This window comes from Sphingomonas sp. FW306-1B-B10E, from assembly GCF_058782005.1.
Window position 1 is genome coordinate 1 of sequence record NZ_JBYSXG010000041.1, and the last position, 45,211, is coordinate 45,211.

At 66.5% G+C, this 45,211-nt stretch carries 47 protein-coding genes and 1 tRNA gene; 20 read left to right on the forward strand and 28 right to left on the reverse strand.

The features are described from left to right. Positions 1-89: 89 nt before the first annotated feature. Positions 90-461, reverse strand: a complete 372-nt coding sequence (locus tag AC3WJI_RS15285) for a dihydroneopterin aldolase (RefSeq protein ID WP_492758141.1) — start codon at positions 459-461, stop codon at positions 90-92. 350 nt (positions 462-811) lie between these two features. Here AC3WJI_RS15285 and AC3WJI_RS15290 point away from each other — a divergent pair, with 350 nt between their 5' ends. Genes AC3WJI_RS15290 through AC3WJI_RS15305 form a run of 4 tightly spaced genes read left to right on the forward strand, consistent with a single transcriptional unit; the run spans position 812 to position 3,696 of the window. Then, a complete protein-coding gene (locus AC3WJI_RS15290; protein WP_492758142.1) occupies positions 812-1,333 on the forward strand; it encodes a GNAT family N-acetyltransferase in 522 nt (173 codons plus the stop codon). Positions 1,334-1,364: 31 nt separating this feature from the next. Then, a complete protein-coding gene (locus tag AC3WJI_RS15295) occupies positions 1,365-1,931 on the forward strand; it encodes a DUF1285 domain-containing protein (protein WP_492758143.1) in 567 nt (188 codons plus the stop codon). Next, complete coding sequence (locus AC3WJI_RS15300) at positions 1,928-2,518, forward strand: CoA pyrophosphatase (protein WP_492758144.1); 591 nt, start codon at positions 1,928-1,930, stop codon at positions 2,516-2,518. Before AC3WJI_RS15295 ends, AC3WJI_RS15300 begins: the two co-directional genes overlap by 4 nt. Next, positions 2,506-3,696: a CCA tRNA nucleotidyltransferase gene (locus tag AC3WJI_RS15305; protein ID WP_492758145.1), complete on the forward strand. Its 1,191-nt coding sequence runs from the start codon at positions 2,506-2,508 to the stop codon at positions 3,694-3,696. The genes AC3WJI_RS15300 and AC3WJI_RS15305 overlap by 13 nt, the downstream gene beginning before the upstream one ends. Here AC3WJI_RS15305 and AC3WJI_RS15310 read toward each other — a convergent pair. From AC3WJI_RS15310 to AC3WJI_RS15320, 3 genes are all read right to left on the reverse strand, one after another. Further along, positions 3,666-5,282, reverse strand: coding sequence for a putative bifunctional diguanylate cyclase/phosphodiesterase (locus AC3WJI_RS15310; protein ID WP_492758185.1), 1,617 nt, complete (start codon positions 5,280-5,282; stop codon positions 3,666-3,668). The two genes, AC3WJI_RS15305 and AC3WJI_RS15310, sit on opposite strands and share 31 nt — an antisense overlap. A gap of 158 nt (positions 5,283-5,440) precedes the next feature. After that, positions 5,441-7,681: a DNA topoisomerase IV subunit A gene (gene parC / locus AC3WJI_RS15315; RefSeq protein ID WP_492758146.1), complete on the reverse strand. Its 2,241-nt coding sequence runs from the start codon at positions 7,679-7,681 to the stop codon at positions 5,441-5,443. Positions 7,682-7,941: 260 nt separating this feature from the next. Beyond that, positions 7,942-8,874, reverse strand: coding sequence for a LysR substrate-binding domain-containing protein (locus AC3WJI_RS15320; protein WP_492758147.1), 933 nt, complete (start codon positions 8,872-8,874; stop codon positions 7,942-7,944). 115 nt (positions 8,875-8,989) lie between these two features. On the opposite strand from AC3WJI_RS15320, the gene AC3WJI_RS15325 reads away from it, so the two are divergent. From AC3WJI_RS15325 to purQ, 9 genes are all read left to right on the forward strand, one after another. Further along, a complete protein-coding gene (locus AC3WJI_RS15325) occupies positions 8,990-9,304 on the forward strand; it encodes a UrcA family protein (RefSeq protein WP_492758148.1) in 315 nt (104 codons plus the stop codon). Positions 9,305-9,453: 149 nt separating this feature from the next. After that, on the forward strand, positions 9,454-9,603 hold the full coding sequence (locus tag AC3WJI_RS15330; RefSeq protein ID WP_492758149.1) for a hypothetical protein: 150 nt from the start codon (positions 9,454-9,456) through the stop codon (positions 9,601-9,603). Positions 9,604-9,725: 122 nt separating this feature from the next. Next, positions 9,726-10,655, forward strand: coding sequence for a DUF4349 domain-containing protein (locus AC3WJI_RS15335; protein WP_492758150.1), 930 nt, complete (start codon positions 9,726-9,728; stop codon positions 10,653-10,655). A 242-nt stretch (positions 10,656-10,897) separates the two neighbouring features. Continuing rightward, on the forward strand, positions 10,898-11,890 hold the full coding sequence (locus AC3WJI_RS15340) for a DUF4349 domain-containing protein (RefSeq protein WP_492758151.1): 993 nt from the start codon (positions 10,898-10,900) through the stop codon (positions 11,888-11,890). Positions 11,891-12,000: 110 nt separating this feature from the next. Next, on the forward strand, positions 12,001-12,780 hold the full coding sequence (gene purC, locus AC3WJI_RS15345; RefSeq protein ID WP_297384278.1) for a phosphoribosylaminoimidazolesuccinocarboxamide synthase: 780 nt from the start codon (positions 12,001-12,003) through the stop codon (positions 12,778-12,780). 120 nt (positions 12,781-12,900) lie between these two features. Then, complete coding sequence (locus AC3WJI_RS15350; protein ID WP_492758152.1) at positions 12,901-14,034, forward strand: HupA family protein; 1,134 nt, start codon at positions 12,901-12,903, stop codon at positions 14,032-14,034. Between the two features lie 23 nt (positions 14,035-14,057). Next, on the forward strand, positions 14,058-15,410 hold the full coding sequence (locus AC3WJI_RS15355) for a surface lipoprotein assembly modifier (protein WP_492758153.1): 1,353 nt from the start codon (positions 14,058-14,060) through the stop codon (positions 15,408-15,410). 38 nt (positions 15,411-15,448) lie between these two features. Further along, positions 15,449-15,679: a phosphoribosylformylglycinamidine synthase subunit PurS gene (gene purS, locus AC3WJI_RS15360; protein ID WP_492758154.1), complete on the forward strand. Its 231-nt coding sequence runs from the start codon at positions 15,449-15,451 to the stop codon at positions 15,677-15,679. Next, positions 15,676-16,341, forward strand: coding sequence for a phosphoribosylformylglycinamidine synthase subunit PurQ (gene purQ, locus AC3WJI_RS15365; RefSeq protein WP_492758155.1), 666 nt, complete (start codon positions 15,676-15,678; stop codon positions 16,339-16,341). The genes purS and purQ overlap by 4 nt, the downstream gene beginning before the upstream one ends. 56 nt (positions 16,342-16,397) lie before the next feature. On the opposite strand, the gene AC3WJI_RS15370 is transcribed toward purQ, so the two are convergent. The 4 genes from AC3WJI_RS15370 to AC3WJI_RS15385 form a co-directional block, all read right to left on the reverse strand. Then, positions 16,398-16,640 (reverse strand): hypothetical protein, encoded by a 243-nt coding sequence (locus AC3WJI_RS15370; protein WP_492758156.1) that lies wholly within the window; start codon positions 16,638-16,640, stop codon positions 16,398-16,400. Positions 16,641-17,117: 477 nt separating this feature from the next. After that, positions 17,118-17,945, reverse strand: coding sequence for an alpha/beta hydrolase (locus AC3WJI_RS15375; protein ID WP_492758157.1), 828 nt, complete (start codon positions 17,943-17,945; stop codon positions 17,118-17,120). Positions 17,946-18,018: 73 nt separating this feature from the next. After that, positions 18,019-18,348, reverse strand: a complete 330-nt coding sequence (locus AC3WJI_RS15380; RefSeq protein ID WP_492758158.1) for a hypothetical protein — start codon at positions 18,346-18,348, stop codon at positions 18,019-18,021. Beyond that, a complete protein-coding gene (locus tag AC3WJI_RS15385; RefSeq protein WP_492758159.1) occupies positions 18,348-19,100 on the reverse strand; it encodes a queuosine precursor transporter in 753 nt (250 codons plus the stop codon). The genes AC3WJI_RS15380 and AC3WJI_RS15385 overlap by 1 nt, the downstream gene beginning before the upstream one ends. 58 nt (positions 19,101-19,158) lie before the next feature. Between AC3WJI_RS15385 and AC3WJI_RS15390 the strand changes: the two genes are divergently transcribed. Next, positions 19,159-19,235, forward strand: a tRNA-Arg gene (locus AC3WJI_RS15390). Between the two features lie 18 nt (positions 19,236-19,253). Here the strand turns inward: AC3WJI_RS15390 and AC3WJI_RS15395 are convergent. The 4 genes from AC3WJI_RS15395 to AC3WJI_RS15410 form a co-directional block, all read right to left on the reverse strand. Next, positions 19,254-20,744 (reverse strand): tryptophan halogenase family protein, encoded by a 1,491-nt coding sequence (locus tag AC3WJI_RS15395; protein WP_492758160.1) that lies wholly within the window; start codon positions 20,742-20,744, stop codon positions 19,254-19,256. Between the two features lie 37 nt (positions 20,745-20,781). Beyond that, positions 20,782-21,489 (reverse strand): SapC family protein, encoded by a 708-nt coding sequence (locus AC3WJI_RS15400; protein ID WP_492758161.1) that lies wholly within the window; start codon positions 21,487-21,489, stop codon positions 20,782-20,784. A 70-nt stretch (positions 21,490-21,559) separates the two neighbouring features. Further along, positions 21,560-24,703, reverse strand: a complete 3,144-nt coding sequence (locus AC3WJI_RS15405; protein ID WP_492758162.1) for a TonB-dependent receptor — start codon at positions 24,701-24,703, stop codon at positions 21,560-21,562. 160 nt (positions 24,704-24,863) lie between these two features. After that, complete coding sequence (locus tag AC3WJI_RS15410) at positions 24,864-27,098, reverse strand: beta-glucosidase family protein (RefSeq protein ID WP_492758163.1); 2,235 nt, start codon at positions 27,096-27,098, stop codon at positions 24,864-24,866. Between the two features lie 386 nt (positions 27,099-27,484). On the opposite strand from AC3WJI_RS15410, the gene AC3WJI_RS15415 reads away from it, so the two are divergent. Further along, positions 27,485-28,513: a LacI family DNA-binding transcriptional regulator gene (locus tag AC3WJI_RS15415; protein ID WP_492758164.1), complete on the forward strand. Its 1,029-nt coding sequence runs from the start codon at positions 27,485-27,487 to the stop codon at positions 28,511-28,513. A gap of 3 nt (positions 28,514-28,516) precedes the next feature. Here AC3WJI_RS15415 and AC3WJI_RS15420 read toward each other — a convergent pair whose 3' ends face one another. Then, positions 28,517-30,748, reverse strand: coding sequence for a S9 family peptidase (locus tag AC3WJI_RS15420; protein ID WP_492758165.1), 2,232 nt, complete (start codon positions 30,746-30,748; stop codon positions 28,517-28,519). Positions 30,749-30,826: 78 nt separating this feature from the next. Beyond that, positions 30,827-31,300 carry a redox-sensitive transcriptional activator SoxR gene (gene soxR, locus AC3WJI_RS15425; RefSeq protein ID WP_492758166.1) on the reverse strand — a complete coding sequence of 158 codons (474 nt, stop codon included), beginning with the start codon at positions 31,298-31,300 and terminating at the stop codon, positions 30,827-30,829. 89 nt (positions 31,301-31,389) lie between these two features. Here soxR and AC3WJI_RS15430 point away from each other — a divergent pair, with 89 nt between their 5' ends. Continuing rightward, the gene (locus tag AC3WJI_RS15430) at positions 31,390-31,767 is read left to right on the forward strand and encodes a VOC family protein (protein WP_492758167.1); all 378 of its coding nucleotides are present in this window, start codon (positions 31,390-31,392) and stop codon (positions 31,765-31,767) included. Between the two features lie 76 nt (positions 31,768-31,843). Beyond that, positions 31,844-32,296 (forward strand): PA2169 family four-helix-bundle protein, encoded by a 453-nt coding sequence (locus AC3WJI_RS15435; protein WP_492758168.1) that lies wholly within the window; start codon positions 31,844-31,846, stop codon positions 32,294-32,296. A 70-nt stretch (positions 32,297-32,366) separates the two neighbouring features. Here the strand turns inward: AC3WJI_RS15435 and rplS are convergent, their stop codons facing one another. Genes rplS through AC3WJI_RS15455 form a run of 4 tightly spaced genes read right to left on the reverse strand, consistent with a single transcriptional unit; the run spans position 32,367 to position 34,151 of the window. Beyond that, positions 32,367-32,756: a 50S ribosomal protein L19 gene (gene rplS, locus AC3WJI_RS15440; protein ID WP_492758169.1), complete on the reverse strand. Its 390-nt coding sequence runs from the start codon at positions 32,754-32,756 to the stop codon at positions 32,367-32,369. Then, positions 32,753-33,490: a tRNA (guanosine(37)-N1)-methyltransferase TrmD gene (gene trmD, locus AC3WJI_RS15445; RefSeq protein WP_492758170.1), complete on the reverse strand. Its 738-nt coding sequence runs from the start codon at positions 33,488-33,490 to the stop codon at positions 32,753-32,755. The genes rplS and trmD overlap by 4 nt, the downstream gene beginning before the upstream one ends. Next, positions 33,487-33,864, reverse strand: coding sequence for a type II toxin-antitoxin system VapC family toxin (locus AC3WJI_RS15450; protein WP_492758171.1), 378 nt, complete (start codon positions 33,862-33,864; stop codon positions 33,487-33,489). The genes trmD and AC3WJI_RS15450 overlap by 4 nt, the downstream gene beginning before the upstream one ends. Further along, the gene (locus AC3WJI_RS15455) at positions 33,861-34,151 is read right to left on the reverse strand and encodes an AbrB/MazE/SpoVT family DNA-binding domain-containing protein (RefSeq protein WP_492758172.1); all 291 of its coding nucleotides are present in this window, start codon (positions 34,149-34,151) and stop codon (positions 33,861-33,863) included. The genes AC3WJI_RS15450 and AC3WJI_RS15455 overlap by 4 nt, the downstream gene beginning before the upstream one ends. A gap of 84 nt (positions 34,152-34,235) precedes the next feature. On the opposite strand from AC3WJI_RS15455, the gene AC3WJI_RS15460 reads away from it, so the two are divergent. Next, on the forward strand, positions 34,236-35,141 hold the full coding sequence (locus AC3WJI_RS15460; RefSeq protein WP_492758173.1) for an NAD(P)/FAD-dependent oxidoreductase: 906 nt from the start codon (positions 34,236-34,238) through the stop codon (positions 35,139-35,141). On the opposite strand, the gene AC3WJI_RS15465 is transcribed toward AC3WJI_RS15460, so the two are convergent. The 9 genes from AC3WJI_RS15465 to ffh form a co-directional block, all read right to left on the reverse strand. After that, entirely contained in the window at positions 35,138-35,962 is an 825-nt protein-coding gene (locus AC3WJI_RS15465) for a TIGR04222 domain-containing membrane protein (RefSeq protein WP_492758174.1), read from the reverse strand. The two genes, AC3WJI_RS15460 and AC3WJI_RS15465, sit on opposite strands and share 4 nt — an antisense overlap. A gap of 6 nt (positions 35,963-35,968) precedes the next feature. After that, positions 35,969-36,541: a glycine-rich domain-containing protein gene (locus AC3WJI_RS15470; protein ID WP_492758175.1), complete on the reverse strand. Its 573-nt coding sequence runs from the start codon at positions 36,539-36,541 to the stop codon at positions 35,969-35,971. A gap of 65 nt (positions 36,542-36,606) precedes the next feature. After that, positions 36,607-37,563 (reverse strand): hypothetical protein, encoded by a 957-nt coding sequence (locus AC3WJI_RS15475; RefSeq protein ID WP_492758176.1) that lies wholly within the window; start codon positions 37,561-37,563, stop codon positions 36,607-36,609. Then, positions 37,560-38,162: a DUF6932 family protein gene (locus tag AC3WJI_RS15480; protein WP_492758177.1), complete on the reverse strand. Its 603-nt coding sequence runs from the start codon at positions 38,160-38,162 to the stop codon at positions 37,560-37,562. The genes AC3WJI_RS15475 and AC3WJI_RS15480 overlap by 4 nt, the downstream gene beginning before the upstream one ends. Before the next feature lie 165 nt (positions 38,163-38,327). After that, positions 38,328-39,062 carry a metallophosphoesterase family protein gene (locus AC3WJI_RS15485; RefSeq protein WP_492758178.1) on the reverse strand — a complete coding sequence of 245 codons (735 nt, stop codon included), beginning with the start codon at positions 39,060-39,062 and terminating at the stop codon, positions 38,328-38,330. Beyond that, positions 39,059-39,535, reverse strand: a complete 477-nt coding sequence (rimM, locus tag AC3WJI_RS15490; RefSeq protein WP_492758179.1) for a ribosome maturation factor RimM — start codon at positions 39,533-39,535, stop codon at positions 39,059-39,061. The genes AC3WJI_RS15485 and rimM overlap by 4 nt, the downstream gene beginning before the upstream one ends. A gap of 30 nt (positions 39,536-39,565) precedes the next feature. Then, the gene (locus AC3WJI_RS15495) at positions 39,566-39,715 is read right to left on the reverse strand and encodes a hypothetical protein (RefSeq protein ID WP_492758180.1); all 150 of its coding nucleotides are present in this window, start codon (positions 39,713-39,715) and stop codon (positions 39,566-39,568) included. A gap of 57 nt (positions 39,716-39,772) precedes the next feature. Next, entirely contained in the window at positions 39,773-40,300 is a 528-nt protein-coding gene (gene rpsP, locus AC3WJI_RS15500) for a 30S ribosomal protein S16 (protein WP_492758181.1), read from the reverse strand. Positions 40,301-40,332: 32 nt separating this feature from the next. Beyond that, complete coding sequence (gene ffh, locus AC3WJI_RS15505) at positions 40,333-41,823, reverse strand: signal recognition particle protein (RefSeq protein ID WP_492758182.1); 1,491 nt, start codon at positions 41,821-41,823, stop codon at positions 40,333-40,335. 293 nt (positions 41,824-42,116) lie between these two features. Between ffh and AC3WJI_RS15510 the strand changes: the two genes are divergently transcribed. After that, positions 42,117-43,709, forward strand: coding sequence for a putative bifunctional diguanylate cyclase/phosphodiesterase (locus AC3WJI_RS15510; protein WP_492758186.1), 1,593 nt, complete (start codon positions 42,117-42,119; stop codon positions 43,707-43,709). Here AC3WJI_RS15510 and AC3WJI_RS15515 read toward each other — a convergent pair. Beyond that, positions 43,684-44,259 carry a DUF924 family protein gene (locus AC3WJI_RS15515; RefSeq protein WP_492758183.1) on the reverse strand — a complete coding sequence of 192 codons (576 nt, stop codon included), beginning with the start codon at positions 44,257-44,259 and terminating at the stop codon, positions 43,684-43,686. The two genes, AC3WJI_RS15510 and AC3WJI_RS15515, sit on opposite strands and share 26 nt — an antisense overlap. A 29-nt stretch (positions 44,260-44,288) precedes the next feature. Here AC3WJI_RS15515 and AC3WJI_RS15520 point away from each other — a divergent pair. Beyond that, the coding region (locus tag AC3WJI_RS15520) for a radical SAM protein (protein WP_492758184.1) at positions 44,289-45,211 on the forward strand (923 nt) is incomplete at its 3' end.

The window sequence follows — 45,211 nt, forward strand, 5'->3', positions numbered from 1 at the left end:
ACGCTCCGGTGCGTGGCGAAGATTCTGATGGGCGCGCAGACGCGCGCACCCACCCCCAGCCCCTCCCTGCAAGCGGGGGGAGCTACATCTCACCCCCGGTGGCGTACCATCGTGATCCCGATCGATTCGTCATTCTCGGCGATCGCCAGCTTGACGATGCGCACCTCGACGCGCTGGACGCGCTTGTCCGAGACGAGCAGCGTCTCGCAGACATGCTCGGCCACCGCCTCGATCAGCGTGAAATGGACATCCTTGGGCAGCCCGGTCGTCGCGGCATGCTTTAGGTCGATATAGCTCTTCGACGCGCTCAGCGGCGTGTCCGGTGCGAATCGCTCGGGCATGTCGAGATCGGCGGTGACCGAGATCCGCAGCGGCTGCGGCAGGTGCGTCTCTTCGGAATAGATCCCGGTCAGCACCTCGACCTCGAGGTCGTGCACCTGGAGCTGGAGCAAATCGCGCAAGTAATCGCCTTTCCTGAAATCCCGGCCCCCTTAGGGTCCGTACTCCATACCGGCAACGGCCGTGATCTCCGGGCGACCGCGAAGCGGCGGGCCGCTTTTGGCGCACAGCCACGTCACTCGTCGGTCACGATGAACACCGCATCGCTCCCTCCTCGTTCCTCCCTGTGCGCCAAAATCGGCTCCGTCCCGGCCGTTGCCGGTATGGAGTACGGACCCTAGCAGAAGCCGCCGGACTGAAAAGTGGCGCCGCCCTTCGCCCATTAATCCTTGCGCCGGGGCGGATCGGCGCTAAAGCGCGCGCCCCGGCCCCGCGCCGGGCGTTTCATAAAGACTGCTGGCAAGGAATGGACGTGATCGCATTGGTGCCGTTGGCTGCTGTCGACCCCGAGGCCGTGGAGGCGCTGCTCGATCGCGCCTTCGGTCCGGACCGGCGCACCCGCACCGCCTATCGCGTGCGCAGCGGCACCCAGCCGGTCCCCGAGCTGAGCTTCGCCGCGGTGGATGCCGACCAGCATTTGCTCGGCACGATCCAGTGCTGGCCAGTCGAACTGGCCTGCGACGACGGCGCGACCGTCCCGCTGGTGATGGTCGGCCCCGTCGCGGTCACGCCCGAGCGCCAGCAGGCCGGCATCGGCCGCGCGCTGATGGACCGCATGCTCGATGCGGTTCCCGACTGTGCCGCCCCGGGCTGCGGCGCGTTGATGCTCGTCGGCGACCCCGAATATTATGGCCGCTTCTTCGATTTCACCGCCGAGCGCACCAGCGCCTGGCGCCTGCCCGGCCCGTTCGAGCCGCGCCGCCTGCTCGGGCGCGGCGAAGGCATTCCCGATTGCGCCGGCATGCTCGGCCCGCGCGTGGCGCAGCCGGCTTGAGGGCGAGCGCCTGCGCGCCTAACGAGACCTGATGCCGACGCCCCCGCCCCTCGATCTCGCCAGCCTGTCGCTCGCCGAGATTGCACGCCTCGCCGAGGAGAGCCGGCTTCCTCCGGTCGAGAGCTGGAACCCGGCGCATTGCGGCGACAGCGAGATGCGCATCGCACGCGACGGCACCTGGTATCACCAGGGATCGCCGATCGGCCGCGCAGCGATGGTCCGCTTGTTCTCGACGATCCTGCGCCGCGAATCCGACGGGCGATTCGTCCTCGTCACTCCGGTCGAGAAGCTCGATATCGAAGTCGAGGACGCCCCCTTCGTTGCGGTCGAGATGAAGACCGAGGGCGAAGGCGAATCGATGAAGCTTGCCTTCCGCCTCAACACCGGCGACCTGCTCACCGCGGGTCCCGAGCACGCGCTGCGTTTCGAGGCGCGCGAGGACGGCCCCCGCCCCTATCTCCACGTCCGCGGCGGGCTCGAGGCGCTGATCGCCCGGCCGGTCTATTACGAACTCGCCGAGATCGCCCTCACCAATGCCGGAACGCCCCCAGGGGTATGGAGCAACGGCGCCTTCTTCGCGCTCGAGCCCCAGGCATGACGCTTGCCGACCGGCTGCGCGAGGGGCTCGCGAGCCCGCACGACCCCATCCTGCTCGCCGGCGACCATTTCGATTTCGACCCGAGCGTCGCGGGCAATCCCGCCGCGGTGCTCGTCGCCGTCACCGATCGCGCCGAACCGGGAGTGATCCTCACCCAGCGCACCGAAAGCTTGCGCCGCCATCCCGGCCAGGTCGCCTTTCCCGGCGGAAGGATCGACCCGGAGGACGACGGCCCGATTGCCGCCGCGCTGCGCGAAGCCGCGGAGGAAATCGCCATGCCCGCCTCCGCGGTCGAAATCGTCGGCACCGCCGATCGCTACCGCACGGTTACCGGCTACGAAGTCACCCCCGTGATCGGCGTGGTCCCGCCCGATCTCGCTTTGGTCCCGGCCGAGGCCGAAGTCGCGGCGGTGTTCGAAGTCCCTCTCTCCTTCCTGTTCGACCGCGCCAACCAGGTCGAGGCGACCGCGCACTATCAGGGTCAGGAGCGCCGCTATTACGAGATACTCTGGGAGGATCGTCGCATCTGGGGCGCCACCGCGGCGATGATCGTCAATCTTTCGCGGAGGCTGCGGTGGACCGCCTAATCCTCCCCGCTGCCCACTGGCGCGACCGCGAGGGCCTGGCGCGCCTCGTCGAAGTGCTCGGCGATGCGCGCTATGTCGGCGGCTCGGTGCGCGATACGTTGCTGGGCATACCGGTCTCCGATGTCGATCTAGCGACGGCGCTGCCCCCCGAGCGCGTGGTCGAGCTACTCCGCGCTGCCGAGATCAAGGCCGTCCCCACCGGCATCGAGCACGGCACGATCACCGCGGTGCTGCCGAGCGGCCCCGTGGAGGTCACCACGTTGCGCCGCGACGTCTCGACCGACGGCCGCCGCGCCACGGTCGCCTTCACCGACGATTGGCGCGAGGACGCCGCGCGCCGCGACTTCACGATGAATGCCCTCTACGCCGATCCCCGGACCGGCGAGATCTTCGACTATTTCGGCGGCCTCGCTGATCTCGAGGCGCGCCATGTCCGTTTCATCGGCGATCCGCTCCAGCGCATCGCCGAGGATCATCTCCGCATCCTGCGCTTCTTCCGCTTTCTCGCGCGATTCGGCGACCGTGCCGATCCCGAAGGGCTCGACGCCTGTACCGCGCGCGCGAAGGACCTGATGGCGCTGTCGCGCGAACGCATCCGCGACGAATTGCTCAAGCTCTTGGTCGCGCGCGACGCAGTGAAGGTCGTGGAGCTGATGCTCGCGCGCGGCATCTTCGAACCCGTCCTTCCCGAGGTCACTTCTGCCGCGCAGCTGGCGCACCTCGCCGCGCGCGAGGCGGGCTCCGACGTCGCGCCGCATCCGATTCGCCGACTCGCCGCTTTGATCCCCCAGGATCCCGGCCTCGCCGACCAGCTCGCCGCCCGGCTGCGGCTGTCCAAGGCCGAGCGCCAGCGCCTCGTCGCCGCGGTGTCGGGCTTCGAAGACGAAGCGAAGCCGCTCGCTTATCGCCGCGGCCCCGATACCGCTGTCGATCTGCTATTATTGTCCGATCGCGACCTCGCCCAGATTAGCGAGATTAAGGCGTGGGAAGCGCCGCGCCTGCCGCTCACCGGCGGCGCGCTGGTTCAGCGCGGCCTTGCCAAAGGCCCGGACGTCGCGCGCGCGCTTCGCGCCGTCGAGGATCGCTGGATAGCGGAAGGATTTCCCAGCGAGGAACGCGTCGGCGCAATCGCCGACGAAATCGTCGCTCAGGCGTTGCGCGCGACAAGCAGCGCGTAGGCTTCCGCCTGCGGCAGCGGCTGGGCATAAAGATAGCCCTGGCCATAGCTACAGCCCAGCGCCGCGAGCGTCTGGGCGAGCTCGTTGGTCTCGATCCCCTCGGCGGTGGTCTGCATCCCCAGGGCCTGGGCGAGGCTCAGCACCGCGCGGACGATCGCGATCTTGTCGCGGTCGGCGAGCATGCCCGAGATGAAGCTGCGGTCGATCTTGAGCAGGTCGATCGGCAGCTTCTGGAGATAGGCGAGGTTCGAGTAACCGGTGCCGAAATCGTCCATCGCCAGCGTGGCACCGAGGTCCTTGAGCGCCAGCATCGTCCGGCTGATCCGGTCGGGATCGCTGACGATCGCGCTCTCGGTCAGCTCGAGCGTAAGTCGCGATCCGGCGATACCCGCCTGATCGAGCGCTGCCTGGACCATCTCCGGAATCCGGTCGCGCTGGAGCTGGATCGCCGACAGGTTGACCGCGACATTGACCCCGCAATTGCCCCCCGCGGCGCGATCCCACGCCGCCAGCGTCCGCGCCGCCTCTTCCATCGCCCAGCGGCCGAGCGGCACGATCAGTCCCGATTCCTCGGCTACGGGAATGAAGTCGTTGGGCGACAGCGCGACGCCGCGCTCGTTGGTCCAGCGCGCCAGCGCCTCGAACGAGACGATCCGGCCCGAACCGAGGTCCCATATCGGCTGGTAGCTCAGCGTCATGTCGCCATTCTCGATCGCGCGGCGCAGTTCGGTCTCGACGCTGAACTGCTCCCGGGCGATGTCGAAGGCGCGTGTGTGATAGAGTTCGGTGCGTCCGCTGGTCTTGGCGCGCTTGACGGCAAACTGCGCGTGGCGAATCAGATCCTCGGGCTCGCCGAGATCGTCCGAGCCGAGCGCGATGCCGATCGAACATTCGACGCGGATCTCGAAGTCCGAGAGCCGGAACGGCGTGGCGAGCGCTGCCTGGACGCGCTTGGCGACATGGAGTGCATCGCCCGGTCCTTCGTCCAGCGTCAGCAGCACGCCGAACTCGTCGCCCCCCATCCGTGCGAGGATGTCGCGCCCGCGAAGCGCACCCTTGAGCCGGCGCGCGACCGAGATCAGCAGCTCGTCGCCGGCGAGCCCGCCCATGCAGGCATTGACGCGGCTGAAGCGGTCGAGATTGACCACCAGCACCGCGTAGCTCTCGGCATTTTCGGCGGTGATCAATGCTTCGAGCTGGTCGCTGAACCCGGCACGGTTGGGCAGTCCGGTCAGGCTGTCGGTCGCCATCTCGCGGCGCAGGCTATGCTCGGTGCGCAGCTCGGAGGTCTGGTCGACCAGGGTGACGAGACACCGGCCGAGGCCGCGATGCGCCTCGCGCCGTGCGAAGGTCACCCGGAAATAGCGGCAATCGACTTCCTCGCCGAACTGCCAGGCGATCTCGTGATGCGTCTCGTCCGATTCGAGGAAGCGACGCAGTTGGCTGCCGAGCAGCCGGACCAGGGGCGATTCGGCCGCGACCGTCCCCAGGCCGGCCATGCGAAACGCGCGATTGATTGCGCGGAACTGGAACTTGCCGTCCTCGAGGGTCAGCGAGACGGCAGGCACCGGCAGGAGGTCGAGCATCAGCCCGGTCTCACGCGGATCAGGCGCGCAGCTGCTCACGCCACGCGGCGCAAGTTCCGCGATCGCGGCCGAGCTGGACCTGAGCTTCCCGAATGCCATTGCCTGCACCGGGTTAGGCCCAAATGGTTAAACCCCGCTGAAGCGGGATGAAATCTCGCTCAGAAGCGATTGTCGCGCGGGAAGCCCGTCGGCGGCATCCGTCCGGCCGCGCCGCGCGCCGCGCGCCACGGCGAGAGGTCGGTTTCGCTCCGCGTCCGCCCGGTCTCGCCGCCCATCGCCCAGCTCAGTCCCTCGGCCATGCGGAAGGTCCGCGCGTCCGACAGTCCGCCGTCGCGGTAGCGCTGGAGCTGCACCCCCTGCCCGCGGCCCAGCTCGGCGACTTCCGAAAGCGGGAAGACCAGGAGCTTGCGGTTGTCGCCGATCACCGCGACCGCGTCGTCCTCCGCCGGGACCGGCCGGACCAATTTGAGCTGCGCGCCGGCGCGCGGCGTCACCACCTGCTTGCCCTTGCGCGTCTCGGCGATCACGTCGGCCACGTTTACGATGAAACCGCGCCCGTCGCTCGCCGCGACCAGCAGCTTGCTCGCCGCGCTGGCGGGCAGCAACGCGACGATCTGGCGCTCGCCTTCCAAGTCGACCATCAGCCGCACCGGTTCGCCAAACCCGCGCCCGCCGGGCAATTTGTCCCCGCCCAGCGTGTAGAAGCGGCCATTGTCGGCGGCGAGCAGCAACTTGTCGGTGGTCTGCGCGTGGAAGGCGAAGAGCGGCCCGTCGCCTTCCTTGAACTTGAGCGTCTCCGCCGATGCCAGCTCGACATGCCCACGCATCGCCCGGATCCAACCGCGCTGCGACAGGATCACGGTGATCGGCTCGCGCTCGATCATCGCCTCCAGAGGGATCTCGCGTGCCGGCGCCGCTTCCTCGACCTTGGTGCGGCGCGCGCCCAGCGGCGTGTCGAGCCCGTAGCGCTCGATCATCTTGCCGAGGTCGCGCTTCATCCTCGTGCGCTGCCGTGCATCGGACGACAGCAGCGTCTCGAGCTCGGCCTTCTCCTTCAGCAGCGCCGCTTGCTCGCGCTTGAGTTCCATTTCCTCGAGCTTGCGCAAGCTGCGCAGCCGCATGTTGAGGATCGCCTCGGCCTGGCGGTCGCTGAGCTCGAACTCGGCGATCATCACTGCCTTGGGCTCGTCCTCGGTGCGGATGATCTCGATCACCCGGTCGAGGTTGAGGAAGGCGATGATATAGCCGCCGACCAGTTCGAGCCGGTCGGCGATCTTGTTCAGCCGATGCTCCGAGCGCCGGCGCAACACGACGAACTGGTGCTCGACCCACGCCGCGATCGCTTCCTGCAGGCTCATCACGCGCGGGGTGCGGTTCTTGTCGAGCACGTTGAGGTTGAGCGGCACGCGCACTTCGAGGTCGGTCAGCCGATAGAGGCTGTGGATCAGATCCTCCGAGCTCACCGTGCGGCTGCGCGGCTCGAGCACGATGCGGATGTCCTCCGCCGATTCGTCGCGCACGTCGCCCAGGATTGGGAGCTTCTTCTCGTTGATCAGCTCGGCGATCGCCTCGATCAGCTTGCCCTTCTGGACGCCATACGGGATCTCGGTGACGACGAGGTGCCAGCCCCCGCCCTTCTCGCTCACCCGCGCGATCTTGGCCCGCACCCGGAAGCTGCCGCGCCCGGTGGCATAGCTTTCGGCGATCGCCGCCGGGCTGTCGACGACCACGCCGCCGGTCGGGAAATCGGGCCCGTGGACATGGTCGAGCACGTTCGCCGCGGGGTTGTCGATCAGCGCCACCGCGGCGTTCATCAGCTCGGCGGCATTGTGCGGCGGAATCGCCGTCGCCATCCCCACCGCGATTCCCGCGGCGCCATTGGCGAGCAGATTGGGGAACAGGCCCGGGAACAGCTCGGGCTCTTCCTCCTCGCCATTATAGGTCGGGCGGAAATCGACGGCATTCTCGTCGAGCCCGGCCATCAGGTCGATCGCGACCTGGGTCAGCCGCGCCTCGGTGTAGCGATAGGCCGCGGCGTTATCGCCGTCGATATTGCCGAAATTGCCCTGCCCGTCGACCAGCGGATACCTGAGCGCAAAGGTCTGCGCCAATCGGACCATCGCGTCATAGACCGACTGGTCGCCATGCGGGTGGTATTTGCCGATCACGTCGCCGACGACGCGGGCGCATTTCTTATAGCCGCTCGCCGGATCGAGCCGCAGCAGCCGCATGGCCCAGAGCAGCCGCCGATGCACCGGCTTCAGCCCGTCGCGGACATCGGGCAGCGAGCGCGCAGTGATCGTCGACAGCGCATAGACGAGATAGCGCTCCGACAAGGCACTGTCGAAGGGGATATCGCTAGGGCCGGAAGGATCGACGGAGTCGGTATCGAGGGACATATTATGTTCCGGATAGCAGGCATTGCCCCGCTACGCCAAGCTGGCCGTGCCCGGCTGATGCGAGAAGGCCGGCGCAGCTTCGCCCCCCCAATCCCTCTCCCGCTTGCGGGAGAGGGTGGCGAGCGCAGCGAAGCCGGGTGAGGGTTCAGTGGGAATGTCCTCACGGTCATTCCCACTGAACCCTCACCCCATCACCGGACCTTCGGTCCGTCTCCCCCTCTCCCGCAAGCGGGAGAGGGAATTCGGCGAACGAAGGCCCCTTACTCCACGCTCGCAGGCGCCACGAACGCCCCAAGCGGATCGTCCCGCGCCGCCGCCGCGACTTCGGCGAGCAGCCAGTCGCGGAAGAAGCGGATCTTGGGCAAGTTGCGCTTGGAGTCGGGGTACATCAGCCAGAAGCTGTTGCGATAGGTTGCATAATGCGGGAGCGGCTGGACCAGCAGCCCGGCATCGATCGCCGGCTGCCACATCGGCGGGCTGAGAATCGCCACGCCATGCCCGGCAATTGCGGCATTGCCGTCGAGCACCTGCGAATCGAAGCGGATGCCCGAAGCCTGGGCGCGATCGACATCCTCGCCGATCGCGTTGCAGAACCACAAATCCCACCAATCGTCCTCGGGCGAGATCCGCGGCAGCCGCAGCAGGTCGGGCGGAGTCTCGACCGGCGGATGCTTCGCCAAAAACGCCGGGTTGGCGAGCGGCGTCACCGGCATCCGCATCAGGAAATGCGCGCAAAGCCCCGGCATCGGTCCCGCGGCACCGCGCAGCGCGATATCGGCGTCGCCGGCCTGCAGATCGACCATCTCGTCGCTGACCAGCAGCCGCACGGCGAGTTCGGGGCGGAGCAACTGGAACGAGCCGAGCCGCGCCGCGAGCCAGTTGGTCGCCAGGGTCCGCGGCGCCGCGATCGTGATAACGCTCTCCGATTCGACGCGCACCGATGCGAACGCCTCACCCAACGTATCGAAGGCGCTGCTGATCTGCGGCGCAATCCGGCGGCCGAGCTCGCTGAGCCCGACCGCACGGCCATTGCGCGTAAATAAGGCAGCGCCGAGCCGCTCCTCGAGCAGTTTGATCTGATAGCTGACCGCAGCCTGGGTCATTCCCAGCTCTTCGGCGGCGCGGGTGAAATTGCAGTGCCGCGCGGCGGCCTCGAAGACGCGGACGGCGGCAAGCGGCGGGATCTGGCGCATTCCACATTTATAAGCTCAGCTTATTACTCAAGTCCAACGATTTGTTGGCGTAAAGGCCGCCTGAGGTCCAGATCACCGGGGCTGCCGCAGATGGCACGATATGAGGAATTGAGCCATGCTGAACGCTTTGACTTTGCTCGCCCTTTTCGCCGCACCCGCCCCCCAGGCGGCACCGGCAGAGGTCGCGCCGACCCGCAATGTCCGGATCGCGGATCTCGATCTTTCGCGTCCGGCGGGCCGCGCCGAACTCGACCGCCGGCTGGCCCGCGCGGTGGAGAAAGTGTGCCCTGATCGGGAAATCGGCGACGCCGTCCGCTCGCTCGCCGCACAACGCTGCCGCGCCGAAACCCGCGCCCGCATCGCGCCGCTGCGCAATCGCGCCGTCGCACAGGCGACTGCCCCCGCGCAATTGTCGAGCGCAGGACGCTGAGCGCCTTCGAATACCCCGCCGGCTCCCGATAAATTTGCTCGGCGGCGACTGCGAGCGGCATGCGCCGCTCGCCTTTTTCCACAAGGCAGGCTGATCGATCGGATAAGCCAGACTGATTAGCCGATCACTTCGTCAAAAGGAGAAGCCCCATGTCCCCCGACTATGAAGGCGCCACCTGGGCCGACCGCCACGGCGATCTCAGCGTTGGCATCGCACACCTGTTCGACAGTCTCGCAATCGTATTCGAACGCCTCGCCGCGATCGAATATGACGCCCCTTGGGAGCGCACGCACAACTAAGTATTTGATAAGAATACTCAAACGACAGTCGCCACAATTTGGACCAAAATATGGCCAAATTGTGGCTTGACGCGTTTCGACGTACGTGATGACATATCATCCTCATCGCAGGAGATATGCCGATGCGTGCCATTGCCCCCAAGCACCTTGCCGCGATCATCGCCGTCGCGACGCTTTCCGCTTGCTCCGCCAACGAAGCCGGGGAGTCCGGCAAGGCCGGTCCGCCCGCCGAGTCCGTCGTTGTCGAAACGCGCTCCGAGAGTGTGGGCGATTCCGCTACGTCGCCGCGCCAAGGTGGCGCCGACGCCGCCAACCCCGCCGAGGCGCCGCCCAAACTCCCGATCTCGCTGCCCAAGCTGACCTATGCCTATGCGCTGTCCTATCTGCTCCCGGGCGACAAGATTGCCGCCGCGCAGGATGCGCACCGCGAGATGTGCGAAGATATGGGGCCGGCGCGCTGCCAGTTGCTCGCGCTCGAACGCGGAGTCGGCGAAGAACAAGCTGACAAGGCCAGCCTCAAGCTTCGCGTCGCCACCGCCGAGGCGCGACGCTTCCAGGTGCTGCTCGATCACGAAGTAAGCGAGGTCGGCGGCCGCGCCGATAATGCCAAGATCGCCACCGACGAGGTTTCGAAGGACATCGTCGATGCCGAAGCGCGCATCCGCCAGCGCGAACTGCTCGTCGGCCGCCTCACCGAGATCCTGCGCAAGCGGGGCGGCAAGCCCTCCGAATTGCTCGAGGTCGAACGCAACGTGACACAGGCGCAGGAGGAGCTCGACCAGGCCAAGGGCTGGCTGAGCGAGCTGCGCGGCCGCGTCGCCATGTCCGAGTTCGAGATCCGCTACGCCGCGATCGCCCCTGCGGCATCGTCGCAGGCGCTCGGCAGCTATCTCGGCGAAGCGGCGCAGGGGTCGGGAGCGGTGTTCGACGGCGGGCTCCGCGTCCTTCTGTCGCTCGCGATCTATCTGCTGCCCTGGGTCGCGCTCTTCGGGCTGCCGGTGCTCGGCCTCCGCGCCCTGCGCAAGCGCCGCACTGCGATCGAGCGGGCGTAAGGCCACAACACCGTCATCCCGGCACAAGCCGGGATGACATGCCGTCTCGCAACATGGCATTCGCCTAATTGCCAGGTCCGATCCCAGTGCTCCTGCGAAAACAGGAGCCTAGAGCCACAGACCCCGTCCTGCGTGATCCTGGACTCCTGCTTCCGCGGGAGCACTCTACTTTCAGCACACCTGGCCATTGCGCGACTTCGAATTGTGTGATGTGATAACATCACAATAACGAGGAGGATGGGATGCGGAAGCGGTTCATCATGATCGTGTCGGGCAGCTTCGCCGGACTGACGGTTCTCGCCACCTGCCTGTTGCTGATCCAATCGAGCGAGATGCAGCGGGCGCAGAACCATGTCGACGCCAAAACCCTGGCGATGCCCGAAGCCCCACCCCCTCCGGCCAGCCCTCGCACCCGCTTCTCGAGCTCAGCCGAGAATCTGCCGAGCTTCGACGTGCCGGCGGCGCCCACGGGGACGGAGTCGACTACCGACCCCGCGCCCTCGACGAAGCCGATCGCGGTCAGCGTGCCGCAGCTCGCTTATGCCTATGTCCTCGGATATCGCCTTCCCGGCCCGCGCATCGCCGAGGCGCAGCAGGCGCATCTCGCGCTGTGCCAGGATCTCGGCCCGACGCGCTGCCAGTTGGTCGCGATGCGAGGCGGCAGCTCGGACGACGGCTACGCCAATGCCAATCTCCAGCTCCGCGTCGCGAGCAGCATCGCGCAACGCTTCCGCGCCGATCTCACGCGCGTGATCGCCGGCGTCGGCGGGCGCCCGGCCGAGGCGAACATCAGCGCCGACGACGTATCGAAGGAGATCGTCGACACCGAGGCCCGCATCCGGCAGCGCGAGATCCTCGTCGCGCGGCTCACCGAGATGCTGCGCAATCGCCAGGGCCGCGTCTCCGAGCTGGTCGAGGCCGAACGCAGTGTCGCCGCCGCGCAGGAGGAGCTGGACCAGGCCAAGGGCTGGCTTCAGGAATTGCGGACCCGCGTCGCGATGTCGCGCTTCGCGATCAACTATGTCCCGGGAGTGGCGGTCGAGCCTTCGCCGCGCGCGCAATCGGGCCGGCTCGGCGACGCGCTCCTCGCCTCGACGGGCATGTTGTTCGCCTTCGCGCGCAACCTGCTGATCGTGCTGATCTTCGTGCTGCCCTGGGCGCTGATCGCCCTTCCCGGCGTGGTGCTCGTCCGGCGCTGGTACAAGCGTCGCGCGCTACAAGCGGCGGAAGCGTGATTGCGCCGCAACACGGCATCCAGTATAGCGCCGGGCTTCCAACAGCCCCGGCTGCCGTGCGGTCCTAGTCCGTACCGCCGGGGCGACGCTTTTCAGGGGTAAGAGCCACGATGGCACGCCGCCGGCAGATCTACGAAGGCAAGGCCAAGATCCTCTACGAGGGTCCGGAGCCGGGCACGCTGATCCAGTATTTCAAGGACGATGCCACCGCGTTCAACGCGCAGAAAAAGGGCACGATCAACGGCAAGGGCGTGCTCAACAATCGTATTTCCGAGCACGTCTTCACCCTGCTCGGCGGGATCGGCATCCCCACGCACTTCATCCGCCGGCTCAACATGCGGGAGCAGCTGATCCGCCAGGTCGAGATCGTGCCCATCGAAGTCGTCGTGCGCAACGTCGTCGCCGGCAGCCTCGCCAAGCGCCTCGGCATCGAGGAGGGCACGCCCCTCCCCCGCACGGTCGTCGAATATTATTTCAAGGACGATGCGCTCGGCGACCCGATGGTCACCGACGAGCATATCCTCGCCTTCGGCTGGGCCGCGCAGGAAGAGCTGCACGACATGGCCGACATGGCGATCCGCGTGAACGACTTCCTCTCGGGGCTGTTCGCCGGGATCGGCATCCGCCTGGTCGACTTCAAGCTCGAATTCGGCCGGATCTGGGACAATGACTATGCCCGGATCATCCTGGCGGACGAGATCAGCCCCGATGGCTGCCGGCTGTGGGACATGGCGACCAACGAGAAGCTCGACAAGGACCGCTTCCGCCGCGATCTCGGCGGCGAGGTCGAGGCCTATCAGGAAGTCGCGCGCCGCCTGGGCCTGTTCCCCGAAGGCGCAGATTCGGCGGTGCTCGACCTCGAAAGTCATCGCAAGCGCCGCGGGAAATAAACGCCGCCGCCGCACAAGTCTTCAAATGCGATGACTTGCGGCGACATCGTTTAGCTCTCTTTAACCTTGTCTGGCTACTTTTCGTCTCGACCCAGAGCGGGTGAGAGACGGGGAGTTCCAATGAATCGTGTACTGTTCGCAGCCTTGCCGCTGCTCGCGCTCGCGGGCTGCGGAGGAAGCACCTCGCCCCAGACGGTCGGCAGCATCGCACCGCCGACCGGTGGCACCGGCGGTTCCGGCGGCAATGGCGGCGGCGTGACGCCGACTCCCTCGCCTTCGCCCACGCCGAGCCTCACCGCCACGTTCCTCGACGTGACCAGCGAGACCAGCTTCGACGCGGTCGGCGCGTTCCACTCGATCGAGCAGGATTCGAACACCGGCGCGAGCCTCTACCAGGGCGACGCGACCACGGTGAAGGCGCCCGGCGCCACCGTGACCTACAATCCGCGCGACGGCATCTTCACGCTCGCGGTCAACGACACCAATGCCGGCATCAATCACAGCTATCGCTTCCAGGACCCGGGCCATCGCAACGACGGCAACTTCGCCGAAGTGCCCAATTACGCCGGCTACAATTATCTGACCGTGCTCGCCGATGCCAACAGCTCGGCCTACGCCACCTTCTTCTATCAGCGCCCCGGCACCCAGACGACGACCTATGTCACGCTGGCCGGCTATGTCCGCACTTCGAACGGCAACGGCATCTTCAACGCCGAGCGCGGCGCGTTCGTGTTCGGCTCGCCGACCGCGATCGGCCAGGTGCCGACCGCGGGTACCGCGACCTACAAGGGCGGTTTCGTCGGCACGATGATCGGCGGCAGCACGCTGCAATGGCTCGCCGGGACCAGCGAGCTCAAGTTCGATTTCGGCGCCAGCGCGCTCACCAGCCTCAAGCTCGCGGGCAATACCGGCGACGCCTATGACCGCGGTTCGCTGGTCCCCACGCCGGCGATCGCCAGCGGCACCTATTTCGAAGCCAATGGCAGCGGCGCGATCGACCTGATCCGCAGCGGCGGTTTCACCGGCAAGTTCAACAGCGTCTGCTTCTTCGCCGCCTGTGGCCAGGCGGGCTCGACCGCAGTGGACTTCCGCTCGATCTCGCAGGGCGCGAGCACGGCGGGCGCGAGCTCGATCGACGGCGCCTTTTATGGCCCGGGCGCTGTCAATGTCGGCGGCAGCTTCCGCGTGATCGGCGGCGTGCCCAACACCCGCATCGACATCCTCGGCGCCTTCACCGGCGCCAAGCAGCCCTAACCGACCCGGCCCAAGGACCGCCCATGCGCACCGCCACGCTGACGGCGGCCCTGCTCCTCCTGGGGTGGGGCATGCCGGCGCACGCCCAGCTCGCCAAGCAGTGCGCCAACGGCGTCTGCCAGGTGAAGGTCACGCCCGACCAGTTGCTTGCCGCCGCCGAGAAACTGGTCTCGGCCGGCCGCTTCGACGAGGCGCTGCCGCTGGTCGAGGCGCTGCGCATGGCGCCCGGCTACACGCTGCAGACGCGCTTCCTCACCGGCTTCATCGCCGCCGAGAAGGGCGATTACGGCCGTGCCGCCGACCAGTACAAGGCGATCCTCGCCGACGATCCCAACCAGACCCGCGTCCGGCTCGAGCTCGGCAAGGCGATGATGGCGATGGGCAAGCCGCAGAGCGCCGACAAGCAGTTCCGCCTCGCCGGACAGGATAGCGAGCTTCCGCCCGAACTCGCCAAGGCGATCCGCGGCGTCCGCGCGGTGATCCGCCAGCAGCGCGCCTGGCGCTTCGACGTGGATTTCGGCATCGCCCCCGACACCAACATCAACAACGCCACCGGCAACGACCAGGTCAACGTCAATTTCGGAGGCCTGTCGCTACCGCTAACCCTCAACGAGGACGCCAAGGCGCGCTCGGGCACCGGCCAGACCGCGACGATTTCGGCAGGGCTGCGGCTGCCCACCGCCGACAATCTCTCGATGCTGGTCGATTTCGACAGCAGCGGCGCCAATTATGCGGGCAGCGCCTATGACGATTACCTCGTCCAGCTCGCCGCCGGCCCCGAGCTCCGCCTCTCGCAATCGACCAACGTCTCGGCCGAGGCAGTGGCGGCGCAGCGCTGGTATGGCGGACACCTCGTCAGCCGCCAGGCCGGCGTCAAGCTCGGCGCGCAGACCAATATCGGCATGCGCGACCGCGCCGGCATCCAGCTCGACGCGCGCCGCACCGACGTCCGCTTCAATGACGGCTATGACGGCTGGCAGCTCGGCCTCTATTCGAGCTACGAGCACGCGCTGTCGCGCAGCCTGGTCGGCTCGGTCGGCGCGTTCGTGCGGCGCGACTGGCTCAAGGAAGCCGCTTATTCGAGCACCGAGCTCGGCGTCACCGGCGGCTTCGGCGGCGAACTGCCCTACGGCCTCAATTTCGGGCTGACCGGCAGCGTCTCGCGCGCGCGCTACGACGCGCCGATGCTGTTCTTCTCCGACGATCCGCGGTCCGACTGGCGCTTCACCGGCCGCGCCACGCTCGGCAACCGCAAAGTGCGCGTGTTCGGGTTCTCCCCGGAAGTCAGCGTCACCTACGCACGCGCAGACTCGTCGCTGCCGCTCTACGCCACCGATCGGCTGCGCTTCCGCGCCGCGCTCGCCCGCTATTTCTGATTGCGGGACTCGGCGCGTGCGGCCATAGGCTGCCCGCCATGAAGCTCCGCATCATCGTCACCCTGAAGAACGGCGTCCTAGATCCGCAGGGCAAGGCCATCCAGCACGCGCTCGCCGGGCTCGGCTTCCAGGGCGTCGACGACGTCCGCGCCGGCAAGATCTTCGAGCTCGAAGTCGCCGACGGCACCAGCGACGAAGCGATCGACGAGATGTGCCGCAAGTTGCTCGCCAACACCGTCATCGAGAATTACCGGGTCGAGCGGGCATGAAGACCGCGGTCATCGTCTTCCCCGGCTCCAATTGCGATCGCGACATCGCGACCGCGCTCGAAGACGTGACCGGCACTGCCCCGGCGATGGTCTGGCATGGCGAGAGCGCGCTGCCCGACGGCGTGGGCCTCGTCGCCCTGCCCGGCGGCTTCTCTTATGGCGACTATCTGCGCTGCGGCGCGATCTCGGCACGCTCGCCGATCGTCCGCGCGGTGGTCGAGGCGGCGAACAAGGGCCTGCCGGTGATCGGCATCTGCAACGGCTTCCAGATCCTCACCGAGGCCGGCCTGCTTCCCGGCGCGCTGATGCGCAATTCGGGGCTCAACTTCGTCTGCCGCAACGTCGCGCTGACCGTCGACAACAGCCAGTCGCTGTTCACCAGCGGCTATGACAGCGGCGAGACGATCACCATCCCCGTCGCGCACCATGACGGCAATTACTTCGCGGACGCCGAGACGCTCGACGCACTCGAAGGCGAAGGCCGTGTCGCCTTCCGCTACGCCGAGGACGTCAACGGCTCGGCGCGTAACATCGCCGGGCTGCTCAATGCCGGCGGCAACGTGCTCGGCATGATGCCACACCCCGAACGCCGCATCGAAGCCGCGCACGGCGGCACCGACGGCCGTCGCCTGTTCGAAGGCCTGCTCGAAGCCGTCGCCTGACCGGGCGCCATGCATGCTCCTCGATGGAGCCTGCGCGACCAGCCCGCATCCCTTCCTCAGGACGCGACTGCTTCGCCGGAATCGCTCCCGTTCAGCGCCGGCGCCTTGACGTCCGGCACGCTCGGCGCGGCGCTGCCGGATAGCATGCCGTTCAGCGACGTGCGGTTCATGCCCAATTCGGCCATCAGCCCGTCGATCAGCGGACCGCCGACGCGGTAGCGCATCGCCGCCGCCGCCGCTGCGTCGGCAAGAGACAGGCGGGCGTCAGGATCGGCGCGAAAATGGTGGAGAGCTATCATGCAACAACCGCGATGTCAGACCCGACGGGGGTGAATAGCCGCTCCCTTGCAATGTAGGATTTGACCTGCTTGCCTCGGACGGTCGGCTTCGCCGGCCGCTCTTTCGCATGGTTGAACCGGTCGCCTTTTCTGCTGGGCATTCGGCAAAATGGCACCCCTGGCGCAGCGATGTCGCGTGCGGAACGCTTGGTGAAGCCTGCGGGACGCGCGGGCGGCGCTTGGGTGGCGCGCGGGTGGCGCGCGGGTGGCGCCTAGGTGGTGCGCGGGCGGCGCTTGGGTGGCGCGTGCGTGGTGCACAAGTGGGGCGTGGATGGCGCGTAGGTAGCGCGTAGGTGGCGCGCGATCGTAGCGTCGATGGCGCGTAATAGTAGCTTGGCATGCGCTTCCCAGGCGCATTTCGGGGAAACCTGCGCCAGAGCCGCAGCTTCGACAACTTCGAACCCCAGAAGGTCGCAGGCGAAAAATCACAGCGCCAGCCTAGAGCCGCGCCGCGATCCACGCCTGGATGTCCGCCATCACTTCTTCCTTGCCCAGATCGGCGAGCAAATCGTGATAATGGCCATCATACAGCTTGAGCGTCTTGTCCGTCGAACCCGCAGTCTCGTGGAAGAACTCGCTGCCGTGATAGACCGTCGCCTTGTCGCCGGTGCCGTGCAGGATCAGCAGCGGCAGCGTGATCGTCGGGAATTCGGCGCGCAGCCGCTCGTCGGCCCGGACCAAAGCCGCCACCGTCGCCGCGGGCTGGGTCTCGTCCTTGATCAGCGGATCGGCGTCAAGCGCCGCAACTGCCGCCGGATCGCGCGAGAAATCCGCGTTCTTGAGCTTCAGCACGCCTAGCCGCGGCGCGACATGGCTCAGCCCCTTGATCGCGGCCAGCGCGAAGCTCGGCGCGGGTACCTGGAAGGCGAAGTCCTCGCAGATGAAGCCCTGGATCTCGGCCTGGTGGTCGAGCGCATAGCTCGCCGAGACCACCCCGCCGGCGCTGTGCCCGAGCAGGAAGACCTTGAGGTCCGGATGCCGCGCCTTGGCGATCGCGATCATCCCCGCGAGATCGGCGACATATTCCGCGACATCGTCGACATAGAAGCGCTCGCCCGTAGAACGTCCACGCCCGCGCAGGTCGGCGGCGAACACCGCATAGCCGCTGGCGACGAACTGCTCCGCCGCCCAGCGATACTGTCCGCCATGCGCATTGAACCCGTGGCAGATCACCACCATTGCGCGCGGCGCCTCGGCAGGCTGCCAGGCGCGATAGAAGATCTCGATCCCGTCGGTGCTCGTGAACGTCGCTTCCTCGGCAGCCATTGCACCCTCCTCCCAACGCCGCGCGCGATTGTTCCGATCCTGCAACGCTTGCGCAAGTGCGCAATTTGCATCCCTAGCGCCGGGTCTCCTGCCGAGCGAACAGCGGCGTCATCCGCGCCAGCAGCACGAACAGGCTCGGCCACAGCATCGTGTTCCATATGTCGTGGAAGTTCGCCCAGAGCGCGATGCGGGTGTGATAGACCAGGCTGTCGCGCAGGTCCCAGATCTCGCCGGCGAGCGCCGCGGCCAGTGCCACCGCCCAGGGCTTCCAGCTGCGCACCGGCCAGCGGAACAGCAAGGCGCTGCCGACGAACAGCAGCAGCCCGACATGGACGTGCAGCGCATCCTTGGCGAGCCCGACATGCCCGACCAGCCAGAGTTTGACCGACTGGAGCGGGCTCATCAGACCCGGGTGGCGAAGGGCGTGAAGTCGGTGCCCTCGTCATAGACGTCGACGCCCTCGCGCCGCTTGAGGAAGCCGACGACGAGATAGGTGAACGGCGTGAGCAGGACTTCCCACCCGACCTTGAGCGCCCATTGCGTGAATAGTACGGTGATCATCTGCGAGGTGCTCCAGCCCTCGGCGCCCAGGAATGCGAGCGGGTAGAAGATCAGGCTGTCGACCGCCTCGCCGAAGACCGTCGACCCGATCGTCCGCGCCCAGAGGTGCCGGCCGCGTGTCGCGATCTTCATCCGCGCCAGCACGAACGAATTGACGAACTCGCCGCACCAGAAGGCGATGATCGATGCGACGGCAATCCGCGGGATGCTGCCGAAGCCGAAGATCTGCTCGTACGCCGCCTGCCCCGTCCAGCCCTGGTCCGGCGGCAAGGCGACGACGACGATGCACATCACGATCATGAACAGCATCGCGACGAAGCCCGCCCAGATCACGCGACGCGCCCGGGCATAGCCATAGACCTCGGTGAGCACGTCGCCGATCACATAGCTGATCGGGAAGAACAGGATGCCCGCTCCGAACGGCCAAAGCCCGACAAACGGCAAGTCGATCACCGATCGCTTGCTCGCCCCGATGATGTTGGAGAGCAGCAGCACGACGACGAACGCGACCATCACGAAGTCGAAATAGCGGAACTGCCCGCCCGCCACGTCGCGCGCGGCGACGTGCGCCGGCCTTTCTGCCCCCTCGGTCATCGCGTGGTTATGATGCCGGTTCCGCCGCGACGCAATCCGCGCTAGGGCAGCCCGGCGCGCGCCCGTAGCTCAGCTGGATAGAGCACATGCCTTCTAAGCCTGTGGTCGTTGGTTCGAATCCAACCGGGCGCGCCAGCTTCCTGCCGCCGGCCCTCAAGCCGGCTGGCGCGCGCCGAATTCGCTGGCAAGGAAATCGGCGTGCCGCGGCAGCTTGGCCAGCTGTACCGCGATCCCCGCGCGCAGGTCGCTCAGCGCCTTTTCCAGGTCGGCGTCGGGCATCAGCGCCGGCATGCGATGATAATCGTCGGGCATCACCCCCTGCCCCATCATCACCGCGTTCCAGCTGTCGATACGGAACAGGTCGTTGGAGCCCTGATAGGCCATTGCGCTCTCGCGGAACAACGCCATGCGCGCTTCCAGGCTGTCGGGGACCCGCCGCGCGGCATGTTCGCGCCAGAACGGCTCGTCGCGCGCGTTGAGCTTGTAGTGCAGGATGATGAAGTCGCGGATATGCTCGGCCTCGGCACGCGCCTGTTCGTTGAACTGGTCGGCGAGCGCCGCCATGTCGCGGCGCATCGGGAAATTCTGGATCAGCCGGGTCACCGCGATCATCACCAGATGGATGCTCGTCGATTCGAGCGGCTCGATGAAGCCGCTCGCCAGGCCCAGCGCTACGCAATTGCGGTTCCACGTCTTGCGCCGCGTGCCGGTCCGGTAGCGGATCAGCCGCGGGTCGAACAATGGCTTACCCGGCACCGCGGCGAGCAATTGCGACCGCGCCTCGTCGTCGGAGAGGTGCGCGCTGGAGAAGACGAAACCATTGCCCATTCGGTGCTGGAGCGGAATGCGCCACCGCCAGCCAGCGCCGTGCGCGATCGCGCGGGTATAGGGCACCGGCGGCTCGGTCGTCTCCGATTGCACCGCGAAGGCGCTGTCGGTGGGGAGCCAATGGCCCCAGTCCTCGAACCCGGTCTGGAGCGTCTCCTCGATCAGCAGCGCCCGGAACCCGGTGCAATCGATGAACAGGTCGCCTTCTATGCGCATGCCGGATTCGAGTTCCAGCGCCGCGATGTCGCCGCTCTCGCCGTCGCGCTCGATCCTGGCGATCCTGCCCTCGACGCGGCGAACACCCGCCGGCTCGGCGAGCGAGCGTAGGAACGCGGCGTAAGCGGTCGCGTCGAGGTGGTAGGCGAAGGCGAGCGGCGACTGCTCGCCGGTGGCGAACTTGCCCGCCAGCGCCGCCTGCGTCTCGAGCGAGTAATCGGTATAATAGCCGCCAAAGCCGCGGTCGCGGGCGCGCAGCCAGAAATGTTGGAAGTCGGCGAGCGGCATCGACCGCCCGACGGTGCCGAACGGATGGAAGTAACGGTCGCCGTCGCGCAGCCAGTTCTCGAACGAGATGCCGAGCTTGAAGGTCGCGTTGGTGTCACGCATGAAAACGCGCTCGTTGATGCCGAGCAGCGCATGGAAGGTGCGCGCCGTGGGGATGGTCGATTCGCCCACCCCCACCGTGCCGATCGCATCCGATTCGACCAAGGCGATATCGAGCAGCGGACCCAGCTGCCGGACCAGCGCCGCCGCGGCGACCCAGCCTGCGGTACCGCCCCCGGCGATGACGACACGAAATTTGGACCCCTCGGTCATCTGCAGGCTCCGATGGCTGGAAAGGGAGAGGATGCGCTCAGGCCTCGCGCCGCTCCTTGCGCGCGACGAGCCGCGAGAGATTGGCCAAGGACGACAGCTGCCACACCGCGCAGCGCAGGAAGTCGTTGCGATGCAACGCCGCCAGCGCGGGACCGTCGAGCTCGGCCAGCCGGGTGGCGTTGATCGTATAGCAGTCCGGGATCTTGTAGGTGCGGCCGCTGCTGAGCTCGACGTCGAGGGTCAACGGCTCGAGCAATCCCGCGGCTTCGAACGCGGCGAACATCGCGGGGCTCGCCTGATCGCCGATAAAGATCGTCTGCAATACGCCCGCGATCAGCTCGAGATAAGGGGAGTTGCCGCCCTGCTCGAGGAACAGCGGTGCGCCGTCTTCGCGGGAGATGCGCGGATGCTCGGGATCGACATGGATCATCGGTTCGCCGCCCTCGCCCGGCCGCGGCACGCCGATCGAGAACGGGCCGCGCAGCATCAGCGCCGGGATGGTATGCGCGTCCCAGCGATCCCCGTCGAGGAACAGGTTCTCGCCCGAATCGAGCCCCAGCAGCACGGTGGACCGCCAGGTCCCCTCGTCACCGCGGCGGAACAGGATGACATATTCGCGCTGCAGCGCCTCGAATTCGGTAGGGAAGACGAGCGCCTGGTTGACGGCGTCGCCGAACGCGGCCCCGCGTTCCAGCTTCACCCGCAAATCGGCATGATCAATGTTGTTGAGAACGGCTTGGGTCATGATCCTCCGATCATAAACAAGAAAGGCCGCCCTGCGCGAGCGGCCTTTCCAGGATTGCAGGAGCAACGCCTCAGAAGCGGAAGCGCGCGCCGAGCAGGTAACGGGCGGAACCTTCCGCCTCGTACCAGGTGTTGATGTAGTCGCGGCTGTAGCTCCGCACGCCTTCCTCGAGCAGGTTGATGCCTTCGAAGCTGATCGAGATGTTCTTCGTCAGATCGTAGCTGATGCTCAGGTCGAGCTGGTTGTACGGGTCGTAGAAGACCGGATTGTGGTCGCCGCCGCGATTGACGTCCGACAGGAACTTGTCGCGCCAGTTATAGGCGAGACGTGCCGACAGGCCGCCCTTGTCGTAGATCAGCGTCACGTTGGCGGTGTCGCTGAGGCCGACCAGTGCGAACTGGTTGGCGGTCGGATCCGCCGTGACGTCGAAGCCGATATTGCCGCGCACCAGCGTGTAGCTGGCGGCGATGCCGAAGCCGGTCTCGCCGAGGAAGTACTGGCCGGCGATTTCGGCGCCGTAGATCTCGGCGTCCTTGTTGTTGATCGGCGTGTTGACCGAGAAGTTGAGCAGCGGGTTCGCGGCCGTGGCGGTCACGTCGTACGCCGCCAGCACCGAGCTGATGTAATCGTTGCTGAACTCGCGCTGCGCCGGGACATAATTCGCCGCCAGCTCGGCGGTCGCCTGCGCGACGTTGCCGTTATACTTCTGCACGATTGCCGCGCTGGTGAACAGGTTTGCGTTGGTGTTGGCGGCGCCCAGCGCCGTCAGGATGTCGCGGCCCTTGCCGGCATTGGTGGTGCTGTCGCCGCTGGTCGGGTCGCGCAGGCCGAACAGATTCTGCGAAACCACGGTGTTGCCGATGAAGTTGCGCACCCGCTTGTCGAAGAAGCCGACCGACAGATAGACGTCCTTGCGCGGATACCATTCGAACGAGACGTCGAAGTTATCCGACTCGAGCGGCTTCAGATTGGTGTTGTTCTGGAAGCCCGTAGCGACGCCACCTAGCGCGGTCGGGTTGTTGAGTCCGCCCGCGCTGGTCGAGGCGAACAGGCTGCCATAGGGCGCGCGCGAGATCGTCTTGCTGTACGAGGCGCGACCGATGACGTTGGGCATGAACTCGACCTGGAAGTCCACCGAGGGCAGCAGGTTGGTGTAGCTGCCGTGCCCGAAGACTTCCTGGCGGTCGGGCGAGTTGGTGACGCTGAAGTCGTTGTCCGCGGTCCACACCACCGCCAGCGGCACCTGCTGGAGCGAAACCGCGTTCACCTTGGTGCTCTCGTAGCGCATGCCGGCAACGAGGCTGGCCCGGGCGCCGCCGATTTCGCCCTTCCAGGTCAGCTGACCATAGACCGCCCAGATATCTTCGTTCACCCGATTATCGGTGTTGGTGTCGATGTTGTTCTGGTGGTTCACGCCGTCGTTGGTGACGCCGATATAATGGCCGTAGAGCGCGTTGTAGAGCGCGGTCGCGTCCTGTGCGCGCCACGCGACCGACGCGGCGTCGGGGGCGGTGGCATTGTTGTGCGTGAACAGGCAGGCGAGGCAATATTGCTTCACCAGACCCGGCGCATAGGCCGCGATGTCCGGCGCGAGCGCGTTGTTCCAGTCGCCGAGCACCTGACGGGTGTTGTACTGGTTCTGGCGCGTCTCGGTCCGGCGATAGTCGCCGCCGAAGTCGAAGCGGCTGCCCTCGCCGAGATCCCAGCCGGCGTCGATCCGGCCTTCCTTGATGCGCTGCGTCTGGCTTGACGCGAACTGGCGCTGCACCGCGCCCGACAGATCACCCTCGTCGAAGATGCCGTTGCCGTTGCCGTTGCGGAACGGGGTGCCGACCGGGTTGGTCTTGGCGACATTGTCGTTGATCGTCAGCGTCTGGGTCGGGAAGCCCTCGTCATCCCAGGTCAGCGAGTGCGAGCTCACGATGTTGCCGTTGAAGGCGACCGTGGTCGAGGTCTGGCCGTTGGGATTGTCGGGCAGGCTCTCCGCCTTGCCGATATGGCCGTCGAAGCTCAGGCTGAAGCGATCGGTCAGGTCCCACTTCAGATTGGCGCCGATGTCGTAGAGGCGGTTCTTCTGCGCGCGATAGGCCTGCTCGAACGCCTCGTCCTTCACGCCGTTGATCGTCTCGTGAAGATACTGCGTGGTGGCGATGCCGTTGCTCGAATCGTCGAAGGTGACCGCGTCGAACGGACGGCTGAACCAGTTCGACTGGCTCGAGCGCCGCTCGGATTCCTTGAGCTGCGCATAGAGCCCGTCGACGGTCAGGGTCAGGCTGTCGGTCGGCTTGAACTGCATCACCGCCTGGCCGTTCAGCCGCTCGCGGCTGGCTTCGGAGAAGTGGTAGCGGAAGTCATGCGGCACCGCGACCAGCGTGTTGGGGTCGCTCGGCGCGTTGGTGATCGTCGCGCCAGCCTTCACGAAGCCGTTCGCCGGATCGAGGAAGAAGCCGGCGGGGTGCATTTCCCAATAGTCGTTCGCCTGGCTCGGGAAGCTGAAGTTGCGCTTCTGATAGCTGCCGAACAGCGAGACGCCGAAGGTCTCGTCGCTATTGGCCCAGCTGGCGATGCCCGAGACTTCCGGCGTGACCTTGCTGCCGCAGTCGATGCACTGGTCGGTGCTGTTGTCGTAGCTCGCCTTGGCGCCGATCGACCCGGTGAAGCCGGCGCCCTGATCGAGCGGGCGGACGCCGACGATGTTGATCGTCGCGCCGATACCGCCCGAGGGGATCGCCGCCCGGCCGGTCTTGTAGACTTCGAGCGTCTTGACGCCTTCGGAGGCGAGATTGGAGAAGTCGAACGAGCGGCCGAAGCCGCCGGCACCGTCACCGCCCTGGTCGCCGCCGACTGCGACGATGTTCGAGGTGGCGAGCTGGCGTCCGTTGAGCGTGACCAGGTTGTACTGCGCGCCGAAGCCGCGCACCGTCACGGTCGAGCCTTCGCCGTTGACGCGGTCGATCGACACGCCGGTGATGCGCTGGAGCGATTCCGCCAGGTTGGTGTTGGCGAACTTGCCCATGTCTTCGGCCGAGATCGCGTCGACCACGCCGCTCGATTCGCGCTTGATCTCGATCGAGCGTTCGAGCGAGGCGCGCACGCCGGTGACGACGACTTCGTCGCCGGCCGAGCCGTCATCGGTCTGGGCGCCGGCAGCCGGCGCTTCGGCGGTCTGCGCCGCAGCAAAGCCCGGCAATGCCAGCGCGGCGGCCACGGCCATCAACGAAACGGTTCGTTTCAACGCGGTTGATTTGAAGTCAATCATACATCCCTCCCTTGCCGGCACTTATGGCCGGATTGTTATCGGTCTTCTCAACAGGACCGTACCATGTAATAGCGACAGCGTTGTCACTAGTCGATGAAATTACGTCTTTCCGTGTTCATTTCGTCGCAGGGACATCGACCACTCCTTCGCTGACGAAATGTTCGGCATCCTGCGCCAGCGACAGGCGATACTTGCCGCCTGCAACGACCCAGCCATTCGCTTGCCAACGTGCCAGCGCATGGCGATCCGCGCTGAGCGACACCTGCGCGGACTGACCTGGCTCCAGCCATTGCCGCTTCCAGCCGGCAAGGCGAAGCGGCGCACCGTCGGGCGCGGTGACGTACAATTGCGGTACGACGGCTCCCGCGCGCTTGCCAAGGTTGCGGACGGTGAAGCTGACGCTCGGCGAAGCGCCGCCGGCGAACTTCGCGCCGGAGAACGCAAATCGGCTGTAGCTGAGGCCGTAGCCGAAGGGGAATAGTGGCTTGTCCCGCTTGGCCGCGTACCAGCGATAGCCGACATTGGCGCCTTCGCTGTAATCGACGTCCCATACCGGCACCGCACTGCCGTCCCCTGCGCCGGTGTTGCTCGCCGAATCGGGAGCGCCGCCGGCAGGGATGACCGGTGCGGGGCGCGGCAATTGCTCGGTTGCACGCGGAAAGCTGATCGGCAGCCGGCCCGACGGGTTGACCGCACCGAACAGGATTGCCGCGAGCGCCTCGCCGCCGCGCTGCCCTGGATACCAGGCCTGGACCACCGCGGGCACCTGTTCGATCCAAGGCATCAGCACCGGCCCGCCGGTCTCGAGCACCACCACGGTCTTGGTATTGGCCTTGGCGACCGCGGTGATCAGCCCGTCCTGGCCGTCGGGGAGCGACAGCGAGGGCGGGTCCTGCGCCTCGGTGGTCCAGTGCGTCGCGAAGACGATCGCGATATCGGCCGCGCGCGCGGCCGCGGCTGCGGCGGCGGGATCGCTGCCATCGATATAGGTCACCTGCGCCTGCGGGGCGAGCGCACGGATCGCGCGCAGCGGTGACGAATTGTGCCAGGTGATGCGCGCGAACGACGCCGCCGCGCCCTCGGTCAGCGGGATCTCTACCGGCACGCCGCCCACCGAGCGGACCTGGCTCGATCCGCCCCCCGACAGCACCCCCACATCGGCATGGCCGCCGATCAGGACGATCCGCTTGGCGGTCCTGGCGAGCGGCAGCACGTCGCCCTGGTTGCGCAGCAGCACGATACCCGCCTCGGCGACGCGCTGGGCGACCTCGGCATGCGCGGCATAGTCGATCGATTGCGCAGTCGCCGGCGTGGGATTGTCGTAGAGCCCGCTGGCGATCACGCCGACGAGGATGCGGCGGACCATTTCGTCGAGCCGCGCCTCGGACACCAGCCCCGCCTGGATCGCAGCATCGAGCGGCTCGGCGAAGTACATCGCCTTGTCCAGCTCCTGCCCCGATTGCTGATCGAGCCCGGAGTTCGCCGCCTTGACGGTCGAGTGCACCGCGCCCCAGTCGCTCATCACCCAGCCGGGATAATGCCAGTCGCCGCGCAGCACGTCGGTGAGCATGCGGCGGCTCTCGCACGCATAGTCGCCGTTGATGCGGTTGTAGGCGCACATCACCGAGCCCGGCTTGCCCGCGTCGATCGCCAGTTCGAAGGCCAACAGATCGCTCTCGCGCAGCGCCGCCTCGTCGATGCGGGCATTGAGCACCGCGCGGCCGCTTTCCTGGCTGTTGAGGATGAAATGCTTGACCGTCGAGACGATGTGATTGGACTGAATGCCGTCGATCGACGCCCCGGCCATCTTGCCCGCGAGCAGCGGATCCTCGCCGAGATATTCGAAGTTGCGGCCATTCCACGCGTCGCGCGTCAGATTGACCCCCCCGGCCAACAGCACGTTGAAAGTCTTGGCACGCGCCTCGGCACCGATCATCGCACCGCCCTTGCGGGCCATCTCGATGTCGAAGGTCGCGGCGGTGGTGAGACTCGATGGCAGTGCCGTCGCGGTATCGCCCTTGCGCTGCTCGACCTGATTGGCGACGCCCAGGCTGGCATCGCTTTCCCGGAGCGTCGGAATGCCGAGGCGCGGCACGCCGGGGACATAGCCTGCCGAGGGAATCATGTCGCTCGGCGTGGACTTGGTCATCGGCGGGAAAAGGCCGTGCACGTAGCGCAGCTTCTCCGCGTGGGTCATCGCCTTGACCAGCGCATCCGCGCGCGCCTCGGCAGTGCGGGTGCGGTCGCGCCACGGCTGCGCCTGGGCGGCAGGAGCCTGCTGGGCAGCGACCGCAATCGGCGCCACCGAACCTAGCAAGGCAATGGCAAGCAAGACGCGCTTTGCGATCATCGAGCCGAAAATCCCTTGAAGCGCGACGGCGACAGCACTGCCTGGCTCGGACCCCCAAAAAAGCGCGGCCACCGCCCGACGGCGATGGCCGCGAAATTCCGACCCATTGGGTGGCCGGAGGGGTTCCCACGAGACTGGCGAGCCGAGAAATGGATTTGCTGGAAAGGGCGTGTGCCGAGCACGCGAGCCGCATCAATGCAGTCGTTCACCATCACCCTCCCTGCGCGCCTTCTGAAACGAGGCTTATCTTCTGACATCGTTGTCTGATACGATCTGACATCGATGTCAAGCGCATGTCATCAGCTGCGGTTTTGGTGCGTGTGCGCGGCGTGCCAGGCTGAGGCTGGCGTTAACGCTAACATGACGATAGGGTTCGAAGCGACGCAATGAAGACCATAACCATCAAGGATGTCGCTGCGCGCGCGGGTGTCTCTCCCAAGACCGTTTCACGCGTCATCAATGGCGAGTCCTATGTCCGCGCTGAACTGCGCGCCGCGGTACAGAGCGTGGTCGAGGAGCTCGGCTATCGCCCCAACGCATTCGCGCGTGAATTGTCGAGCTCGCGTTCCTTCCTGCTCGGCCTGTTCTTCGACGATCCGGCGTCGACCTATGCCGCCGATCTCCAGCGCGGCGCACTCTCGCGCTGCCGCGAACTGAGCTACCACCTCGTCGTCGAGCAACTCGACCGCGACCGCGCGGGCTGGCTCGAGGAATGCGAAGCGTCGTTGCGCGCGGTGCGGCTGGGCGGTGCCATCCTGACGCCGCCCTTGTGCGACTGGCCCGAATTGCTCGACCTGTTCGAGCGATACTCCGTACCGGTCGTGAGGGTGTCCCCCGGCGACTTCCCCGATCGTACGCCGCGCGTGCAGATGGATGATCGCGGTGCGGCGCGCGAGATGACCGAGCAGCTGATCCGCCTCGGGCATCGCGACATCGCATTCATCCAAGGCAATCCCACCCACCACGCGGCGGCGCGGCGCCTGGAAGGTTTTTGCCAGGCGATGGCGCAGGCCGGACTGGCAGTGCCCGATTCGCGCACGCTCCAGGGCGACTTCACCTTCCGCTCCGGACTCGACGCCGCCGAGCGGCTGCTCGACACCGCCGCGCGGCCGAGCGCTATCTTCGCGGCCAATGACGAGATGGCGCTCGCCGTGCTCGTCGCGGCAATGCGGCTCGGTATCGCGGTTCCCGAACGGCTTTCGATCGCCGGATTCGACGACGCCGCAATCGCGCGGATGGCCTGGCCGCAGCTAAGCACGATCCGCCAGCCCAATTTCGAGATGGCGGTGACCGCGGTCGACCTGCTGACGCAAGCCCAGCGCGGCGCCGGCGACGCGGTGCCCCCTACCCGCCTGCTGCCGCATGCCCTCATCCTGCGCGCGAGCACTGCGCCGGCGGCACGAGCGGGGAGCTGAGCCTCAGCGCCCGGCCGCGCCGGTGTGCCGGTCCAGGAAGCCGAGGATCGTGTTCCACAGATGCTCGCTGATCCCCGGCCCGCCGACGCGGTGGGTGTGGCCCGGATAGAGCATCATCTCGAACGGCACCTCCTGCTGCTGGAGCGTCGCCGCCATCGCGGTGGTGTGCTCGAGCACGACATTGTCGTCGGCCATGCCGTGGAGGATCAGCAGCGGATCCTTGATCTTGGCTGCGTCGGTGATCGTGTCGGAGCGCTTATACGCCTTCGCCACCTTGGTCGGGTCGCCCATATAGCGCTCGGTATAATGGGTGTCGTAGAGTTCCCATTTGCTCACCGGCGCACCCGCGACGCCCGCGGCGAACACCCCCGGCGCCGCCTCGAGCAGCTTGAGCGACATATAGCCGCCGTACGACCAGCCATAGGTGACGATCTTCTTCGGATCGACGAAGTCGAGCGTCTTGAGATAATTCGCGCCGGCGACCTGGTCCTCGACCTCGACCGATCCCATCGCGTGCCAGATCGCGTCTTCGAACGCCTTGCCGCGATTGGCCGAGCCGCGATTGTCGATCTGGAACCAGACATAGCCGCGATCGACGATATATTGCTGGAGCGCCCCGCCCCACGCTTTGCTCACCGTCTGCGAATGCGGCCCGCCATAATGCTGGAAGAACACCGGGTAGCGCTTGCCCGGCACCCGCTGGGGCGAAACCATCTCCCAATGGAGCTCGGTGCCGTCGGGACCCTTGATCGTGCCGAAGGTGCGCTCGCGGTGGCTGGCGAGATACGGATTATAGGGATGATCCGCCGCGGTGACCGCATTCTCGTTCACCCAGGCGATCCGCTTGCCGGAGGCATCGGCGAGATAGACCTGCGACGGCTGGTCGGTGTTCGATCGCGTGACGATCGCGCGGGTGCCCGCCGGGTCCATCACCGCGCCGTTCCACCAGCCTGTCTCGGTCAGCCGCGTCACGGCGCCCGGCTTGCGGTAGCTCGCGACATAGAGGTGGCGTTCGAGCACGCCGTCCTTGTTGCCGAGGAAAAACACCTCGCCCTTCGCCTGGTCGACGCCGACCACATCGGGGGTGACTTCCCAGGCGCCCTTGGTGACCTGGGTCCATTTGGCATTGGCGAAACGATAGAGGTGGCCATGGCCGTCGCGCTCGGACCACCAGAGCAGGCTGCCGTCGTCGAGCGGTGTCAGCGCGTTCGACAGATTGACCCAGCTCTTCGGCCCCGATTTCTCGCTGAACAGCACGCGCGACTTGCCCGTCGCCGGGTCGACCACGAGCACGTCGAGCACGGTCTGGTCGCGGTTCTGGCGCTGGACGTACAGCGTCTTGCTGTCGCGCGACCAATTGACCCGCGCAAGATAGATATCGGTCTCCTGGCCGAGATCGACCTTGACCTTGGCGCTGCCGTCGGGCCGCATCACATAGAGCTCGACCAGCGCGTTGGGCGTGCCTGCCTTGGGATAGCGCTGCTGGTAGATGTTGGTACCCTCGGCGCCGATCGCGGCGCGGGTGACCACGCCCACCGGCGCTTCGTCGAAGCGCTCGACCGCGACGCGGCTGTCGTCGCGCGCCCACCAATATCCGGTCGGGCGGTCCATTTCCTCCTGCGCGACGAACTCGGCCTCGCCCCAATGCACCGTGTCCGCGCCGTCCGCCGTCAGCCGCCTCGGCGTGCCGCCGGCGAGGTCCATTACCACCAAATTCTGGTCTTGGACGTAGCTGGCGAAGCGCCCCGATGGGCTGATCACCGCGTTGAGCTTGGGCCCCGCCGCCGCGGCGAGCTTCTGCACGCGGCCGTCGAGCCGCGCGAGATAGAGCTCGCCCTCGAGCGGCACCAGGATCGACTGCGAATCGGCCGACCAGTCATAAGAGACGATCCCCTTGGTCCCGCCGATGCGGGCGCGCTCGCGCTGCATCTTCTCAGCCTCGGAAAGCGCGGCGCCAGTGCCGAGCTTCTTCGAATCGACCAGCATCCGCCATTGGCCGGTGCGCGTGTCCATCGCCCACAGGTCGAAGCGCTCCTTCTCGTCGGCGCGGTTGCGCAGCAGGGTCACGAACTTTCCGTCGGGCGACAGCGTCAGCTTACGCGGCGTGGTGCCGGCGAGGTCGGGACTGGCGAAGACGCGGTCGAGCGTAAGGTCCCTGGCCTGCGCCGCCGCCTCACCGGTCATCAGCGGTGCTCCCAGCGCGACCAAAGCCAATCCCAGCAACCATGTACGCATTCCCGTCTCTCCGGAGTTCGCGCCCGACGACCGCGGACGAACGCGCCTTATCGCGGCGTGCACTTCGCCGGTAAAGGGCTAGTCCGCGAGCCCCATCGCCACCTTGCGCGAGACGAGGATGAAGCGCGGTCCGGCGCCGTTCGCGGCGGCGCGATCGTCGGGATTGTAGAGCGCGCATTTCCGGAGGCTCAGGCAGCCGCAGCCGATACAACCGTCGAGATCGTCGAGCGTGCGCTGCAGCTGCGCGACGCGCGTCTCGATCACCTGGCGGAAGCCGCGGCTGATCCGCTTCCAGTCGGCGGCGCTCGGCGCGCTGTCCTGCGGCAATTTGGCGAGTTCGGCGGCAATCTGCGGCAGTGTGAAGCCCAATTGCTGCGCGATCAGCGCGAACGAGATGCGGCGGATGTCGGCGCGCAGGAAGCGGCGCTGGTTGCCGCTCGTGCGGATCGGATGGACCAGCCCCTTGCCTTCGTAGAAGCGCACCGCCGACACCGACAGCCCGGTGCGCGCCGCCAGTTCGCCGATGGTCAGCAATTCGTTTCCGCGGCCCATCCCTGCCTCCGATTTTTTCGCGCTTGACCTCAACTTAGGTTGAGGTTGTAGCTGCTTGCGGGATGGCCTCCAAATCCGAAAGGACTTCCATGCCCGCACCCTATATCGAGCACGTCAACCTCACCGTCAGCGACCCCGAGCGGATGGCCGGACTGCTCCGCGACCTGTTCGACTGGCACGTCCGCTGGGAGGGCGCGGCGCGCGACAATGGCCGCGTCGTCCATGTCGGCGACGAGCGGACCTATCTCGCCGTCTACACGCCTCCCGAGCGTCTCGATCCCGCGATCTTCGCTAAGGGCCGGCCACTCAACCATGTCGGCATCCTTGTCGACGATCTCGACGAGGTGGAGCGCCGCGTCGTCGCCGCGGGGCTCGTGCCCTTCGCGCACGCCGACTACGACCCCGGCCGGCGCTTCTACTTCCTTGACCATGACGGTACCGAGTTCGAGATCGTCAGCTATACCTAAGCCGGCATTGACTCTCTTTGCGGGGAGCAAGCCCGAAACCTGGTGGTTCTGGCCCTCGCCTATCGGGAGAACCACCATGTCCGCCAACCACGACGTTTCCAAGCTGGACGACCTGATCTTCACGACGATCGACAGCATCCGCGGCTACGAGCATTCCGCCGAGCATGCCGAGGCCGGGCGCTACGCTGCCTTCTTCCGCGAGATGGCGGCCGACCGCGCCCGCGTGGTCGAGGCGCTGGCCGCCAAGAGCCGCGAACTCGGCGGAACCCCCGCCGAATACGGCTCCGCCGCCGCGACGCTGCATCGCCGCTGGGAAGATCTGCGTCACTTGCTCGGTGGCGGCGACGAGGCGATCCTGAGCGAGATCGAGCGCGGCGAGGATTATCTCAAGGAAGAGTTCGATCGCGTCCTGAAGGACCATCGCATGTCCGACGGTGTCGAAGGCGTGGTCCAGCAATGCTATGAATCGGTGCGCCGCGGGCACGACCGAGTCCGCGAGCTTCGCGACGCGTTGCAGGGCGCGCGCTGAGCGACACCACAATGAGAAAGGGCGCGGTGGCCATCGCCACCGCGCCCTTATTGTCTCGATAAGCCTAAGCTTATTCGGCTGCGGCAACCTCATTGGTGCGCACGTCGCGGCGCTCGGCGATACGCGCCGACTTGCCGGTGCGGCCACGCAGATAATAGAGCTTCGCACGACGCACGACGCCGCGGCGGACGACTTCGATCGTGTCGATGTTCGGCGAATAGAGCGGGAAGACGCGCTCGACGCCCTCACCGAACGAAATCTTGCGGACGGTGAAGCTGCTGCCCATGCCGCGATTGGCGCGGGCGATGCACACGCCCTCGTAATTCTGCACGCGGGTGCGCTCGCCTTCGACGACCTTCACGCCGACGCGGAGGGTGTCGCCCGGACGGAATTCCGGGATCTTCTTGGTCTCGTTGAACTTGGCGATCTGCTCGGCTTCGAGCGTCTGGATGACGTTCATGACTTGTCGTTCCTGTTTCGTCGCTGCGCGCCAGAGGGAGGATGGACCCGAGCGCCCTCATGGCGCTCCCAAAGGTCCGGCCTCCTTAGCCGTGTGTCGGTCTCCGCCTGGGCACGTCGCCAAGCCTCGATCCTCGCATGATCCCCCGATCGCAGCACTTCGGGGATCGTGCGCCCTTCCCATTCTACAGGTCGGGTATATTGCGGATATTCGAGCAGCCCCGTCTCGAAGCTCTCGTCCATGCCGCTGGAAGCCGCGCCCATTACGCCGGGAAGCAGCCGAATGCAAGCGTCGAGAAGGGTCAGCGCGGCCATCTCGCCGCCCGAAAGGATATAGTCGCCGATCGACACCTGTTCGATGTCGCGCGCCTCGAACAATCGCTCGTCGATCCCCTCGAAACGCCCGCACAGGATCGTGACCCCCCGCCCTGCCGCCAACGCCCGCACGCGCTCCTGGGTGAGCGGCGCGCCACGGGGCGTCATCGCGAGCACCGGAGGCCCGGGCGCGACACTGTCGAGCGCCGCCCCGAGCACGTCGGCCCGCATCACCATCCCCGCCCCGCCGCCCGCAGGCGTGAAGTCGACCGAGCGGTGCTTGTCGGTCGCGAAGTCGCGGATCTGCACCGCATCGAGGCTCCAAACTCCCTCGCGCAGCGCCCGCCCGGCCAGCGACGCGCCGAGTGGTCCGGGGAACATCTCGGGGTAGAGAGTGAGAACAGTGGCGGCGAATGTCATGGCCGCATCCAGTTTTCAACCCGCAACGCCGGCACCGCCGCAAAGTCCGCGACGTTGTCAGTCACCATGACAAGATCGCGTGACAGCGCATGGGCTCCGATCAGTTGGTCGTAGCTGCCGCGCTGGAACGGCAGGCGTGCATAGGCTCGCGCAGCCATCATATCGAAATCGAGGACTGGGACTTCCTCGATGAACGTTTCGATCGCCTCGATCGGGGGCGGCTTGCCCCGTTCCGAACCCAAGAGAACCTCGGCCAACGCAATTGCAGAAGTGACGAGATCGCCTTCGTCGCAAGCCGAAAGGCGATCCCGCAATACGGCGTTCAATCCCAACGACGCCGCGATGACGATATTGGAGTCCAGCAGGAACTTCACTGGCCGCGCTCGAGCTTGGCACGCCAGTCCGGGTCCTCCCACAGCAGAGGACGATGCTCGAATACGCGATTCTCGGGCTCGATCAGCTTCAGCCCCGAACCCGCGCCGCAGCCCCAAACCTTGTCGATGTTGAATTTGCGCTTGGGCCTGTCGACCGGCTCGACGATGAAAGCGCCGCGATCTTCGCGAACCTTCATCTCCATGCCTTCCTTCACCCCAAGCGCCTTCGGGAGGCGCAACGCCACCGAATTGCCCGATTTGAAAGTCTTTGCCGTGTACTCGCCCATGCCGGCCTCCGTATATACAGGATGTATATACGGCGGGAGCGACGGTCAAGGAACCTCTCACTCAGTCGCGCGCTTCGCGCTTCCATGGACGATTGCATCATCATCGGCGCCGGACCCGCCGGACTCACCGCCGCGATCTATCTCGCCCGCTTCCACCTCAAGATCCGGCTGTTCGATTGCGGGTCGAGCCGCGCGGCGCTGATCCCGTGCACGCATAACCATGCCGGCTATCCCGACGGCATTTCGGGCAAGGACTTGCTCGCATTGATGGCCGAGCAGGCCGAAAAATACGGCGCCGAGCGCGAACTCGCCGAGGTGACCGAACTGCAGGTAGCGGATCAAGGCTTCGTCGCCCGGGTCGGCACGCGCGAATATCGGGCGCGGTCGATCCTGCTCGCCACCGGGGTGGTCAACCACCGTCCCGATATGGAGGAAGGCCTTCACGGCGAGGCGCTTCAGCGCGGACTGCTCCGCTATTGTCCGATCTGCGACGGCTATGAAGTCACCGACAAGCGCGTCGGCGTGATCGGCACCGGCGAGCATGGCGTGCGCGAAGCGATCTTCCTGCGCGGCTACACTCCCGACGTCACGCTGGTCGCACCCGAGGCCGAGCATGATCTTCCCGGCGAACTGACGGTCCAGCTCGACGACGCCGGGATAGCGCGCGTGGACGGCCCGTGCGGCGGCTATGCGATCGAGGGCGACCAGCTCGCCTTCGATACTGCGCACGGCCGGCTGACCTTCGACAGCGTCTACCCCGCTCTGGGCTCGCGCATCCGCTCGCAGCTCGCGATCCAGGCCGGCGCGCGCGCCGCCGAGGACGGCTGCCTCGAAGTCGACGACCACCAGCGTACCTCGGTCCCCGGCCTGTTCGCCGCCGGCGACGTCGCCAAGGGGCTCGACCAGATCAGCCACGCGATGGGCGAAGCCGGGGTCGCCGCCACGACGATCCGCAACATGCTCGCCGAGCAGCGTCCGCTGCGCCGCTAGCTTCCGCAGCCGCCGCACCCGCCGCCGCCACAACCGCCTCCCCCGCCGCTGTCGCCGCCGCCGCTGCTGCTGTCGCCGCTCGAGCTATCGGGCGTCCGCATGCGATGGAAGTCACTCCACGCCGAGCCGACCAACACCACCGTTCCGAACAGCGCCACGCCCAAATCGGCCTCGCCCCCGGTCGGGGCGCGGCGCAGCCGTTCGGAGCGCGCGCGCGCCTCGGCGAGCACTTGCTGCCCCGCGCGGGTCCGCCGGTCGAGCGCGACGAACCGGATCAGCGTCAGGGCTGCGGTGGCGACCAGCAGGATCGTGAGATAGCCGACCGGCCGCCCGCGCGCCTCACCGATCTGGAGCTTGGTCCAGCCGAAGGCGAGCAGCAGCAGATAGGGCAGCGTCTGCCAGAAGCGCAGCTGCCAGGCGGTGCCCCTGCCCATCAGCAGCCCGCTATCGACCAGCCGCTCGCGGATCGGATCGGCATGCCGCCCGACCGCGCGCGCGATCGCGCCCCAATCGGCCGGCTGGGGCAGCGCGAGCACGCTGCGTTCGGCGGGCGTGCCGGCGCCGAACCCACCTGCGACGAACTTTCCGCCGTCGATCGCCAGCCGCTGCGTGGCGAGCAGCCGCGCGGTCACCGCTTCGGCGAGCCGCGACGCGCCGCCGGCGAGGAAGGCGAGATGGTCGATATCGGTGCTGCGCGGCGTCCCGCCTTCCGGGCGAAGCCAACGCGGGATCGCGAAGCCGGCGATGATGGTGAGCACCAGCAGCGCGCCGTAGAGTTGGAGAAACGGCCCGCCGGTAAGGTCGAAGGGTCCGAGCGACATAAAGTCCTAGCTCCTCAGCAAGAGAAGTCCCAGCGCGAGCATCGCCGGCACTGCGATCAGCAGCCCGATCCGGACCAGCCTGCGCGGAACGATGATCGCGTCGCGCGGATGCACGCGGCGCGCTTTGTGGTCCTCGTTCAGCCGCCGCGCCGCGTCGGGCCACAGATCCGCGGGCGGAGTGCCGAAGACGCGCTCATAGCTGCGCAGGGTCTCGGCATATTGGGTGAAGTAACGGTGCTGCTCGGCCGCCCCGCCCGCCGTGGGGCCATGATGCAGCGGCCGTCCGAGCAGGGGGCAGAAGCGCTCCCAATAGTCGCGGCTATAGGTGAGGTGGAGATGCCAGGCCTGGTCGACCGCATCGGAGGGCGTCACCGGGTGCCCGGCGGTGACCGCGAGGAAGGCGAAGCGCCGATACTCCTCGATCACCCGCTCTGCATGCGCCCGCCGCCATCCATTGTCGCGCGCCAACCGCTCTGCAAAGGGCAGCGCCGCATCCTCGGGGCCGAAGGTGTAACGGGAGAGCGCCGACCAGAGCGGGTGGTCCGGGACTTCAGCGGTAAGACCAGGGGCCTTTCGCATTCGAATGCCTAGGTAGGTGGTGGATATTTAGGTTTTGTGACAAGATCAGCTCCTGCCCTAGGGAGTCAGCGCTGCTCGATTTGAGCGCGCTCCTCTTCTAGCCGATCCAAACTTAGTAGGGTGCAGCTCTCTCTTACCACCGCGCCTTCCTTCCAAACCCGACGCACCCTCATCCGAGCCCGCGCTTCGACGTTCAATAAGGTCATGTTGAATTGCATGAGTTGATCGGCCGTGATTAATCGGTCAACCCTTCCGCGGACAATGTCGCCTGTTGCATTGCGGAACTCAAACATGTGTCCGTCCGGAAGCGCGCCTGTAAGTTGTCCGATCATGATCTCCTCATCCTCCGAAACGGTCGTGGTGGTGGCCCGTTCGACAGCACGCTCCACAGCGATCGTGCTGAAAGAGTCGTCGTTGTCGCCAACGACCAAGCGGAGAGTGGCTCCTCCCTGTCGTAGCAGATCAAAGAATTCACCGGCGGTTGCAAAAACCCGCTGATCCACGGTCTCGACAGCCTCTTGAAATTTTGCTTCGTCAGTGTCTGCGAAGGCTGTCATTAGGCGCGATGCATCCTCCACGGCGGCCTTTAGCGCGGTGTCGACAAGTTGCCCCTGCGTTTGCACCTCTTCCATCAGGAATCCAAATGAACCCCGAACGACATTCGTGATGTGCAACGTCGATGCGGCCTTGTTAGGAACGGGCCCACGCTGTCCGAGCTCACCCACCTCCTGAACGAGAAGCTTGGCCACAAGGTCCTGGAACTTTGCGACCGCGTTACCGCCGAATTCACTTTCGACTCCCCGAGATCCGGCGACGGGTCGGCCTCCAAAGAACAGCGCGGCCGACGCGGTCTCACCTCCAAAGTCGATCAATCCTGCGATGAGTTCCTGGAGCTCATCACGGCGATCCTCAAGGCCCATGCGTGTCATCACGTCATCAGGCGTCATGCCTTGGAGAAGCTGGTTTACCGACGCCAGTTCGGCGATCGTACGATCTCGCTCGAGTTTCCTTAGGCTGCTCACGGGTTAGCGCCTCCGGCAGGTACCGCGACAAGAGCGGGCGAATTTAGAGCGACCAATGCCGCAGCGTCATCCTGAATGTCTTCTAGCCTTACTTGTAGCATTCCCTTCCACAGATCGTCACCTCGGCGATGCGAAAATAGGCCGAGGTAATAGCGGGATGCATTGACAAGCGTCTCAGGATGACCGTTCAGGTCAACGAAGAAGGCATCGAGGTTGTAGCGCGCCTTAACCGGGGCTCGTCGGAACTGGTCCGGATTATTAGTCATGAGCAAGCCTAAGTCGGCCGGTAATCCGGCGGCTGCAGGGCGGTATGTAAACGTCACGATGTCGAGATCTCGCGGTAGCTTATCTTCGACAAAGCTTCCATCCAGCCATTGAAAACCGCCATCGAATCCGAGGCCGCGCAGGTCAGCACGATGCTGAAGCCAGCCGCGTAATATAGCCTTCCGCTCATCGGTCGATCCTAAGGTGGTCACCACTTCCAAGGCTGTAACAAGATAGGGCGTCATGTCTTCGGCCCGACCGCCTGGTCCGCCCGAGCCGACGTATGGCGGAAGAACCCCGTCGATCGTGAACGGCGGAATAGGCACGAGTAGCATACCCCCTAAAGCGGCAGCCGAATCTGCGCGCTTTCAGGGCAAATGCCAACCCGGATACGATTTGGAGATTGCGGAACTCAACCGCTTCGCACCAGCGGAATGGGAAGGAGATCACCAGCACCCTTGCTTGCCAGCAGGGCGAGTGAGCGCGCATGATCGTCGTATCTACCTCGCAGATAACGCCCGACCAGTACCTAGTCCCCGCGCCCAATCCTCGCGCCCCTCGGACGCCGCCTTCGCCGCCGCAGCCTGGTGGTCGTAGGCGACCGCATGAAACGCCACCGCGCCATCCTCGACGACCGCATAACGCGCCCGTACGTCGCCGTTCCCGACGACATAGCTATACGGCTGGTCGTCCCGGAACGCCTGCAGCCCGACGCTGCCGGGATTGGCCACGCGGCTCCCATCGGCCAGCCGCAGCTCCCCCTGGATATGCGAATGGCCGCAGAGCGTCAGCGCGGCGCCCTGCCCGCCTAGCCGCTCGGCGACTTCGGCCTCGATGGCGCGGCGCAGGCCATCGGGCTCGATCGTCTCGAGGAAATGTTCGACATCGCTGCGCGGCGTGCCGTGGCAGAGGAACAGATCGCCCAGCGCCAGCGTCGCGGGGAGGCTCGCCAGCCAGGCCAGCACGGCCGGCGAGAGCCGCGGGCGGGTGAAGCGGTCCGACGCGTTCATCCGGTCGAGCGGGACTTCGAGCAATTGGCGCTCGTGATTGCCCGCGATCGTCGGCCAGCCGCGCGCGATCAGCCAGTTGGCGGTCTCGGCGGGCCAGAGCGGGCCCGACAGGCTGTCGCCCAGGTTGACGAAGCCGGTGCAGCCGCGCAGCGATGCGTCGGCCGCGACCGCCTCGAGTGCGGGAAGATTGCCGTGGATGTCCGAAAGAACCGCGATGCGGCTCATTCGGCGAACCCAGCGTGGATCACCAGTCGCTCGGCATCCCATTCGGGCACTGCCTCGGGCCGCATCGGCACCATGAAGCGCTTGCCGTCGGGGCGCTCGATCTCGAGCACGTCGCCCGCGCCGTAATTGTCGATCGCGATCACCGTGCCGAGCGCATCCCCGGCATCGGAGACCGCAGGAAGCCCGAGCAGGTCAACATGATAATATTCGCCCTCGTCGAGCGGCGGCAGCGCCGAGCGCGGGACAGTCAGCTGCGTTCCGCGCAGCGCCTCGGCGGCGTTGCGGTCGGTCACTTCGGCGATCCGCGCGATCACGCCGTTCGAGCCGGGTCGCACGCTCTTGAGCGTGAACGCGCCGTCGTTGAAGCTCTTATAGCTGGCAAGATCCTCGGCGAAGACCTTGAGGCGGACCTCGCCGGCAACGCCGTGCGCGCCAATGATCGCCGCGAGCGTGACGGGGCGATCGGCGCTCACGCCGCCCGCCCCGTCAGCGCATGCCGGGCGTCAACCCTTGGGCGAGCCCGGCTGCTCTGGCGGCGTATCGTCGCCGCCTTCCGCGGGCGCATCGGTCGACGCGCCTGCGGGATTGGTCTGGGTGCCGCCGGGATTCTCACGCTCGTCGGTATCCGGGCCGGTATCGGGTTTGCTGGCCATCCTGTGCTCCTCGGGACATGGTTCGTCCTTCGAAACGCACGATGGCCGGCAAGCGCCTCAGCCTTCCGACTTTTCTTCGGCTGGGGTCTGCTCGGCAGTCGCCTCGGCGACCTGCTCGGCCTCCGGGGTCGGGGTCTCGGTAGCAGCCTCGACTTCGGCACCGACGACGGCCTCGGCCTCGGCCTGGCTGTCCTCGACGGGCTCGGGTGCAGGGGTTGCGGCTGCCTCGGCGGCGGCTTCCTCGGCGGCCTTGGCCTTCTCGGCACGCTCCTCGGCGCGCTCGACGGCCTTCTCGCCCGGCTTGCCCTTGTTCGGATTGTTCTTGGCGGTGCGCTCCTTGATGCCGGCGACATCGAGGAAGCGGGCAACGCGGTCGGTCGGCTGCGCGCCGACGCTCAGCCAATGCTTGGCGCGGTCGCCATCGAGCACGATGCGCTTCTCGTCTTCCTTGCCGAGCAGCGGGTTGTAGGTGCCGATCTTCTCGATGAACTTGCCGTCACGGGGCGAGCGCGCATCGGCGATCACGATCCGGTAATAGGGACGCTTCTTCGAACCGCCGCGCGAGAGACGCATAGAGAGTGCCATTAAAATCTTCCTTCTTACAATCTGAGTTCAAGTTACTTCTTTTTCAGGAAATTCTCGAAGCCGGGCGGCAGGTTAGGCGTTCCCGGCAGGCCCGGAAGCCCGCCGCTTTGGCCGCCCATCTTGCCCATCATCTCGCCGAGCTCGGGCCCACCCAGCGCATTGCCGAGCCCGCCCATGCCGCCGCCGGGGCCGCCCTTGCCGAGCATGCCCAGCATGCCCTTCAGCCCACCCATCTTCTTCAGGCGCTTCATCGCGGTCTGCATCTCCTGATGCATCTTGATGAGCTTGTTGACGTCCTGCACGGTGGTGCCGCTGCCCTTGGCGATGCGGATCTTGCGCTTGGCGTTGAGCAACTCGGGCTTGGCGCGCTCCTTGGGAGTCATCGACGTGATCATCGCGTCGAAGCGCAGCAGCACCTTGTCGCCGCCGGCCTGGTCGGCGGCGGCCTGCGCCTTCTTCATCCCCGGGATCATGCCCGCGAGTGCGCCGATGCCGCCCATCCGGCGCATCTGCTGGAGCTGGCTGCGCAAGTCGTTCATGTCGAACTGGCCCTTGGCGAGCCGGCCCGCCATGCGCTCGGCGTCTTCCTGCTGGATCGACTCGGCGGCGCGCTCGACGAGGCTGACCACGTCGCCCATGCCGAGGATGCGGCCCGCCACGCGCTTGGGGTGGAACGGCTCGATCTGGTCGAGCTTCTCGCCCATGCCGGCGAACTTGATCGGCTTGCCGGTGACCGCACGCATCGACAGCGCCGCGCCGCCGCGGGCGTCGCCGTCCATGCGGGTCAGGATGACGCCGGTCAGCGGCACCTGCTCGGAGAAGTTCGACGCGACATTGACTGCGTCCTGCCCGGTCAGGCTGTCGACGACGAGCAGGATCTCGGCCGGGTTGGCGATGTCCGCCACCGCCTTCATCTCGTCCATCAGCGCCTGGTCGACGTGGAGGCGGCCTGCGGTATCGAGCATCAGCACGTCGAAGCCCTGGAGCTTCGCCGCGCTCAGCGCGCGCCTGGCGATCTCAACCGGCGGCTGGCCGGCGACGATCGGCAAGGTCGCGACTTCGGTCTGGGTGCCGAGCACCGCGAGCTGTTCCTGCGCTGCCGGGCGATTGACGTCGAGCGACGCCATCATCACCTTCTTGCCGTCCTTCTTGAGCAGCTTGGACAGCTTGGCCGTCGTCGTCGTCTTGCCCGAGCCCTGGAGGCCGACCAGCATGATCACCGCCGGCGGGGTGACGCCGATCTCGAGCTCGGCGGTATCGCTGCCGAGCATGTCGACCAGCGCGTCGTGGACGATCTTGACGACCTGCTGCCCCGGCGTGACCGAGCGCAGCACGTTCTGGCCAATCGCCTGCTCGGTGACCTTGTCAACGAAGTCGCGCGCGACGGGCAGCGCGACATCGGCCTCGAGCAAGGCGATCCGCACTTCGCGCATCGCGGTGCGCACGTCGGTCTCGCTCAGCGCGCCGCGCCCGCGCAGCCGCTCGAAGACGCCGCCTAGCCGATCGCTCAGACTGTCGAACATGGGACCAAGATCACTCCAAAATCACGATCGCCCCGCCAAACGCAAAACACGCCGGCGGACGAAACCTCGTCGGCCGGCGTCACCCCTAGGGGTGCCCAATGTTCGCGTTCCACGGGAACGGTCGGAGGCGCACATAGCGGCAGGCGCCCGAAAGCGCAACCTTGCTTGTCTTGCTTCGGTAACCTTTCGGAAAGCCTGCCACTTAACGCCATCTACACCCTGTCATGACAGTTTCGCGCCTGATCATTAAGGGGCTGATGCCGGCAATGCCGCTGGATATCGACGAAGAAACGATGCAGCGGGCCCCGCGCCCCAGCCTGCTCACCGGCGCGATCAGCGTCGCCGCCATCCTGCTGTTCGTCGGCATCGGTAGCGCAGTGCTGTCGAAATCGGTGCAATATTATTTCCAGGGCGGGGAGCCGGTCAGCCAGCCGCTCGTCATCGCCTTGCTGCTCAATGTCGCGCTGATCCTGCTCGGCTGGCGCCGCCATGCTTCGCTCAGCCACGAACTCCAGATCCGCGCCGCCGCCGAAGAGCGCGCGCAGCAATTGGCCAGCCGCGATCCGCTCACCGGCTTCCTCAATCGCCGCAGCCTCGCCGAGGAGGGCGCGGCGATGTTCGTCCGCGCGCAGCGCCGCCGCAAGGGCATGGCGCTGGTGATGCTCGATCTCGATCACTTCAAGACGATCAACGACATGCACGGCCATGCCGTCGGCGACGCGCTGCTCCGCGCCGTCGCCAGTGAAATCGCGCATTTCATGCCGCCGATCGCACTCACCGCGCGGCTGGGCGGCGACGAATTCGCCTGCGGCTTCCTGTTCGACCCCGCCGAGCCCGCCACGGTCGAGCGCATCGCCGAGAAATTGGTCAGCCGCATGGCCCAGCCGTTCGAGGCCGAGGGACTCCGCCTCCACATCAGCTGCTCGCTGGGCATCGCCCGCTCGGACTTCGACTGTGCCGGGATCGACGCGCTGATGCGCGCCGCCGATATCGCGATGTATCAGGCCAAGAAGACGGGGCGGAACCGCTTCGCCTGGTTCGACCAGTCGATGGAGCGCGACCTCCAGATCCGCAACGACCTCGAGACCGGCTTGCGCCTCGCCATCCCGCGCCAGGAAGTCGTCCCCTATTTCGAACAGCAGATCGATCTCGCCACCGGCCGCCTCCATGGCTTCGAAGTGCTCGCGCGCTGGGAGCATCCGACGCGCGGCATGATCAGCCCTGAATTGTTCATCCCGATCGCGGAGGAGACCGGAATGATCGGTGACCTCTCGCTGTCGATCATGCGCCAGGCGCTGCTCGCCGCGCGCGACTGGGACCCGTCGCTCAACATCTCGATCAACATCTCGCCTTGGCAGCTGCGCGACGCGTGGCTCGCGCAGAAGATCATCAAGGTGCTCACCGAGACCGGCTTCCCCGCCAACCGGCTCGAGGTCGAGATCACCGAGAGCGCATTGTTCGACAATCTCGCGCTCGCGCAGTCGATCGTCGGCAGCCTCAAGAACCAGGGCGTCCATGTCGCGCTCGACGATTTCGGCACCGGCTATTCGTCGCTCGCGCATCTGCGTGCGCTGCCGTTCGATCGGATCAAGATCGACAAGAGCTTCATCATGTCCTTGAACGAGAGCGCCGATTCGGCTGCGATCGTCCATGCGATCATCAGCCTGGGCGAAAGCCTGAACCTGCCGATCACTGCCGAAGGCGTCGAGGATGCCGAGATCGAGGCGCGGTTGCGCGCGCTCGGTTGCGCCAAGGCACAGGGCTGGTTCTACAGCAAGCCGCTGTCGATCGCCAATGTCCGCCGCCTGCTCGCCGAACGCCGCCTGCTGCGCCGTGCGGCGGCCGAAGCGCCGGTCGCGGTCACCAGCCAGCGCCTGGCCGGCTGAGATATTCCATTTCCTCGGGCGTGGAAATCCGCCCCAGCGCCGCGTTGCGGCTCGGAAACCGCCCATAGCGCGCGATCACTTCTGCATGCTGGCGGGCATATTCCAGGACTTCGCCGCCCAGCGCTTCGAAACAATTGAGGCTCACTGCCTGCAGCTCGCGGCTTTCGGCGTGCTCGAACGGCAGATAGAGGAATTGGCGCTGCTCGGGCGTCATCGCCTGGTCCCAGCCGTTCTCGACCGCGCGGCACGCCAGCTCCTGCGCCAGCGGGTCGGCGTCGAACGCCTGCGCCGTGCCGCGATGCACGTTGCGACTGAACTGATCGAGCAGGATCACTGCGGCGAGCAAGGTCCGCGGATCGTCGCGCCACTCCGCCGCGCCGCTCGCCAGCACTTCCAGCCGGAGCGCTTCGAAACGGTCGCCGATCTCGCGATCGAGTTCGTCGGACTTCGCAAACCATTGCTCGGGCATCAGCCCGTCGAACCAGAAGCGCAGCACTTCCTCGGCCTTCGCGTGGACTTCCGTCCCCACGGTCCCTAGATCGCTCGCCAATGCCGACCTCCTCTCCCCAGATTATCAATATGGGTTGCCGTCTCAACCTTGCAGAGGGCGAGTCGATCCGTACGCTGCTGGCCGGGCGTGACACGATCGTGGTGAACAGCTGCGCGGTCACCAATGAGGCGGTCAAGCAGACCCGCCAGGCGATCCGGCGCGCGCACCGCGACAGCCCCGCCGCCGAACTCGTCGTCACCGGCTGCGCGGCGCAGATCGATCCGGCAAGCTTCGCCGCGATGCCAGAGGTCAGTCGAGTGATTGGCAATGCCGAGAAACTCTCTTCGCAAGCTTGGGAAGCTTACGATCCGGTATTGGTCCAGGACATCATGGCGGTGCGCGAAACCGCGCCGCATCTCGCTGCGAGCTTCTCGACCCACGCGCGCGCTTTTGTCGAGGTCCAGAACGGCTGCGATCATCGCTGCACCTTCTGCGCGATCCCCTATGGCCGCGGCAACAGCCGCTCGGTCCCCGCCGGCGCGGTGATCGACCGCATCGCCGCGCTCGCCGAGAACCATGCCGAGATCGTCCTCACCGGCGTCGACCTGACCAGCTACGGCCCCGATCTTCCCGGTGCGCCGAGCCTCGGCCAATTGGTCGAGCGCATCCTTGCGCACATCCCCAAGCTCCGCCGCCTGCGTCTGTCCTCGCTAGACGGCGTCGAGATCGACGACCGGCTGTTCGCCTTGCTGACCCAGGAGCCGCGCCTCCAGCCGCACGTCCACCTCTCTCTCCAGGCGGGCGACGACCTGGTGCTCAAGCGGATGAAGCGCCGCCACAGCCGCGCCGACAGCGTCGCGCTCGTCGAGCGGCTCAAGACCGCCCGTCCCGAGATCGCGATCGGCGCCGACCTCATCGCCGGCTTCCCCACCGAGGACGAGGCGATGTTCGCCAACACCCTCGCGCTGCTCGACGATTGTGATGTGGTCCACCCCCACATCTTCCCCTACAG

What these genes read in the sequence shown, in the direction of transcription:
- soxR (WP_492758166.1), bottom strand. Translation starts at nt 31,300, where the DNA reads ATGGGCCGCGGAAACGAATTGCTGACCATCGGCGAACTGGCGGCGCGC.
- AC3WJI_RS15465 (WP_492758174.1), bottom strand. Translation starts at nt 35,962, where the DNA reads ATGTCGCTCGGACCCTTCGACCTTACCGGCGGGCCGTTTCTCCAACTC.
- purS (WP_492758154.1), top strand. Translation starts at nt 15,449, where the DNA reads ATGAAGCTCCGCATCATCGTCACCCTGAAGAACGGCGTCCTAGATCCG.
- ffh (WP_492758182.1), bottom strand. Translation starts at nt 41,823, where the DNA reads ATGTTCGACAGTCTGAGCGATCGGCTAGGCGGCGTCTTCGAGCGGCTG.
- AC3WJI_RS15410 (WP_492758163.1), bottom strand. Translation starts at nt 27,098, where the DNA reads ATGATCGCAAAGCGCGTCTTGCTTGCCATTGCCTTGCTAGGTTCGGTG.
- AC3WJI_RS15405 (WP_492758162.1), bottom strand. Translation starts at nt 24,703, where the DNA reads ATGGCCGTGGCCGCCGCGCTGGCATTGCCGGGCTTTGCTGCGGCGCAG.
- AC3WJI_RS15435 (WP_492758168.1), top strand. Translation starts at nt 31,844, where the DNA reads ATGTCCGCCAACCACGACGTTTCCAAGCTGGACGACCTGATCTTCACG.
- parC (WP_492758146.1), bottom strand. Translation starts at nt 7,681, where the DNA reads ATGTCCCTCGATACCGACTCCGTCGATCCTTCCGGCCCTAGCGATATC.
- trmD (WP_492758170.1), bottom strand. Translation starts at nt 33,490, where the DNA reads ATGACATTCGCCGCCACTGTTCTCACTCTCTACCCCGAGATGTTCCCC.
- AC3WJI_RS15335 (WP_492758150.1), top strand. Translation starts at nt 9,726, where the DNA reads ATGCGTGCCATTGCCCCCAAGCACCTTGCCGCGATCATCGCCGTCGCG.
- AC3WJI_RS15355 (WP_492758153.1), top strand. Translation starts at nt 14,058, where the DNA reads ATGCGCACCGCCACGCTGACGGCGGCCCTGCTCCTCCTGGGGTGGGGC.
- AC3WJI_RS15420 (WP_492758165.1), bottom strand. Translation starts at nt 30,748, where the DNA reads ATGCGTACATGGTTGCTGGGATTGGCTTTGGTCGCGCTGGGAGCACCG.
- purC (WP_297384278.1), top strand. Translation starts at nt 12,001, where the DNA reads ATGGCACGCCGCCGGCAGATCTACGAAGGCAAGGCCAAGATCCTCTAC.
- AC3WJI_RS15495 (WP_492758180.1), bottom strand. Translation starts at nt 39,715, where the DNA reads ATGGCCAGCAAACCCGATACCGGCCCGGATACCGACGAGCGTGAGAAT.
- AC3WJI_RS15370 (WP_492758156.1), bottom strand. Translation starts at nt 16,640, where the DNA reads ATGATAGCTCTCCACCATTTTCGCGCCGATCCTGACGCCCGCCTGTCT.
- AC3WJI_RS15460 (WP_492758173.1), top strand. Translation starts at nt 34,236, where the DNA reads ATGGACGATTGCATCATCATCGGCGCCGGACCCGCCGGACTCACCGCC.
- AC3WJI_RS15350 (WP_492758152.1), top strand. Translation starts at nt 12,901, where the DNA reads ATGAATCGTGTACTGTTCGCAGCCTTGCCGCTGCTCGCGCTCGCGGGC.
- purQ (WP_492758155.1), top strand. Translation starts at nt 15,676, where the DNA reads ATGAAGACCGCGGTCATCGTCTTCCCCGGCTCCAATTGCGATCGCGAC.
- AC3WJI_RS15480 (WP_492758177.1), bottom strand. Translation starts at nt 38,162, where the DNA reads ATGCTACTCGTGCCTATTCCGCCGTTCACGATCGACGGGGTTCTTCCG.
- AC3WJI_RS15395 (WP_492758160.1), bottom strand. Translation starts at nt 20,744, where the DNA reads ATGACCGAGGGGTCCAAATTTCGTGTCGTCATCGCCGGGGGCGGTACC.
- AC3WJI_RS15320 (WP_492758147.1), bottom strand. Translation starts at nt 8,874, where the DNA reads ATGCGCCAGATCCCGCCGCTTGCCGCCGTCCGCGTCTTCGAGGCCGCC.
- AC3WJI_RS15385 (WP_492758159.1), bottom strand. Translation starts at nt 19,100, where the DNA reads ATGACCGAGGGGGCAGAAAGGCCGGCGCACGTCGCCGCGCGCGACGTG.
- AC3WJI_RS15455 (WP_492758172.1), bottom strand. Translation starts at nt 34,151, where the DNA reads ATGGGCGAGTACACGGCAAAGACTTTCAAATCGGGCAATTCGGTGGCG.
- rplS (WP_492758169.1), bottom strand. Translation starts at nt 32,756, where the DNA reads ATGAACGTCATCCAGACGCTCGAAGCCGAGCAGATCGCCAAGTTCAAC.
- AC3WJI_RS15300 (WP_492758144.1), top strand. Translation starts at nt 1,928, where the DNA reads ATGACGCTTGCCGACCGGCTGCGCGAGGGGCTCGCGAGCCCGCACGAC.
- AC3WJI_RS15340 (WP_492758151.1), top strand. Translation starts at nt 10,898, where the DNA reads ATGCGGAAGCGGTTCATCATGATCGTGTCGGGCAGCTTCGCCGGACTG.
- AC3WJI_RS15470 (WP_492758175.1), bottom strand. Translation starts at nt 36,541, where the DNA reads ATGCGAAAGGCCCCTGGTCTTACCGCTGAAGTCCCGGACCACCCGCTC.
- AC3WJI_RS15310 (WP_492758185.1), bottom strand. Translation starts at nt 5,282, where the DNA reads ATGCTCGACCTCCTGCCGGTGCCTGCCGTCTCGCTGACCCTCGAGGAC.
- AC3WJI_RS15295 (WP_492758143.1), top strand. Translation starts at nt 1,365, where the DNA reads ATGCCGACGCCCCCGCCCCTCGATCTCGCCAGCCTGTCGCTCGCCGAG.
- rpsP (WP_492758181.1), bottom strand. Translation starts at nt 40,300, where the DNA reads ATGGCACTCTCTATGCGTCTCTCGCGCGGCGGTTCGAAGAAGCGTCCC.
- AC3WJI_RS15510 (WP_492758186.1), top strand. Translation starts at nt 42,117, where the DNA reads ATGCAGCGGGCCCCGCGCCCCAGCCTGCTCACCGGCGCGATCAGCGTC.
- AC3WJI_RS15485 (WP_492758178.1), bottom strand. Translation starts at nt 39,062, where the DNA reads ATGAGCCGCATCGCGGTTCTTTCGGACATCCACGGCAATCTTCCCGCA.
- AC3WJI_RS15325 (WP_492758148.1), top strand. Translation starts at nt 8,990, where the DNA reads ATGCTGAACGCTTTGACTTTGCTCGCCCTTTTCGCCGCACCCGCCCCC.
- AC3WJI_RS15375 (WP_492758157.1), bottom strand. Translation starts at nt 17,945, where the DNA reads ATGGCTGCCGAGGAAGCGACGTTCACGAGCACCGACGGGATCGAGATC.
- AC3WJI_RS15330 (WP_492758149.1), top strand. Translation starts at nt 9,454, where the DNA reads ATGTCCCCCGACTATGAAGGCGCCACCTGGGCCGACCGCCACGGCGAT.
- AC3WJI_RS15430 (WP_492758167.1), top strand. Translation starts at nt 31,390, where the DNA reads ATGCCCGCACCCTATATCGAGCACGTCAACCTCACCGTCAGCGACCCC.
- AC3WJI_RS15400 (WP_492758161.1), bottom strand. Translation starts at nt 21,489, where the DNA reads ATGACCCAAGCCGTTCTCAACAACATTGATCATGCCGATTTGCGGGTG.
- AC3WJI_RS15415 (WP_492758164.1), top strand. Translation starts at nt 27,485, where the DNA reads ATGAAGACCATAACCATCAAGGATGTCGCTGCGCGCGCGGGTGTCTCT.
- AC3WJI_RS15380 (WP_492758158.1), bottom strand. Translation starts at nt 18,348, where the DNA reads ATGAGCCCGCTCCAGTCGGTCAAACTCTGGCTGGTCGGGCATGTCGGG.